Source organism: Leptospira harrisiae (genome assembly GCF_002811945.1).
In the GTDB taxonomy this organism is placed as follows: Bacteria; Spirochaetota; Leptospiria; order Leptospirales; family Leptospiraceae; genus Leptospira_A; species Leptospira_A harrisiae.
The window spans coordinates 230,686-276,551 of record NZ_NPDX01000005.1 but is presented as its reverse complement, the minus strand read 5'-3'; the positions used below and the strand labels follow the sequence as shown (position 1 = coordinate 276,551).

The 45,866-nt window shown below is 38.4% G+C and carries 48 protein-coding genes (1 of these 48 running past the window's edge); 30 read left to right on the top strand and 18 right to left on the bottom strand.

Annotation, left to right across the window (positions count from 1 at the left end; translation table 11 throughout):
• Positions 1-987: 987 nt before the first annotated feature.
• The 3 genes from CH364_RS16140 to CH364_RS16130 are packed head-to-tail and all read left to right on the top strand — an operon-like array spanning position 988 to position 2,262.
• Positions 988-1,332: an ArsR/SmtB family transcription factor gene (locus tag CH364_RS16140; RefSeq protein ID WP_100743498.1), complete on the top strand. Its 345-nt coding sequence runs from the start codon at positions 988-990 to the stop codon at positions 1,330-1,332.
• Positions 1,319-1,792 carry an SRPBCC family protein gene (locus tag CH364_RS16135; protein ID WP_100743499.1) on the top strand — a complete coding sequence of 158 codons (474 nt, stop codon included), beginning with the start codon at positions 1,319-1,321 and terminating at the stop codon, positions 1,790-1,792. The genes CH364_RS16140 and CH364_RS16135 overlap by 14 nt, the downstream gene beginning before the upstream one ends.
• 53 nt (positions 1,793-1,845) lie before the next feature.
• On the top strand, positions 1,846-2,262 hold the full coding sequence (locus CH364_RS16130) for a GFA family protein (RefSeq protein WP_100743500.1): 417 nt from the start codon (positions 1,846-1,848) through the stop codon (positions 2,260-2,262).
• Positions 2,263-2,571: 309 nt separating this feature from the next.
• On the opposite strand, the gene CH364_RS16125 is transcribed toward CH364_RS16130, so the two are convergent.
• Both CH364_RS16125 and CH364_RS16120 read right to left on the bottom strand, forming a co-directional pair.
• Positions 2,572-2,961, bottom strand: coding sequence for a DUF1801 domain-containing protein (locus tag CH364_RS16125; RefSeq protein ID WP_100743501.1), 390 nt, complete (start codon positions 2,959-2,961; stop codon positions 2,572-2,574).
• Positions 2,962-3,059: 98 nt separating this feature from the next.
• On the bottom strand, positions 3,060-3,665 hold the full coding sequence (locus CH364_RS16120; protein WP_100743502.1) for a YceI family protein: 606 nt from the start codon (positions 3,663-3,665) through the stop codon (positions 3,060-3,062).
• 77 nt (positions 3,666-3,742) lie between these two features.
• Here CH364_RS16120 and CH364_RS16115 point away from each other — a divergent pair, with 77 nt between their 5' ends.
• The 6 genes from CH364_RS16115 to CH364_RS16090 all read left to right on the top strand — a co-directional run bounded on the left by CH364_RS16115 (position 3,743) and on the right by CH364_RS16090 (position 12,072).
• On the top strand, positions 3,743-5,971 hold the full coding sequence (locus CH364_RS16115; RefSeq protein WP_100744692.1) for an ABC transporter transmembrane domain-containing protein: 2,229 nt from the start codon (positions 3,743-3,745) through the stop codon (positions 5,969-5,971).
• 9 nt (positions 5,972-5,980) lie between these two features.
• Positions 5,981-7,330, top strand: a complete 1,350-nt coding sequence (locus CH364_RS16110; RefSeq protein ID WP_100743503.1) for an HlyD family secretion protein — start codon at positions 5,981-5,983, stop codon at positions 7,328-7,330.
• The gene (locus tag CH364_RS16105) at positions 7,327-8,823 is read left to right on the top strand and encodes a TolC family protein (protein WP_100743504.1); all 1,497 of its coding nucleotides are present in this window, start codon (positions 7,327-7,329) and stop codon (positions 8,821-8,823) included. Before CH364_RS16110 ends, CH364_RS16105 begins: the two co-directional genes overlap by 4 nt.
• Before the next feature lie 77 nt (positions 8,824-8,900).
• Positions 8,901-10,610 (top strand): cation:proton antiporter, encoded by a 1,710-nt coding sequence (locus tag CH364_RS16100; RefSeq protein ID WP_100743505.1) that lies wholly within the window; start codon positions 8,901-8,903, stop codon positions 10,608-10,610.
• Positions 10,611-11,353: 743 nt separating this feature from the next.
• Positions 11,354-11,695, top strand: coding sequence for a TfoX/Sxy family protein (locus tag CH364_RS16095; RefSeq protein WP_100743507.1), 342 nt, complete (start codon positions 11,354-11,356; stop codon positions 11,693-11,695).
• Entirely contained in the window at positions 11,692-12,072 is a 381-nt protein-coding gene (locus CH364_RS16090) for a VOC family protein (RefSeq protein ID WP_100743508.1), read from the top strand. Before CH364_RS16095 ends, CH364_RS16090 begins: the two co-directional genes overlap by 4 nt.
• Before the next feature lie 52 nt (positions 12,073-12,124).
• Here CH364_RS16090 and kdsB read toward each other — a convergent pair whose 3' ends face one another.
• From kdsB to CH364_RS16055, 7 genes are read right to left on the bottom strand one after another with little or no spacing between them, the layout of a single operon-like run.
• Complete coding sequence (gene kdsB / locus CH364_RS16085; RefSeq protein ID WP_100743509.1) at positions 12,125-12,865, bottom strand: 3-deoxy-manno-octulosonate cytidylyltransferase; 741 nt, start codon at positions 12,863-12,865, stop codon at positions 12,125-12,127.
• A gap of 4 nt (positions 12,866-12,869) precedes the next feature.
• The gene (locus CH364_RS16080; protein WP_002972703.1) at positions 12,870-13,397 is read right to left on the bottom strand and encodes a flagellar basal body-associated FliL family protein; all 528 of its coding nucleotides are present in this window, start codon (positions 13,395-13,397) and stop codon (positions 12,870-12,872) included.
• A 1-nt stretch (position 13,398) separates the two neighbouring features.
• Positions 13,399-14,232 carry a flagellar motor protein MotB gene (gene motB / locus CH364_RS16075; protein ID WP_040917235.1) on the bottom strand — a complete coding sequence of 278 codons (834 nt, stop codon included), beginning with the start codon at positions 14,230-14,232 and terminating at the stop codon, positions 13,399-13,401.
• An 11-nt stretch (positions 14,233-14,243) separates the two neighbouring features.
• Positions 14,244-15,026 (bottom strand): motility protein A, encoded by a 783-nt coding sequence (locus CH364_RS16070; protein ID WP_100743510.1) that lies wholly within the window; start codon positions 15,024-15,026, stop codon positions 14,244-14,246.
• Positions 15,027-15,029: 3 nt separating this feature from the next.
• Positions 15,030-15,248: a flagellar FlbD family protein gene (locus CH364_RS16065; protein ID WP_100743511.1), complete on the bottom strand. Its 219-nt coding sequence runs from the start codon at positions 15,246-15,248 to the stop codon at positions 15,030-15,032.
• Between the two features lie 21 nt (positions 15,249-15,269).
• Entirely contained in the window at positions 15,270-16,349 is a 1,080-nt protein-coding gene (locus CH364_RS16060) for a glycosyltransferase (protein WP_100743512.1), read from the bottom strand.
• Complete coding sequence (locus CH364_RS16055) at positions 16,349-17,143, bottom strand: MlaD family protein (RefSeq protein ID WP_100743513.1); 795 nt, start codon at positions 17,141-17,143, stop codon at positions 16,349-16,351. The genes CH364_RS16060 and CH364_RS16055 overlap by 1 nt, the downstream gene beginning before the upstream one ends.
• Before the next feature lie 52 nt (positions 17,144-17,195).
• On the opposite strand from CH364_RS16055, the gene CH364_RS16050 reads away from it, so the two are divergent.
• The 4 genes from CH364_RS16050 to CH364_RS16035 are packed head-to-tail and all read left to right on the top strand — an operon-like array spanning position 17,196 to position 19,531.
• Positions 17,196-18,194 carry a zinc-binding dehydrogenase gene (locus CH364_RS16050; protein ID WP_100743514.1) on the top strand — a complete coding sequence of 333 codons (999 nt, stop codon included), beginning with the start codon at positions 17,196-17,198 and terminating at the stop codon, positions 18,192-18,194.
• Positions 18,184-18,714 carry an LEA type 2 family protein gene (locus CH364_RS16045; protein WP_100743515.1) on the top strand — a complete coding sequence of 177 codons (531 nt, stop codon included), beginning with the start codon at positions 18,184-18,186 and terminating at the stop codon, positions 18,712-18,714. Before CH364_RS16050 ends, CH364_RS16045 begins: the two co-directional genes overlap by 11 nt.
• Complete coding sequence (locus CH364_RS16040) at positions 18,711-19,019, top strand: LIC13255 family lipoprotein (protein WP_100743516.1); 309 nt, start codon at positions 18,711-18,713, stop codon at positions 19,017-19,019. The genes CH364_RS16045 and CH364_RS16040 overlap by 4 nt, the downstream gene beginning before the upstream one ends.
• 2 nt (positions 19,020-19,021) lie before the next feature.
• The gene (locus tag CH364_RS16035; RefSeq protein ID WP_100743517.1) at positions 19,022-19,531 is read left to right on the top strand and encodes a hypothetical protein; all 510 of its coding nucleotides are present in this window, start codon (positions 19,022-19,024) and stop codon (positions 19,529-19,531) included.
• 9 nt (positions 19,532-19,540) lie between these two features.
• Here CH364_RS16035 and CH364_RS16030 read toward each other — a convergent pair whose 3' ends face one another.
• A complete protein-coding gene (locus tag CH364_RS16030) occupies positions 19,541-20,476 on the bottom strand; it encodes an acyl-CoA desaturase (protein ID WP_100743518.1) in 936 nt (311 codons plus the stop codon).
• Between the two features lie 104 nt (positions 20,477-20,580).
• Here CH364_RS16030 and CH364_RS16025 point away from each other — a divergent pair, with 104 nt between their 5' ends.
• Genes CH364_RS16025 through CH364_RS16005 form a run of 5 tightly spaced genes read left to right on the top strand, consistent with a single transcriptional unit; the run spans position 20,581 to position 26,998 of the window.
• Positions 20,581-21,795, top strand: a complete 1,215-nt coding sequence (locus tag CH364_RS16025; RefSeq protein ID WP_100743519.1) for an aspartate kinase — start codon at positions 20,581-20,583, stop codon at positions 21,793-21,795.
• A 12-nt stretch (positions 21,796-21,807) separates the two neighbouring features.
• Positions 21,808-22,860, top strand: coding sequence for a putative peptidyl-prolyl cis-trans isomerase (locus CH364_RS16020; RefSeq protein ID WP_100743520.1), 1,053 nt, complete (start codon positions 21,808-21,810; stop codon positions 22,858-22,860).
• On the top strand, positions 22,860-24,410 hold the full coding sequence (locus tag CH364_RS16015) for a spiro-SPASM protein (protein ID WP_100743521.1): 1,551 nt from the start codon (positions 22,860-22,862) through the stop codon (positions 24,408-24,410). The genes CH364_RS16020 and CH364_RS16015 overlap by 1 nt, the downstream gene beginning before the upstream one ends.
• Positions 24,385-25,995, top strand: coding sequence for a cytidylyltransferase domain-containing protein (locus CH364_RS16010; RefSeq protein WP_100743522.1), 1,611 nt, complete (start codon positions 24,385-24,387; stop codon positions 25,993-25,995). Before CH364_RS16015 ends, CH364_RS16010 begins: the two co-directional genes overlap by 26 nt.
• Positions 25,985-26,998 (top strand): tetratricopeptide repeat protein, encoded by a 1,014-nt coding sequence (locus CH364_RS16005; protein WP_100743523.1) that lies wholly within the window; start codon positions 25,985-25,987, stop codon positions 26,996-26,998. The genes CH364_RS16010 and CH364_RS16005 overlap by 11 nt, the downstream gene beginning before the upstream one ends.
• Here the strand turns inward: CH364_RS16005 and CH364_RS16000 are convergent, their stop codons facing one another.
• Genes CH364_RS16000 through CH364_RS15990 form a run of 3 tightly spaced genes read right to left on the bottom strand, consistent with a single transcriptional unit; the run spans position 26,999 to position 29,369 of the window.
• The gene (locus tag CH364_RS16000; RefSeq protein WP_002977218.1) at positions 26,999-27,670 is read right to left on the bottom strand and encodes a response regulator transcription factor; all 672 of its coding nucleotides are present in this window, start codon (positions 27,668-27,670) and stop codon (positions 26,999-27,001) included.
• An 11-nt stretch (positions 27,671-27,681) separates the two neighbouring features.
• Positions 27,682-29,079, bottom strand: a complete 1,398-nt coding sequence (locus tag CH364_RS15995; protein ID WP_100743524.1) for an NAD(P)(+) transhydrogenase (Re/Si-specific) subunit beta — start codon at positions 29,077-29,079, stop codon at positions 27,682-27,684.
• On the bottom strand, positions 29,079-29,369 hold the full coding sequence (locus tag CH364_RS15990) for an NAD(P) transhydrogenase subunit alpha part 2 (protein WP_100743525.1): 291 nt from the start codon (positions 29,367-29,369) through the stop codon (positions 29,079-29,081). The genes CH364_RS15995 and CH364_RS15990 overlap by 1 nt, the downstream gene beginning before the upstream one ends.
• A gap of 608 nt (positions 29,370-29,977) precedes the next feature.
• On the opposite strand from CH364_RS15990, the gene CH364_RS15980 reads away from it, so the two are divergent.
• Positions 29,978-30,685 (top strand): DUF1554 domain-containing protein, encoded by a 708-nt coding sequence (locus CH364_RS15980; RefSeq protein WP_243401318.1) that lies wholly within the window; start codon positions 29,978-29,980, stop codon positions 30,683-30,685.
• A 76-nt stretch (positions 30,686-30,761) separates the two neighbouring features.
• Here CH364_RS15980 and CH364_RS18850 read toward each other — a convergent pair whose 3' ends face one another.
• Positions 30,762-31,112, bottom strand: coding sequence for a hypothetical protein (locus CH364_RS18850; RefSeq protein ID WP_243401319.1), 351 nt, complete (start codon positions 31,110-31,112; stop codon positions 30,762-30,764).
• Positions 31,113-31,160: 48 nt separating this feature from the next.
• Between CH364_RS18850 and CH364_RS18845 the strand changes: the two genes are divergently transcribed.
• From CH364_RS18845 to CH364_RS15945, 6 genes are all read left to right on the top strand, one after another.
• Positions 31,161-31,571 carry a DUF1554 domain-containing protein gene (locus tag CH364_RS18845; protein WP_243401320.1) on the top strand — a complete coding sequence of 137 codons (411 nt, stop codon included), beginning with the start codon at positions 31,161-31,163 and terminating at the stop codon, positions 31,569-31,571.
• A 403-nt stretch (positions 31,572-31,974) separates the two neighbouring features.
• Positions 31,975-32,685 carry a DUF1554 domain-containing protein gene (locus tag CH364_RS18840; protein WP_243401321.1) on the top strand — a complete coding sequence of 237 codons (711 nt, stop codon included), beginning with the start codon at positions 31,975-31,977 and terminating at the stop codon, positions 32,683-32,685.
• Between the two features lie 254 nt (positions 32,686-32,939).
• Entirely contained in the window at positions 32,940-33,650 is a 711-nt protein-coding gene (locus tag CH364_RS15960) for a DUF1554 domain-containing protein (RefSeq protein WP_100744693.1), read from the top strand.
• 91 nt (positions 33,651-33,741) lie between these two features.
• On the top strand, positions 33,742-35,439 hold the full coding sequence (locus tag CH364_RS15955; protein WP_100743530.1) for a hypothetical protein: 1,698 nt from the start codon (positions 33,742-33,744) through the stop codon (positions 35,437-35,439).
• Between the two features lie 58 nt (positions 35,440-35,497).
• Positions 35,498-35,947, top strand: coding sequence for an Rrf2 family transcriptional regulator (locus CH364_RS15950; RefSeq protein WP_100743531.1), 450 nt, complete (start codon positions 35,498-35,500; stop codon positions 35,945-35,947).
• A gap of 66 nt (positions 35,948-36,013) precedes the next feature.
• Positions 36,014-36,661 (top strand): NAD(P)-dependent oxidoreductase, encoded by a 648-nt coding sequence (locus CH364_RS15945; RefSeq protein WP_100743532.1) that lies wholly within the window; start codon positions 36,014-36,016, stop codon positions 36,659-36,661.
• Positions 36,662-37,133: 472 nt separating this feature from the next.
• Here the strand turns inward: CH364_RS15945 and CH364_RS15935 are convergent, their stop codons facing one another.
• The 4 genes from CH364_RS15935 to purF form a co-directional block, all read right to left on the bottom strand.
• On the bottom strand, positions 37,134-38,480 hold the full coding sequence (locus CH364_RS15935; protein WP_243401322.1) for an SBBP repeat-containing protein: 1,347 nt from the start codon (positions 38,478-38,480) through the stop codon (positions 37,134-37,136).
• A gap of 187 nt (positions 38,481-38,667) precedes the next feature.
• On the bottom strand, positions 38,668-39,423 hold the full coding sequence (queC, locus tag CH364_RS15930; protein WP_100743535.1) for a 7-cyano-7-deazaguanine synthase QueC: 756 nt from the start codon (positions 39,421-39,423) through the stop codon (positions 38,668-38,670).
• Complete coding sequence (queD, locus tag CH364_RS15925; RefSeq protein WP_100743536.1) at positions 39,424-39,798, bottom strand: 6-carboxytetrahydropterin synthase QueD; 375 nt, start codon at positions 39,796-39,798, stop codon at positions 39,424-39,426.
• Positions 39,798-41,225 (bottom strand): amidophosphoribosyltransferase, encoded by a 1,428-nt coding sequence (gene purF, locus CH364_RS15920; protein WP_100743537.1) that lies wholly within the window; start codon positions 41,223-41,225, stop codon positions 39,798-39,800. The genes queD and purF overlap by 1 nt, the downstream gene beginning before the upstream one ends.
• 41 nt (positions 41,226-41,266) lie before the next feature.
• Here purF and CH364_RS15915 point away from each other — a divergent pair, with 41 nt between their 5' ends.
• The 5 genes from CH364_RS15915 to CH364_RS15895 all read left to right on the top strand — a co-directional run.
• Positions 41,267-42,487 (top strand): ribonuclease D, encoded by a 1,221-nt coding sequence (locus CH364_RS15915; RefSeq protein WP_100743538.1) that lies wholly within the window; start codon positions 41,267-41,269, stop codon positions 42,485-42,487.
• On the top strand, positions 42,487-43,107 hold the full coding sequence (locus tag CH364_RS15910; protein WP_100743539.1) for an NUDIX hydrolase: 621 nt from the start codon (positions 42,487-42,489) through the stop codon (positions 43,105-43,107). The genes CH364_RS15915 and CH364_RS15910 overlap by 1 nt, the downstream gene beginning before the upstream one ends.
• 32 nt (positions 43,108-43,139) lie before the next feature.
• The gene (locus CH364_RS15905; RefSeq protein WP_100743540.1) at positions 43,140-44,225 is read left to right on the top strand and encodes a vWA domain-containing protein; all 1,086 of its coding nucleotides are present in this window, start codon (positions 43,140-43,142) and stop codon (positions 44,223-44,225) included.
• A gap of 5 nt (positions 44,226-44,230) precedes the next feature.
• Positions 44,231-44,761 carry a tetratricopeptide repeat protein gene (locus CH364_RS15900; RefSeq protein WP_165779504.1) on the top strand — a complete coding sequence of 177 codons (531 nt, stop codon included), beginning with the start codon at positions 44,231-44,233 and terminating at the stop codon, positions 44,759-44,761.
• Between the two features lie 78 nt (positions 44,762-44,839).
• A protein-coding gene (locus tag CH364_RS15895) for a Crp/Fnr family transcriptional regulator (RefSeq protein ID WP_100743542.1) crosses the window boundary here: on the top strand, positions 44,840-45,866 show its 5' portion. The gene runs 185 nt beyond the window's last position; the window shows 1,027 of its 1,212 coding nt (coding positions 1-1,027); the start codon lies at positions 44,840-44,842; the stop codon falls past the right edge of the window.

Below are 45,866 nucleotides of genomic sequence, written 5' to 3'. Positions count from 1 at the left end.
CCAAATCCATTGCTGATTGTGCATGTCTGGGTTGAGGGTTTACTTGATACCGTGATTACGTAGTTTGTGCCATCTGGGTAGGATTGTATTTTTTCTAATACTAAACTGTATCGAATGAATCGAAAATTTCGTTAACATTGTTTACTCCGATATCAATTATCTTTATATGAAAATCTGAGTAAGGTTCTTCGTAAAATAATGATGCAAATAATTTATGATAACTTAATATTTAGATTTGCAAGAAAAAACAAAGTTGGCAATAAGCAATTCATATAACCAACTATCAATTGTCTTTAACTGTTATTCGTATAGATCTCGAGAAAAAAAGATTTTGACACCGAAGAAGATTCAATCGTTCGGGAAAACCAATTTAATTAAAAATAAGGAAAAATCTAACAATGGACTTCTTCGAAAATTACTTAGAAAAATTGATTAACTTTGCTAAATCAAATGAGCGGTTTATATCCATTTGTTGTGCGGGATCTTCCATTACTGGAGAACTAGATAAATATTCGGATTAGACATTGTTTTAATTACAGAAGACATGAAACAATTCGCAGATCAAATAGGTGATCTGTTAGTTGGTTTTACAGGAGAACATGTAGGCAAAAATCGTTTTCTTATATGTTTGTACAATTCTCCTTTATTACATGTAGACCTTAAATTCATCCAAATTCAAGATTTCCATGATCGCGTCGAAAATCCAAAAATCTTATTCTATAATCATTCCCAAAAACTAAATCTAATACTAAAAACCAGTCATAGGGAAAGAATTATTCGCAATGCGTTTACCAACACGCCTGCGTGAGCTATCCGAATGATAAATAGCCGCTCATCCCCTCCTTGCGAGTGATTCGAATTGCCATTAGCTGCGCGCTCCCAACCCCGCTTCCGATCACCCCATTTCATTGATAACAGCAAATACCTTCGTTCATTTTCTAATTTTATTATTGACATGCAGGTAAATACCTGCATAAAGTTCCTTGTATGCCAGAGGAAGGAAAAGAGACTGATCTAGTATTTAAGGCGATGGCAGACCCAAGCCGAAGAAAAGTCCTCGATCTACTCTATACTAACAATGGCCAAACTCTCTCCCAACTCTGTGAACAACTCGATATGCAAAGGCAATCAGCATCACAACATATAGAAATCCTTATCAATGCAAATTTGATAACGGTTGTATGGAAAGGTCGAGAGAAACTTCATTTCATCAACCCCGTACCGATTCACGAGGTATATGAACGTTGGGTTAGAAAATTTGAAGAGAATCGTTTAAGTTTCCTACACGACTTAAAAACAAAACTTGAAGGAGATCAAAATGAAACCACTTAACTTCGTTTATGTGACTTATATACTCAGCACACCTGAAAAGGTATGGAATGCAATCATCGACCCAAAAGTGACATGTCAATATTGGTCCGATCCTTTGTCAAAAAACCCTGCACATATAAATGTTTCCGAATGGAAAATTGGCTCTGAATGGAAACATGTAAAGATGGATGATGAAAAAACTGTAGACATTCTTGGTAAAGTTTTGGAAGTAAACCCACCTAACAAGTTAGTCATTTCTTGGTCAAGACCAAAGGAAATGAATGATGAATCAAAACACTCACGTGTCACTTTTGATATTGAACCTTACGCTAATGGTCTTATTCGTTTGGTTGTGACCCATGAAGATCTAGACCCTCAAATGTTTACAGGAATTTCTACAGGTTGGCCAAGTGTTCTTTCCAATCTCAAAACATTTTTGGAATCAGGTCGCCCACTAGCAGGACATATTTCAACGCTTTAGACTAGAAACATAACAAACATTTGTTGAAATATTTAAAACTTTAGGAGAATACCATGGATCTAATCTATACAGGTGGCTGCGCTTGCGGCACCATTCGTTACAAAATAAACGAAAAACCAATGTTTATGAATGATTGTCAATGCCGCGACTGCCAACGTATGAGTGGAACAGGACATGGTTCCTATCTTACATTTCCAACTCGGCAATCCGTGAGCCTAGAAGGAAACCCCACTAACTTTGAAATGGTGGGTGATAGTGGCAATACCAAAACCAGTAGTTTCTGTCCTAATTGTGGTTCACCAGTGTACATGACCTTTGCTGCCATGCCAAATCTATTTACTATCCATGCAACGAGTCTAGATGACCCAAACCTCTACCAACCGCAAGCGGTCACCTATACAAAACGTGGTTATGTTTGGGACCATCTCGATCCGTCCCTTCCAAAATTTGAAACCATGCCACAATCTTAACATTAGATTTTGAGGTGGTGCGCCTCGAATTTGTTAGTTGATCAATGGTTCATTGGATAACGACCGCGCTATCCGCGCCAATCTTTCGCTCCAGCGAAAGGATTTCCGCTTCTATCGCTGGCGCAGAGGTTGGTTTGGGAAAAAGATCATTTGTTAGGAAATGTTAGGTAAAGATAGAAAGAAAACAGGGTAGAAGCAAAATGGATCCTAATAGCAGCCGCAACTTGGCATTTATACGGACTACAGATAAACGCACAAAAAACTTGCGACTATACGAATTGAGTATATCCGCACACTGAATCTAATAATTTATTTCAAGCGCTCCAAAACACCTTTTCGTTTCACAATGTTTTTGTAGTCCCATTGAATTTTTTCAGCATCACCCAGCCAACGTTTCAGATCTTTTTTTTTGATTTGATTCACATCGGTAAAACGAACTTCTGCTGCCTTAAAACTACCTTCGGGTGTAAGTCCATCCTCATCAAAGCTTTGGCCACTCCAGAACAGAAGCCGAACATTCGTCTTCATCTTACTATAACCAACAATGGGATTTCCATCCAAAAACCAAACAGGATGAGCATGCCATATCTTTTTTTCCGCCTTGGGAAGATGCAGATTAATTTCTTGATATAAAAGATTACAAATCTCTTGGTCTGAACCTGGTTGTGATTTATTATAAGTTTCGATTTCTTTACTCATATAGATAGTCTCTCATTTTTATTGATAATTGTAAGGAAGGAAAATTGTAGCTACCAAATCATAATTGAAAGTTTGCAAAAACAATTTGGCAGTGATTCTTATTTACAAATTTTCTTTACTGTTGAGATTACCTTTACATCAACTGTCGGCCAGAGTTTACTAAGACCATCTGAACCTTTGTGTAAGTCATTACATTCAGCATTTAATTTACTTAGGCCAGATTGTAGACCAAGACCCACAACATCAACGGTTCCAACAACTTCCAGAACATTCTCTTTCCAAACAAAATTTACTGGCACAATTATTTTGGCACTTCCGAACTTCAAATTTAATTTCGCAGTACCGGATTCTCCATCTGTGATATCAGAGAACGATCCTGAGATTTTTTTGTTTCCTTTCACAGAGCCAAAAAAGAATTTTTTGATTTTTCCATCTCTATCAGGTACACCGGAATTTACGGAAGAAGAATCTATTTGAAACTGAATTGATTTTACAGCACCAAACTTTGATTTATCTTTTTGTTTACCAACAACTTTGATGGAATCAAACTTACCTTTAACTCCTGTTTTCTCAGTAAATTTGAACGCTGTCCACTCCAAGGAGGTTTGTGCGGGATCATACTCATACATACAATTCTCTTGAGCAACCAATTGTGAGATGGTGCTGAGTGCGATTAGTACCAAAATAGAATTAAAAATTTTCATGGAAACCTCTACTGGAAAATAGAAAATCTAGAACAACGTTTTGTCAAGTGGAGTCTAACACTCGAATCACAATTCGCATGTTAAAATTTTTACAAACGTTGGTATTTCACTTCAAGAACCAACTCTTCAAAAAAAAAGAAGAAAGTCAATCTCTGAGGCTCACTTCTATGGAAGATTTGGCTAAATTGGTTCTGGATTTTTTATCTGAATCATTACACATTCATTCTGTTCCAAGCCAAATCATCGAAGGATTTCGCTCTCTACGTAGCAAGTACAGACATCTTACCAATCAGAATTTTTATGATTTTCTTTTTGCTGCCTCACACCAATACAACGTTCGCCTAAACATTGTTCAAAAAACTTTACAAGACATAAGATCGTATATCACCGAAGGTTCCCCCTTCGTATTCCAAGTAACAAACGAAACCAACCAGTTACCCGAATTCTATGCAATTTTGAGTTACCAAACATCTTCCTATCGAATCAAAGCTCTCAATCAAATGGATGCGGAAGAAGAATGGCATTCAGAAAAAGAATTACTAAAACTAATCGGTATTAAATCAAACAAAGAGTTTGTTGATTGGGTGATTGTCGAGCCAACTTTCCCTTTTTCAACGAACAAAGAAATAATAAAGAACGATTCTGCTGTCAAAACAGCACTGAAACAAATCACTCATTTAATCCGAATGGAATCCAAAGATGTTTGGATTGTTTTTATATATGGAATCGGAATTGGAATTCTTTCATTAGTTGTTCCAGTTGCAACATCCTCACTTGTAAATATTGTAGCGTTTGGAGTTTTAATCCAACCCGTTATCATATTAACATTGTTAGTTGTATTTTTTCTAGGTTTTGCAGGAGCCATGCAAACCATCCAAATCTATGTTGTTGAGATTTTACAACGAAGAGTGTTTGTAAGGATTGCAACAGAATTTGCAGTTAAATTTCCAAAAATTCGACAAGATGTTTTGGACAAACATCACAATCCAGAACTTGTGAATCGTTTTTTTGATACAATGACCATTCAAAAATCCATTCATTCCCTGTTAGTTGATGGACTTTCCGTCGTTCTTACTACCGTCATTGGTTTTGTTCTGATTTCCTTTTATCATCCCATCTTTATTGTATTTTCTTTTCTGATTTTGTTTATTGGAGGGTATTGGGTTACCTATCGATTGGGAAAACCAGCTGCAGAAAATTATATTAAAATTTCAAAAGAAAAATACAAAGTGGCTGCATGGTTGGAAGAAATATCCAGGCATTCGGCTCTTTTTCATTCTACATTTGGTTCCAACTTTGCATTAGACAAAGCAGATTCTTTCATCCGAGATTATTTATATGCTAGAAAAAAATACTTTTTTAACTATATCCGCCAAATCATTGGTCTTGTCGGAATCCAAGCTTTTGCAAGTGCCATTGTACTGGGATTAGGTGGTTATTTAGTCATCCACAGACAACTTACAATTGGACAACTAGTTGCGGCAGAACTTGTCATTGCAAAAGTCCTCAGCGATATTTCTAAATTTGGCAAACAATTGGATAGTTTTTATAGTTTGATTGCTGCTGTTGACAAAATCAACTCTGTATTCCATTTACCAACGATCCCTGTCAAAACTGTAGAATTTGAAATTCCTGAAGGACCAATCCAAGTACAACTTTCTGGAATCCACTATTCTCTTAGCAATGGTCACAAAATCTTTAATCAATTTAATTTAAAAGTTTCGGCAGGTAAATCTATAGGTATCTCTTCAAATACTCCATATGATGCTCATATTCTATTAGATTTATTATGCGGTATGAGAACTCCTATCTCAGGAATTGTGGAATACAATCACCAAAACATTCATGAAGTTTCTAAAGAACAAATTCATTCCGTTACATTTCTCATTAGAGGAAATGAAATTTTTGAAGGAACTATATTGGAAAACATTCGTGTGGGTAGAGAAGAAATATCATTAATTGAAATTAGAGAATTGTTGGTGGAATTGGGAATTTGGGAAACCATTCAATCTCTACCAAACGGAATTCACACTCCGCTTTTAACCTTTGGACATCCATTCGACACAATCCAAACTACTATTATTTCTATTGCAAGAGCATTGATTGGAAAGCCAAAACTATTGTTAATTGATGGAAACTTAGATCTTTTACCTCCATCTCTTCTTAATTCAACCCTTAAACTTCTTTTACAAAAAAATAGAGAATGGACACTTTTCGTCGTATCCAAATCTCCCACTGTGCTTTCTCAAATGGATCAAGTACTACGTTTAGAAAACGACTCCCATTCCATAAAGGTAAATTCTTAAAGTTGGCTTATGAAAACTGATCTGTCACAAAAATGGAAACTCCATAAAAATCTACCTTCCTATCGATTGGTACAAACAGCATTGCCTGCACAAAGTCTTGCTTACGTTCTTACGATTATTTTCTTTTTGTGTGTTCTCATCCTTTTATATGTTCCTTGGCAACAAACCACAATGGGATTTGGACGAGTTGTTGCTTACGCCCCCCTAGACCGGCAACAAGTCATTGAATCTCCCATCAGTGGCCGTGTTGTGAAATGGCATGTGCATGAAGGAACACGTGTCAAAAAAGGTGATCCAATCATTGATATTTCTGACAATGATCCTAATTTTATTAGTAGGATTCGTGAAGAAAAAAATGCACTTTTACAAAGATTGGAAGCAGCAAGATCTAGAGAAGATAACATTCGTTCGCGGATCATTAGTTTACGATCTTCCCGTGGTAGCGCCGTTGATGCCGCAGATTCCAGAAGGATGATGGCAAAAGACCGAGTTCGAGCCAGCGAACAAGCAGTAGATGCTGCAAAGGCTGCTTTAAAAACTACCAACCTCAACCTAGATCGACAAAAACAATTATGGGAAAAAGGACTCACTTCCAAACGAACTTTGGAACTTGCAGAATTAGACCATACCAATGCAGAAACAGGACTTGATCGGGCCAAAGCCTCATACGATGCAGCCATCAAAGAGGAAAGGGCATTGTATAGTGACACCGGAAAAGTAGCACAAGATGCAGAAGCGTCGATCAATGATGCAAAGGCTTCCTTAGCATCGGCGCAATCGGAAGTGGCTCGTGTTTTGGAAGACCTTCCCAAACTAGAAGCCCGGTTATCCAGGCAGGAGACCCAAGAAATATTTGCACCAAGGGATGGAACCATTATGCGAATTTTGGTGAATCCCGACACACAACAAGTGAAGGAAGGCGATGGAGTTGCAATCCTTGTTCCTGATGCAGAAGACAAAGCAGTAGAACTTTTTATCTCAGGCAACGACATACCACTCGTTGGTGAAGGAAGAAAGGTTCGATTACAATTCCAAGGATACCCTGTTTTACAAATCAGTGGTTGGCCTGAAACTGCTGTAGGAACTTTTGGTGGGATAGTCAAACTTGTGGATATCACAGACAATGGTTCCGGAAATTTCCGAGTCCTTGTGATCCCAGATCAAGATGATCGTAAATGGCCCACAAGTCGTTATCTCAGACAAGGTGTGAGAGCAAAAGGATGGATTTTTCTCAACCGTGTGAGTGTGGGATACGAACTCTGGAGAAGGTTTAACGACTTTCCACCTAACTTACCAATGGATGATCCAGAAATGAAATCATTGTTAGATGAAACTGGTAGTGGAGATAAGGTCAAATGAAATCTAAATTCAAACAATCTCTACTTGCACTCCTCTGTCCCTTTGGAATGTTTTTTTCCTTTGTCATCGAGGCTGATCCAACACGTGATCCCTTTGAATCCTTACATGGTCCGAACATTTATTCTCAGGATTATATCAACCAACAACCAGGAGTTCTCACTTTAGCAGAACTTTTAAAATCAGTGGAAAAATCGTATCCATTAGTTTTAGCAGCAGAAAAACTTTTATCGGAAGCCGAATACAATTACCTCGCAGCCGAAGGTGCCTTTGACTTACAATTTAAATCCATGGGAACCACAAAACCAATGGGTTATTATACAAACAATGCCGCCGACGCTATGTTTGAAAAACCAACACCACTCGGCGGTACATCCTTTTTTGCGGGTTACCGAATTGGACGTGGAAACTTCCCTGTGTATGATGGAAAAAGAGAAACAAATGATCATGGAGAAATTCGTGCAGGTGCCATCTTTCCCCTCATGCGCAATCGTGAGATTGATAAAAACAGAGCCGACATCAAAAAAGCGGACCTTGATAGAAGACTTGCCGAACTCTCCATTCAAAAATTAAAAATCGAAGTCATCAAAGAAGCGAGCAAACGGTACTGGAAATGGGTCGCCAGCGGACAAGAGTATTTAGTCAACAAAGACTTGTTAGCAATCGCAAAGAACAGACAAAACCAAATTACCGAAAGAATCAAGTTAGGTGACATTCCAAAAATGGAAGGAACGGAAAACGACCGTGCCATTTTACAAAGAGAATCTCAATTTGTTTCTGCAGAAAGAGAGATGCAAAAAGCGGCCATCGATTTGTCTTTATTCCTACGTGCACCGGATGGGAATTTAATCCTACCAACAACAAACCGATTGCCCATTGGATTTCCCAAACCTATTGATTATAAAAAAGTGGAATTGGAAAAAAGTATCAAACTCGCATGGAAGTATCGACCGGAACTGCAGGACTTTGAATTCAAACGAGACAAAGTCCGAGTGGACCAAGATATGGGATACAATTCATTAAAACCACAAGTAGATTTAGTAGTAGCTGGATCCCAAGACTTTGGACCAGGTTCTGTTACAAGAGCTAAACCAGAACTAGAAGCCTCTCTCATCCTCAACCTCCCCATCCAAACCAAAAGACCGAGAGGGATGATTGGAGCAGCTGAAGCAAAGATTGCCCAACTCGACCAAGAACTACAATTTTCAAAAGATAAAATCAAAACCGAAGTACAAGATGCAATTTCCGAGGTGATTGCTTCAGCAAAACGTGTCACTGTTACTCAAAATGAAGTAGAATTAGCGCGAAAGTTAGAAGAGATGGAAAGAGAACGATTTGCCCTTGGTGACTCTACACTTCTATTTGTGAATATTCGAGAACAGACAAGTGCCGAAGCAGCTGTCCGAGAAATTAAGGCTTTGTACGATCATCATGTAGCCATAGCCCATTTTCAAGCAGCAACAGCATCGGTTTTGCAAATTTCGCCCAATCCGTAGTTTGTTTTATTGTTCAGAAAAAAAAACGACTTTCACTACTCCATGAATCTCTAAACTTTTCCCTAAAGAAGGTATCTATGCACGGGGAAGAGTCACTATTACAAGACATTGGTCTTAGTATTATTTTTGCAACAGTCTTAAGTCACATTGCCAGAGTCCTCAAACAACCGTTAATTTTAGGTTATATCATTGGTGGAGCCATGCTCGGCAAGGAAATGGGGTTTGAACTTGTCACGAACGAAGCCAGTATTGAACTCATTTCTGAAATCGGACTCATCTTACTACTTTTCATCATCGGATTAGAAATCAATTTGGCCGAACTTGCGAAAATGGGTAAGGCCATGTTTACTTTGGGGATCCTTCAGTTTACACTTTCAGTTGCCTTCGTTTACTCTGTGTTTCCTTTTTTTGGACTTTCGATTGGTTCTGAAAAATTCGACCTTCTTTATATTGCTGTGGCCCTATCACTCAGCTCTACTTTAATCGTTGTTAAATTACTTCAAGACAAAGTGGAAATCAATACTCTCTCAGGAAAACTAACTGTAGGGGTTTTGGTATTCCAAGACATCTGGGCCATTTTGTTTATGGGGGTTCAACCTAACTTAAACAATCCAGAAGTTTTAAAAATCCTAACTTCTGTTGGTATCATCGTTTTACTCATTGCCTTTAGTTTTAGTGTCAGCCGTTATGTTTTAGCAAAATTATACAAAGCCTGTGCGAGTAGCCCAGAGCTCATTCTATTAACTTCCATCATGTGGTGTTTTCTCGTTTGCGGGATTGCAGGCGAAGCGGGACTTTCCAAAGAAATGGGTGCCCTCGTGGCAGGTATGAGTATCGCTGCTTTCCCATATGGTGCGGATGTCATCTCCAAACTGATTGGAATTCGCGACTTCTTTGTAACTCTATTTTTTGTGGCCCTAGGCCTAAAAGTTCCTCTTCCTAGTTTGGAAGTGATCGGACTATCGGCAGCTATCATTGCTCTTATGTTATTTGTAAGAATGATTACCATTGCTCCCGTCATTATCAAACTGAACAAAGGAGTTCGAAATGGATTTCTAACTGCTCTCAACCTAGCTCAGATTTCAGAATTCTCTCTCGTTATTTTAGCGTTAGGTGCTGGATTCGAACACATCACTCCAAAATTACAAGCGGTGATTTTAACTTCGACCATCATTGCATCCATTTTATCCACATATATCATCATGTTCAATCATGACATTGCGGCCACATTGGAACGTTTGTTAGCAAAGATAGGAATCTCCGACCAAACAGAAGAGTCAACGAAAGACGACAAAGCCGGTCATGGTGGGCATGGCGGCCATGGAGATGGAATGGTGCGAGATATCATCGTTCTTGGATATTTCCGCATTGCCCGTGCCTTTGTGGAATACTTAGAAGACTTATCTCCATCCCTTATCAAACGGATCATCATTGCTGACTACAATCCTGCCTTTAAGGACGAACTCACAAACAAAGGATTCCAATGGGCTTATGCCGATCTTGCTCACCCTGATTCGTTATCCCATATTGGCCTTCATGACGCTTCGATGGTAATTTGTACCATTTCTGATTCCTTTTTAAAAGGAACCAATAACAATCGTTTGCTTTCTACACTTAGCAAATTAGCACCGAATGCAAAAATCATTCTAACCAGTGATGAACCAGGCGAGGCTAAAAAGTTGGTGGCTGATGGAGCACAAAAAGTAATCATCCCAGGTGTGATTACCGGAGAATTTTTGTACGATTATATCTCTCGAGGGATGAGAAATAACGAAAGGGAAGTGTAGTCATTTCTTAGGATACAAATGGATTAGAATCGAGTTGTCTCTGTTTAAAAAAATAGAGACTCGATTCTATACTGTTATGCGTAAGAAATGCAAATTCCTCTAATTATAAAATTGAAATATTAAATGTTAATGTTTTCCTTAAATTGAATTATTAATTTTTCCTCACTATAGTAAAGAGCACCATAAATTACATACCTCTTAAAAAATGTTAAAAAGATTTATAAAAATATAAAAACATTTAGATATTTACCTATAATTCTATGCCTTATATTTCTTATAAATTGCCAAAGCGAAAGAGAGGAAATATTTGGAAAATCAAAAGAGACAAAGGAAAAAGAAGATGCCTGCAATCCTGCTCTAACAATTACAATATGCGATATTTTTTTATATCAATCGTGTCTTAAAGATCCACCTGGATATGTATCATGCACTGTAAGTAGAGATAATTGTATAATTCAGCGCGATTTAAAATGTTCAGGATAAACTTATTTTTAATGACTGTATCAAGATATATAAAATAATTAAAGAAAATAGATTTAGTTTCCCATTTAATCATAGTAATCATTTCCTGCGTATAACAGAAGAGGAAACGCTGCGCTTCGGCACATTCCCCTTCTGTCACTCGTTTGCATCCGCAAACTACGTGCCAGTCCGTAAAGTCTCTTCGAGACTCAGGGGCGAGGAACATCGGTTAGTCTAGTTTATTATATGCCATACGCCCCTAAAGAAAGGAGAATGATAAAATGTCATCAAATCAGGATTTTGTTGATTACGTTGTTGAACAAATAGAAAATGCAGGAACTATTACCTGCAAAAAAATGTTTGGTGAATATGCTATTTATTCTTATGATAAAATAGTCGCTTTGATATGCGATAATCAACTGTTTGTCAAACCAACTGAAGGAGGAAAAGCATTTATTGGTGATGTTAAAGAGGCACCTCCATATCCTGGCGCAAAAAAAAGTTTTTTAATAGAAGATAAAATCGATGACCGTGAATGGATTAGCCATTTAATAAGAATAACTGCAGACGAATTACCAGAACCTAAACCAAAAAAGAAAAAAACAAAAGGAGAAACAAGATGAAATTGAATTATGTAATTATCTATGTCGATGATGCTGTAAAAGCAACAGAGTTTTACCAAAAAGCATTTGGATTAAAAACAAGGTTTATCCACGAATCAAATATGTATGCTGAAATGGAAACTGGAGAAACAGTGTTAGCTTTTGCAAACAATGAAATGCTAAAAATGAATATTAATATCGATGCACAAAAAGGTTTAAAAAATTGTTTTGAAATAGCATTTTCAACTGCAAATATAATAAAGGCTTTTGAAACAGCTATTCAGAACGGAGCAAAAGAACTTAAAAGGCCCGAGGAAAAATCTTGGGGTCAATCAGTAGCTTACGTTCAAGACATGTTTGGAACAATTATTGAAATTTGTACTCCAATGGCAAAGTAAATGAAGAATAACGGCATTTAACCGCAAACGTAATACTCTTCTAATATATCCTCTAAATCAAACCCTTCTCTTTAAAATCTTTTACCACCACTTCTAAATCTGCTGGGGAATCTACACCCAAGTTGGCCTTATCCGAAAGATAAACACCAATGGTAGATCCATTCTGCAAAGCACGAAGTTGTTCTAAAGATTCTACCGTTTCCCAATCGGAAGTCGGCAGATGATTATAATTCATTAAAAATTCTCTTTCATAGGCATAAATTCCTAAATGCCGATGGTAAGTTGCCTCTCCCTTAAAGGAAGCGGGGATGGGAGAACGGGAAAAATAATTAGCACGTCCGATTCTGTCAAACACCACCTTTACTTTGTTAGGGTCTTTTGGGTCTTCTGTGGAGGCAAAGGGAACTGCTGCTGTAGTCATTTCCCAATTTCTATGTTTGGTTTTTAAATCCAAAACTCCATCCATGAGTTTGGGTTCCATCCCCGGTTCGTCGCCTTGGATGTTGAGAATGATTCCGTAGTTAGGATACTTTTCTGCGACTTCAATGATACGATCGGTTCCTGTGGGATGGTCGGGACTAGTTAAAACTGATTCCCCACCAAATTTGATGACTGCATCGTGAATTCGTTTGTCATCGGTAGCGACCACCAAACGGTGGATAGACTTGGAGAGTGAAGCGTGATGGTAGGTCCACTGGATCATCGGTTTTTCGCCAATGAGGGCCAGTGGTTTTCCGGGAAATCTTGTGCTCGCAAAACGAGCGGGGATCACACCGAGGATTTGGTCGGACATAGTCCTAGTTTACCAAGAACTCGGTAAAGTAAACTTCTTTGATTTTTCCATTGGTCAAAATATGATTTAAGTGGGCTTTGATTTCCTCACGTAAATCCAACTGGTTGGTAATGGATTTTAAATCGTCTTTTGTTTTACGAGCAATCACAAGGTTAATGATGTTTTGCATTTGCGCCACACGTGCAGCAAGTTCCGCAGAAAGTGCAGGTTGACCTGATTCAAATCCAAGAGACATCTTTAACTTTACAAAGTGTGATTCACCAACATCAGATGTGTTTACTCTAAATTCTTCTTGAAATGTGTAAACTTCCAAAGGAGGGGGAGCTTTCACAAGAGAGATATTCTTCTGTTGTTTAAACACACTTGTTGCCGTTTTTTGAGCAACAAACATTGATATAACGGTTACAATAATAATTCCGAAAATCGCAGCAGCAATGTATAATAACCATTTTACAATGGGGGACATCCCTGCAGAGGCGGAACTACCTTCGGCTAACCCACCTTCTTCTTCATCTACTTCACGGTCACCCATGTTAAAATTCTCCTTCTACATTTGTTTCAGTGTTCGGCAAACGAGTGTCAGGTAGTCCATATTTACTTTCCCCTGGCGCCCGTTTCGTAGACTTCTCAGTTAGAATGATGATATCTACCCTTCGGTTAAAAGCTTTTGCTTCCGGTGTACCTTCATTTTCCAAAACAAGAGGTCTATAGGATCCAAAACTAACAGCTTGGAACCAACTTGGTTCAATTTCTTCTGAATTGATCATAAAAACGGTAGCATTGACTGCTCTTGCTCCCGCCAAATCCCAGTTATTAATATATTCGCGTTCTTCACGACCAGGACGATTCACAGGATTGACTGCATCGTCATCACTATGTCCTTCCACTCGAACAAAACGTTCGAGTCCTTTGATAAGGCCCGCGGCTTTTCGTAATGTTTCTCGAATAGCTGGTGTTAGTATTGCAGAACCAGGATAAAAATAATCTGCACCTACAAGAGAAATCACAAGCCCTCTTTCGTTTTCTGAAATCCTGACTTTTCCTGCTTCTACTTCTGGTTTAAAAACTTCTTGGGCATCTTTTTTTGATTTAGAAAGATTACGACCAACCACTTGGGAAGGAAGGGATTCTATTTGCATGCCCATCTCTTCCAAAGATCCTTTTGAAAGTGTTTGTCCCCCAGTGAAAAATCCGGTTGTGGATTTGAATGCAGACAAAATGATCTGCATCTCCTTTGCATCTGTTTTTCCCGTTGTATATAAAAGGATAAAGAAACAAAGGAGAAGTGTCACCATGTCCCCGTAAGTTGCCATGAACTCGGGAACTTTTTGGATGCACTCAGGACATTTTTCTTTTTTAGACGCCATGGTTTTTAGTATTAATCTCCGTCGTCTTTCAATGCAGATCGTTCTGCAGGAGTTAAGAAACTCGCCAACTTCTCTTTAACAATTCGTGGGTTGTCCCCAGATTGGATGGAAAGAGTTCCTTCCACCATAACTTGTTTGATCACAAGTTCATCTTCCGATCTTCGTGTTAGTTTTCTAACAATCGGGGCAGCAAATAAGTTCTGTGCAAGTGATCCGTATAATGTTGTAATAAGGGCTGTCGCCATACCTTGTCCAATGGCACTCGCATCCCCACCACCTAAGTTCTTTAACATCCCCACAAGACCCACAAGGGTCCCAAGCATTCCGAACCCTGGCGCAAAACCTGCATAAGCATCCCACCAACCTCGACCATAGGCATGTCTTGAGGCAGTATTCCCAATTTCGGTTTCCATAATATTTCGAACGAGCTCGGGATCGGTTCCATCCACAACTAGTTGGATCCCCTTCTTTAAAAATTCTTCCGGCAGTTCGTTGATATCATCTTCTAGAGCGAGAAGACCTTCACGGCGGGCTTTTTCAGAAAAACTAACAAGTGTCGTAATGAGTCCAGGTAAGTCTGAGGGAGGATTTTGGAAGGCTTTTTTGGTAACACCTCCCACTCCAATGGTAGAGGTCCATGGGAAAGAAATGATCGTGGCTGCTGCTGCCCCACCGAATGTAATCATTACCGAGGGAATATCGATTAGGTCAGTTAAAGAAAGACCACCCGAAACCACCCCAAGTAACATCAAGGCCGCTCCTAGGGCCAAACCAATGACTGTAGCTATATCCATTTCTTATGTTTCCTCAGGCCTTCTTTCACCAACTCGAGGGAGGTTGTGGATTCTCGTTTGGTAAGCAATTACCTTTTCCACAACTTCCGCAACTGGTTCTTGTACAATGAATTTCTTTTCATTCACAAGAGTGATGATCGTATCTGGATTTGCTTCAATGGTCTCAATCAAATCTGCATTGAGAACAAATTCCGCACCTTTGAGTCGATGTAAAATGACCAAGAGATCCCCCTTCAGAGATTTCTATTTATGTCTATCGACTACCTTTCGAATTTCGCTTACGAATTTTTCTTCCGTAAATCGATTGATGGAATTTTGGAAATCTCCCCGTTTGAAATGGATCTTTTCTGCCCTCTGGATCGCCTCATTTAAGGATTTTACAGTCTGTTCCTTAAAAAACACCCCGGTTTTGTCCTCTTTCACTGACTCCAAAGCCCCTCCCATCCCGTAAGCAATGACAGGGGTGGCATAGGCCTGTGCCTCAACCGGAGTGATTCCGAAGTCTTCCATTCCTGGAAAAATAAACCCTCGTGCCTTTTTGTAAAGTTCCACCACTTCTGTGCGAGGCAGACCTTTTTTCCAAAGGATGTTTTTCGGAAGATTTTTGACTAGTTTCCCTTCTTCCTGACCCCCACCTACAAGGATGAGTGGCTTTCCATTTTCACGAAAGGCTTCAATGGCAAGATCGATTTTTTTATAAGGAGCAAAGGCCGAAACCATCAGATAATAATCATCTTTCGAAACATCATTCACCCGGAAGTCTTGAGGTAAACAAGGCGGGTATACTATTTTATAATCACGTCTATAATACTTTTGGATTCGTCTTCCCACAAAATGCGAGTTACATGTGAAATAATCCACTCTATTGGCAGAAGCCGCATCCCATGTGCGAAGGTAGTTAGCAATGGATTGTAAAAGGAAAAATTTAAACCCTTTTCTACCTGGGAAATAATCATAATACATATCCCAAACATAACGCATGGGACTATGGATATAACTTAAATGAAAAGTATCGGGATGAGGGATCACTCCTTTGGCCACACAATGGGAAGAACTAATCACTACATCATAACCTTTTAAATCCAATGATTCAATGGCCGTTGGAAATACTGGTAGGTAATAGCGGTAGTATTTTTCTTTGAAAGGAAGATTGTTTGTAAAAGCTGTTGTAATCTTTCTGTTTTCAATCCTTTCGTTAAGTTTTCCTTTAGAATAAAAAAGAGTAAATAAATCCGCTTCTGGAAATGCCTTTAATAAACTATCGAGTACGAGTTCGCCACCGCGCATACCGGTGAGCCAATCATGTATAATTGCAACTTTCATTAATCTTGTGGTCCAATCCTTCTTCCCGTAATTGGCGTTGTACGTCCGTAATACGATGCTGTAATTAAAAATGGTATCGGCATGGTGTTCTCTAAATTACGAGAACTTTCCATATAACGCCTTCCTTCTTTTCCAATGGTTTCTGCGTCCTTTACAGTCGCAAGAAGTTCATCATACATTTCTGTACTCCCTATTAATTTGGGAATTGTGCCTTCTGTATGATTTAATTTATCGGAGATGGAACGAAAATCCAAGGTGATTTGTCTGAGGTCGGCTCGATTTTCTTCCATTGTCACAGATGTGGCTTTGAAAAAATCATCAAAATACCGCGCGGAAGGCAAATAGTCAGGTCTTTTTTCACCTTCACGAAATGTAGGTTTGAAAAAGGGGCGTTTGCCATCCGAACTTCCTGGATTGATATTAATGATCCTTCCTGAAAACAAAGTTATCGTTTGAAAATCTACTTCATAATTATCCCAAAGTGTTAACGGATCTTCCAAAGCAATATGAAGTTCGATCGCATGATCCATGTTATGGTCGAGGAATCGACGATCGGGAACATCAATCAGTGGCCTTGAATCAATATGAGCCACATAACCTTTTTGAATTCCCAAAATCCGAACCTCAGTTCCTTCTTTGATTCCATCAATGCGAGAGTAAAATAACGATAACCGGTAGGGATATTTTTTGGCAGGTCGATCCGGTTCAATGACTGTTGTGAAAAATGCGAAGACCAAAATTGAAAAAAAAACGATCCCTGTCAGGGATTCCTTCGATAACTTTTTTGATTTCACGGCAGACTTAAAATTCTTACTTCCAAAGAAAGAGTTGGCAAGCAGATTTTAAATGACTGAATGGGAGAAGATGAAAGCAGTCACCATCCTCAAATACGACGAATCCGAACCACTATTGGAGCTTCGTGAAAAAGAAGTTCCCACACCGAAAGAGAACGAAGTTAGGATCAAAATCCATCTTTCTCCCATCAATCCTTCTGACCTTATGTTCATCCGTGGACTGTATGGGTTTAAAAAAAAGGCACCGGTATCTGCGGGATTTGAAGCCAGTGGAACCATCGATGCAGTAGGAACTGCCATCAAAACTTTAAAAGTGGGTATGAACGTATCCTGCGTGGCACCTCAAAACGACGGATCATGGTCAGAATATATGATCACCACAGAGGACAACTGTTTGCCGTTAGTGGATGGTGTGAGCCTTGACGAAGGATCTAGTTTTTTTGTGAACCCAATGACTGCTTGGGCCATGGTATCCAAATGTTCCAAAGAAGGGCATCCTGCAATGATCCAAACCGCAGCTGCCAGTGCTCTTGGTAAAATGGTAGTTCGACTTTGTAAGGAACGTGGAATTCCTTTAATCAATGTTGTACGAAAGAAAGAACAAGAGGACAGTCTATTAGAAATTGGAGCAGAAAATATTCTAAACTCCACTTCTCCCAACTATCAAAAGGATTTATTCAAAATCTCTAAAAAATTAAATGCTACATACGCTATCGATGCAGTGGCCGGTGAAACCGCACAGTCTCTAGTTGAATGTATGCCTTATGGATCGAAAGTGGTTTGTTATGGTGCTCTCTCAGAAAAACCATTTTCTGTGAATTCCGGAATCATTTTATTCCAAAACAAAAAAGTGGAAGGGTTTTGGTTGTCTTCCTGGATTTATGAAATTGGTTTAGAAGAATTTCAAAAACAAGCCAAAGAAGCACAAAAATTTCTTAAAACTGTTTTCCAAACAAAAATCAACAGACGATTTAAGTTTGAAGAATACAAAGAAGGATTAGAATTTTATAAACAACATATGACCGAAGGGAAGGTAGTATTTGGTCCGTAGATTATTTTTTTTATTCGCTTTCGTATCTTTTGTATCCTTCACTCATTGTTTGAGTGATACAAAAAAGAATTTAGAAAGTCTTAAGGCTTGTAAGTTTGATTTGGTGGATGTTCGTGTAGACCTAAAACCAAATCCAAACTTTCCTTTAATTCCATTAGTGGATTTGTATCCGAAAGTTTCGGTAGTGAATCCAAACGATACCAAAGTCTCCATCTATCAATTTGATTTGGAAATTGAACTTGTGACTCCAAAAGGAAAGGAATACATCGGAAAACTCCAAAACCAAACACCGCTCGAAGTGGAACCTAATTCTGAAGCCTTTGTCGTTTTGAAACTGGTCCCCGATCAAAAAGGATCCATCCTTCCCAAACTTCTTTTGTTAGCAAAACAACTTTCGGATGCGGCTATGCGTGGAGAGGATGTTGAGTTCGAAATTTATGGAACTGTTCAAGTGGATAGTGCTTTTGGAAAACTTCCGATTCCTGTCAGAGAAGTTTCTCGGATCAAACTTAAAAAATGAAATTATTTTTCCATGGGATTTACGCCCTTTTTTTTACCATTGGACTTAGCTTTCAGTGCATTCAAAATCGAGATGACTTATTTTATTCGGCACAAGAAGGAAACCAAAAGATTTTTGAAACCTATACATTAAAAAATTCAGCCTGCGGGACGAACAAACTTCCGGGAGCGCTTGTGCTTGGCAGAGTTAAAATTGACGAATTAAAACTTTGTTTTAAGGCAATTGAACTTACCGATTGTCGTACATGGAATACGGAAGGATATCTTCCCGACTCTTGTAAGGCAGTTAGTACGAGTTTTCGATAGTTATGTGGCGGTATTTGTTTGATTTATCAACTGCAGAAGTTTTTTTATTCGCATCACTTGCATTGGCTGGCCTTTTTCTACTGGTATTTGGAAAACTAAGAAAAAAAAACACACCTCCTAATACAAAGTCAAAATCAAATTCTAGTAATGAGGATTCTACTCAACCTAACTCAGGCAAATCCAAAAAAGATTCAAAACAATCAAAAGATAACAACCTAAAGGTGATGGAAGTATTTGATTACAATGGAACAAAAATCCTTCACCAAGACGGTGCTTATACAGTGAATGACCAAGGAGTGGTTACAAATTACATGAATTGGAATCTCCTCCCTTCCAAATACCAAAAAATGGTAAAGGAACTAGACAACAGATCTCTAGGAGAAAAAGGAGAGGATTATTTTTTAGAAATGATCAATGGGTTTTATTATGTTTCTCTGCCGGGTGGAAAGAAAAAAAAATATGATTCCATCCAAAGTATCCCAGCAGATATACGAAAACGATTAGGGGTATAATATCCTTATCTAGATAGACAATACTTCTACTTTGTTTTTTATTTTAGAAGTTTGTCTGGACTCTTTTAAGAGTTGTTTCCTTTCTTTTTGTTCCTTGTCACGAAGTAATCCTTCCTCTATGACTTTTTTAGGTGGTTTTTTTAAATCCCAAACAATTCCAAACCAACTGAGTACTTTTAAAATATAATAGGAAACATCCACTTCATACCAATAGAACCCTTGGTTGACCGACGAACAGTAATAGTGGTGGTTGTTATGCCAACCTTCACCCATTGTAAGAAGTGCAAGCCAAAGATTGTTTTTACTTGTGTCTCTTGAATCATACCGCACTGACCCATATACATGTGAAAGTGAATTGATGGTCCAAGTGGCATGTCCCAATACAAAAGTTGAAACTGCATACCCATAGACAAGCCATGCCCATCCACCCACTAGATATAGTACGATGGCATACGACAGTGGCGCAATCCAATGGTAACGATCAATAAAACGTAACTCGGGGTATTTGTAAAAATCCGGAATCAGTTTGGCTTCATAATCATTGTAATCGTTACGCAAAAACCAAAACATATGGGAATACCAAAACCCTTTTCGACTAGGGGAATGGATGTCCTTTTCTGTATCCGAATACTTGTGGTGGTTTCTATGATGGGCTGCCCACCAAAGAGGACCTTTCTGCATGGCCATTGCCCCAATCCAAGCCAATACAAATTGAAATACTCGGGAGGTTTTGAATGAGGCGTGGGAAAAATAACGATGGTAAGCGGCTGTGATTCCAAACATCCGAAGGAAGTAGGATCCAATGGCCAGCCAAACGAGTGACCAAGCAAACGGAACGGTAAAAACAGTTAGCACAGTGGCTTGGACCAAAAAAAACAAAATTAGAAAAAGTAAGGGAGCTTGTTCTTTGACAACGGGCTCAACGGTAGAGGAGGAAGAATTCATTCAAGTAAACCTATATCTATTGGAGTCCCCTACGAACGTTTGGTTGCAAAAAAATTCATTCTACTTGATTCCCGATTTGCCTGTAGCACCCTGTCCATATACCCATGTCATCGAAAATCGTTGTCCAAAAATACGGTGGAACCTCCGTTGGTGACACCACTAAAATCCAAAACGTGGCCAAACGTATCAAACGTTACCACGACGAAGGCCAAAAAGTTGCCGTTGTAGTTTCTGCAATGGGACATACTACTGACGAACTAGTCGATCTGGCTGACCAAATTTCTAAAAATCCTCCGAAAAGAGAAATGGATATGTTACTCTCGACGGGCGAACAAGTGTCGATTGCCCTTCTTGCCATTGCTCTAAATGAGATCGGAGTACCAGCACAATCCTTTACTGGTTCTCAATTAAAAATCCTAACCGATGGAAACTTCTCCAATGGAAAGATCGAAATGATCGATCGTTCGCGAATTGATGAGGCATTTAACAAAGGAAAGGTGGTAATCGTTGCAGGTTTCCAAGGAATTGATAAAGATGAGAACATAGTCACCCTTGGTCGTGGTGGAAGTGATACTTCTGCTGTGGCTCTTGCTGCTGCCCTCGGTGCTGATGAATGTGAAATTTATACAGACGTTGATGGTGTTTACACCGCCGACCCAAGAAAAATTCCAACAGCAAAAATGCATAAACAAATCACTTACGAAGAAATGTTAGAACTCGCAAGCCTTGGTGCAGGAGTCCTACATTCTCGAAGTGTTGAATTAGGTATGAACTATAACGTGGTCATCCACGTACGATCCAGTTTCCACGACAAACCGGGAACTTTAGTGATGAGTGAGGACAAAATTATGGAAAAAATGAAAGTGAGTGGAGTGACTGCAAAAGGTGACCAAGCTCGTGTGACCATCGCCGATGTAAAAGACAAACCAGGAATTGCTGCGGAGTTATTCACTCAATTGGCAAACAAAGATGTAATCGTGGACGTCATCGTTCAATCTTCTCCAAGAGACGGAATCAATACCATTTCCTTCACCATTGCCAAAAAAGATATCGTTGCCGCAAAACCAATCATTGATGCTTATGCAAAAGATCATGGAAATGGAAAAGCAGAAATTGATGAAAACATTTCGATTGTATCTGCTGTTGGTGTGGGAATGAAATCTCATGTAGGTGTGGCCGCTAAGATGTTCCAATCGCTTGCTGAAAAAAACATCAATATAGAAATGATCTCCACATCAGAGATTAAAATTTCCTGTGTCATCAAACAAAACCAAGCGGAAGACGCAGTAAAGGCTTTACATACCACGTTCATCGGATAAATTTACGACCGTATGCAAAAAGGATCACGATTGTCTCGATTTCTCGTTTTGTTTTTTGCATCGGTTTTAACCTTTAGCCTACTTTTTACGCCTTTTATAAGTGTAAGTTCTTACGAATCTTTAAACGCAGTTATGGCCATTGTTGGCCCGAGGTCCATTTCCAGTTTGGATTATGAAGAAGGAGTGGAACGATATAAAAACCTATCTCGTTTTTTCCCCAACTATCGCAAAAAAGGTTCTCTTCATTCCCAAGTGGTCGATTTTCTAATTGATCGAGCGGTGGTTGATAATGCCGCTGATGAAGAATCCATCCAGGTCAATGAAAAACGAATTGAAGCAGAAATTCAAAAAAGAATGGAAGCGCAAGGGATTAGTGACCTAGAACAATTTAAAAAATCAGTTCAAAATCAGTTCAATTTACCATACGATGTTTGGTTAGAAGATTTACCTTACCAAATCAAAAAAGGGCAACTATTACAAATCAAGGTGAGCCCTCCCTTACCTTCTGAACAAGAAGTTCAATCTTGGTATAACAAAAACAAGGCGAAGGTAGGATCAGAGTTTCGATTTAGAGAAATCGTTTTTTCCCCTTCCAATTCATCGATTGATGAAGAAACAAGAGTGTTTAACGAACTCACAGAAATCCGAAACAAATCTTTAAAAGATCCTTCATTTTTTAAGTTAGTTGCCTCAGGTCCAAGAAACGAATCTCGATATCGTTTGAATGGAGGACTGGTCAACTGGGTTCCAACTTTTGAATTGTATAAATCCCAACCCACTACTGCTTCTGTATTAACACAAGTAGGCGGAGCTGGAAAGATTTCAGAAGTGTTTAGAGATGATCGTAAACGTTATTGTTTAGTTTATATTGAAGGAATGCGACCTACTCCATTGGATGCAGTCAGAAAAGGAATCCAAGGATTTTTGTTTCGAGAGAAAGAACAAACTTCTTTTGAAGAATGGGTTTCTAACACTCGAAAAAACTCATCCATCTCTATCTTTGATCCTATTTACATCAAAGAATACAACATCAGCAATCCGGAAGAAAAATACAATATAGACTGATGATGAACCGAAAGGACTATAACCCAAGTTTTGCGGTTGTCTATTTAGACTCCCAATCCATTCAATTTTTAAATGCTCAATTTCAAGTTGAATTGTGGGAAGAATTTATAAATCGACTTTCTAAAGTATTTCCAAAGATACAAATTCATACCAACACAAACACTGCACTATCAGAAAAAATAAATTCCAGTTCTTTGAAAAACAAAATCATAACACATGAAGATGTTTCCAAAGAATATGAATTTTTACTCAAACTTGGAAAACTTTTACCAGAGTCAAAATTCAAAGATCCGGATTGGGATGAAGTTTGTTTTCTATATTTTACTGGGATTTCTCCACTTTTAGATTCAAACCTAACAGAAACAGCTTGGAATCGTCATAAAAACTTTTTTAGCCAGTATTCGTATTCGGAAAACTTACCTCCAGGTCTTACACCTACTATCATCACACGTGAATTTCTTACTTCTTTACCCGATACCTTGTCCACCGACGTCCATTCCTTTTTTCTAAAAAACATCAATCAATATGATGTGGATATTTTTTATAAGGCACCGGACCTTCGCCAACTTAGATTGGACTTTCGATTGGCATCAATTCGTTCTTTAACTCTCATTTTAGGTTTATTACCGATGGGTGAGAGTCTAAGTTATGAGAACCTTCTTTCTAAACTAAAAGAAAAACCTGCGTTATTTCGCAGCGCCCCTTCTTACCTGGAATGGGAAATATACAAAGGTTGTGAACTAAAGTGTACATTCTGTCCGCGCGAATTCGCAGATCTGAACAATGACGGAAGTTTTGTATCTTTAGAAGACGTAAAATCAACGATAACTAAGCTTAATGTTGAACTCACATCACCCATTACCATCAGCCTTTCAGGAAATGGAGAACCACTGCTTCATCCTGAATTCAAAAATATAATTTTAGAAATTTTAAAACTAAAATCTTTATCAGAACTGATCATCGAAACAGCACTTTATACAAATACAGACATTTTGTTGCCTCTCGTAGAAAGTTTAAATCCTTCAGATAAAGAAAAAATTTGTATCATAGTCAATGTAACCACTTTAAAACCAGATGTTTATAAATCCTTATATGGAAAACAGGAACTGGAAAAAGTGCTCCTTAACATTGATTTACTTTCGCAAGCCCTTCCAAACAAATCGTTACATGTGCAGATGATTAAAATGAAAGAAGTGGAAGAAGAAATTGATCCGTATTTTACTTTTTTTGAAAAAAAAGGGATCAATATAATCTTACAAAAATACAATACCTTTGCAAACAAACTACCGGAACGCCGTGTGAGTGATCTCACTCCAATCCACAGAGATTTTTGTTGGCATTTGGTGCGAGATTTGTCAGTGTCAGTGAATGGAACTGTTTCCATTTGCAAACAAAACCAAAACGAAGTTATCGGGAATTTGTACCAAGAAACCTTGGCTGAAATTTGGCAAAAGGGATTGGATTTTTTTAAACATAGTTTTAACGGTGAACACGATAAAATACCTGCCCCTTGTTTGAATTGTGATGAATGGTATACTTTCAACGCGTGATTGTTTTGCCTTTATTCAGGCAAGACTAGGTTCTACAAGATTTCCGAAAAAAATTTTAAAGTCTATTCCTGAAGGTTCAAATACCTCGGTCCTTTGTCATATCCATAACCGGCTCTCCGCGATCTTTCCCAAAGAACAGATTGTTTTTTTGGTCCCCGAAAATGATACCGAACTCATTGAATTTTTAAATGGAAAACATTACCGATATTTCGTTGGATCGGAATCCAATGTTCGAGAAAGATTTCGGAAAGCATGTTCACATTTCCAAGCAAAACATATATTTCGCCTAACGGGTGATAACCCATTTATCGATTTAGAATCCATTCGATATTTGTATGAAGCGATTACTTATATTTCCGATCCTTATTATAGTCTTTCCATGGTTGGTTTGCCATTGGGGATGGGAGTAGAATGTTTTTCTGCAAATTCTCTTTTTTATGAAACGGAAGGCCCAACGCCTGAACGACATACAGAACATGTGTCACTTCATATCAAAGAACATCCGGAAATTCACAAACAATTTAGACTGTCGCCACCACACTTAAATCCACTAACAAATATTAACTCAAATTCACTACGTATCACTGTTGATGAATCCAAAGATTATGAACTAGTTTGTTCCTTGTGGGAAAGGTTAGGAACGAAAGATCCAATATTTGGGGCCAAAGAAGTGATTCAGTTGGCGAAAGACCATCCGGAAGTATTTTTGGTTAACGCTTCTGTTGAACAAGTTACTTTTTCCCTACCTAAATCAAATCAAAAATCCAAACAAGTGCGGATTGTCTATGCAGACCCTTCTCTCTTTGGAAGTGGACATTGGGAACGATGTAAATCTTTATCTGTGTTTTTAGAGATGAATGGATACCATCCTGAACTTTCTGACAAACCAGATATTCAATCCAAACATCTCCCACATATACTAGATATTAGAGAAAATGAATTTCCCATAAACAATTTGTTTTATATTGATAATCTCCATCATTTGCCAAACGAATTCAATGCTAGTTTTTTTCTACCAAATCCTGAGGCACCAACTAGTGAGGGAGATCCTATATCTTATTTTAGTTCTCCACTTTCTGAATTGGATTGGAACCAAATCACAATCCCTGGACGAATTCTTGTTTATGCAGGCAATTTAGGAAAAGAAGAATCAGAACAAATTGATTCCTATCTATTACAATTCCTAAATTCGAAAGTTTCTATTAGAAAAACTAACATAAGTTCAGTGGCTCGTATTGGAGGAACACCTCCTGCTGAAAAAAAAGTGGAATTCCTTACACGAGTTTCTTATATAGAATTTTTGAAACAGATTCAAACTTGTGAAGTCGTTTTAACTTACTTTGGGCAAACGATGATGGAATCTTTAGGTTACGGAAAAAAAGTTTGTTTGGTCGGAATCACGGATATTCACGAATCTTTGGGTCATTTTGCAGAAAATAAATTAGGAATTCCTTATTTAGGTTCTCTTTCGACATTAAATGAAATCAAACAATTTCCGAATGTTTTTCCTCATTCAAAAAGAAAATTAGTTCGCGATGCTCACTTAAAAATTTTGAAATGGTTAGAATCAATTTATGAAAGCTAAAATACAAATTCTTCTTTTCGGTTGTTGCTTTTTATTCTTATCAAATTCTATTTTTTCTCAAACCGAAGATAAAGAAACCATCGAAATCAATGCAAAGATCGAATTGGAAAAAGTCAGTCGCAATATCATCAATGCACTTCGTTATGGAAAATTTCTTTTAGCAGATACAGAATGGAAAAAAATCCAATCCGATATTTATAAATCTTATCCTGAGTATGACTATTTAAACGGAAGTTTGTTATACTCTCGAATGGAATGGCAAGAAGCCAAAGAAAGTTTAAACAAAGCATTAAAAAAAGAACCAAACCATGAAGCCGCAAGTTTTTTACTCGGTATGATCTATGCCCAGGAAGACAGTTGGCCCGAAGCAAAGGATACCTGGACCGAAACCAATCAAATTTCGCCTTACAATCCATTTTATCATTACAATTTAGGTCTCGCCTACTTCATTTTGAAAGACTACAATAATGCCATTCTATCCTTAAACAAATCTTTAGAATACAAAGCAAACTACAATGAAGCGAAACTGATTTTAGCAAAAACTTATTTAGAGCTAAATGAAACAGAAAAAGCAAAAGCGGAACTCTTAACCATTTTGGAACAAGACCCTAAACATCTCCAAGCCTCCCATCTAATGGGCCGCGTGGTTTATTTACTCGAAAAAGATCCAAAAAAATCTCTTACCTATTTAAAAAACCAAAGAGTTCTTGGATGGAGAGAAAAAAAAATATACGCACGATGTTACTTTGAAATACGAAAGTGGAGAGATGCAGAAAACTTACTTCGACCAATCGCCTACTCACCGTTTGCCGATGAATACGACCAAAGTTTTTATTTAAACTTACTTTTGAACTTAGGATATGATGAAAGAGCAAACGACTTCTTTCATTTCATCCAAAAACAATCGCAAAACGAATCTAAAATTGCTGAAGCATACAGAATGTTACTCTCTTCCCGTGAGGGAAAAGATTTATTGTATCACTATTTTAAACTTAGGTATTGATTAAGAAACGACGATATCCGTTTTGGCTTGGGTGTATTTCCATTCCACAGCCACACGAATTAACTTTTCGTTTTCAGTGATGCTGAGTTTGGATTTAATACGAGATCGTAAAGTTTCAATTGTGGAAGGAGCAAGACCCATATTGGCTGCAATTTCTTTGACTGGCATTCCTTCTCCAATCATAAGAAACACTTCCAATTCACGATTGGATAACCTGTCGATGGGATCTTTTTCGTCTTTTTGAGAAGCTCTGTACAAGTGTCCGAGCAGTCTAGTGGCTTGGGAAGAACTTACAAAATAATCTCCCTTAAGCACCGTGTGAATTGCTTCTACGATTTGTGTGGTTGTGTCTTCTTTGAAAACATATCCCATAGCACCGAGTTTAAAGGCACGATCCACAAAAGTATCATCCGTCAACATACTGATGATGATGACGGCAATATTTGGAAAAGTTGTTCTAAGACGTTTGAGCAACTGCAAACCATTTTGGTTTTGTTTGAGTTGGATATCAATTAAGACCAAACTTGGTTGCAGTTTTTCTATATCATTAAATGATTTTTCAATGTTATCCGCACTCCCGATGCACTCTAAATCTTCTGATTTAGCAATTAGGTTTTGTAGTGCATCTACTACAAGAGGGTGGTCATCAACGATATAGACTTGTTTCTTCATATTTTCCGGCTCTAAGATTCTTTTAAAGCTGCGATCATCTCTTGAGTTGCTTTTTTACCATCACCAAACAACATCAAACAGTTGTCAGCAATGAAGAGTGGGTTAGGCACTCCAGCAAATCCAGGACTTAAGGAACGTTTGATAACAACAACTGTCTTTGCATTTCCAACATCCAAAATAGGCATACCAGCAATCGGTGATTTTGGATCTGTTTTTGCAAGAGGGTTTGTTACGTCATTCGCCCCATTGACTATCACAACATCAACATTTTCGAAAGTACTATTGATCTCGTCCATCTCTTTCAATCGATCATAAGGAATATCTGCTTCTGCAAGTAATACGTTCATATGACCAGGCATACGACCTGCTACTGGATGAATTGCAAAGGTGACATCGATACCACGTGCAGTTAAAAGTTGATATAAATCACGAACAGTATGTTGCGCTTGCGCTACAGCCATACCATAACCAGGGACAATCACTACACTACGTGCGACATCTAACAACATTGCGACTTCTTCTGCACTGGTTGACTTCACTTTACCTGAGTAAAAATCGCCATCATCTTTCATTTCTGTAGCGACAGCCCCGAATCCACCAAAAAGAACATTCGTCAAACTACGATTCATCGCTTTGCACATGATTTGTGTTAGAATAATTCCAGAAGCACCAACAAGTGATCCAGCTATGATGAGAACATTATTGTTAAGAACAAATCCTGTTGCGGAAGCGGCAATCCCTGAATAAGAGTTAAGAAGAGAGATCACAACTGGCATATCAGCTCCACCAATCGGGATCACGAGGAATACACCGAGAAGTAAACTCACACCACTTAAAATCCAATAAATGGATTCATCTGTGGGCTCTAAACATCCATACACACCAAGACCGACTGCTGTAAGACCAACTAAGATTTTAACAAGTTGGTCACCGGGATAACGAACTGCTTTTTCTGTAATAAAACCTTGTAACTTACCGAAGGCGATAAAACTTCCAGAGAAAGTGATCCCACCTACAATAGCGGAAAATACAATCGATACGATCTCTTGGTAGTTCACAGCAATTGCATACTTAGGAATGGAAAGTTGAAGCGCAGCGCCAGCAACAAATACAGATGCGATACCACCAAATCCATTGAGAACGGCAACAAGTTGTGGCATTGCAGTCATCTGGATTTTGATCGCTAAAATAATTCCGATGAGTGATCCAATTAGAACACCCGCAAGGATCCAATCATAAGTTAAGATGGCTTGGTCGAAGAGAGTTGCGACGACCGCAATGAACATCCCCAAGGCACCGAGTAAATTTCCTCGAGATGCTGTTTTGGGATGAGCCAATTGTTTGATTCCAACAATAAAAAGAATGGATGCAACAAGGTAAGATAGGTTAAGAATACTGACTAATTCCATTATTTAGGTGCGTCCTTTTTCTTAAACATTCCGAGCATTCTATGAGTCACAAGAAACCCACCTACCACGTTGATCGTAGCAAAAATAACAGAGAGTAAGCCCAAAATTTTTGTGACATTGCTCTCTTCGATCCCGGCTGCATAAAGTGCACCAATCAAGGTAATGCCGGAAATGGCGTTGGAACCCGACATAAGAGGGGTGTGGAGGATGGGAGGGATTTTTGTGATGATTTCAAATCCCACGAAGATCGCGAGGACGAAAATCGTGACGGCTGTAACAAATATTTCCATAAACTAGTAGTAGTTATGGAAAAAATGGCCATTTTGGAAACAAAATTTTCAGGAATTTTACCCAAACTGGGGCCTGATCCTCAATTTTGAAGCAAATTTCCTAAGGTGTGGATATGAATCTTAAATCGAAAATAGAAAAAAAACCACGGTTTCCAGCCTGAAGAATTCAATGTTTCCCCCTTCCAAACGATACAATTTGACAACTCGTCTCGGGGTACTGTTTTCAAATTGTATGGATCATTGGAACCTACAAGAAAGATCGTTCCAAAAGGATACAATGTCTAAAAAATAAAAACCAAACTTTTGTTATACGAAAGAAACCAAAACAAAATAATAATTTAATTAATGTTAGTTTATTTACTTAATAAACTTCAATCCAATAAAACTCTTTCTTATAACATAGATTTGTCGAATTTAACATATATTTGTAGCGATCCTCATGATGAAATCAAATCATTTGGAAACAAAAATCATTTGTGTGCTTTTTTCTCCAAGAAGCCAAAAGAAAAAATTTCGCAGGATTTCCCTAAAAAAATTTGACTCGTTTTTAAAATAGCAGACTCTAGTTGGGCAACTTTGGGTCAAAACCCTAAACATGGAGAACTTATTTGCGAATATTGAAAAACTTACCAAATTCCTTTCGAATCACTATGGGAATGATTGGGATCATAACTTGCTTCACACTTATGTCTTGCGAAACTAATAACAGTGACAATACGGCCACTGCAGGTGCACTTGCCCTCGTAACTAATAACAGTTCTACTTCAAGTAGTTCCACAACACCTTCCTGCACAACAACAGGAACCTGTAAAATATTTATCGCAAATCCAACGGCTCCTATCAATGCAGGTATTTCTGGCTTTGATACATACTGTAACAATTCGACTAATAAACCATCAGGAAGTTATACCTACAAAGCATTGGTTTCAGATGGAATCAAAAGAAGGGCCTGCTCTACTGCAAATTGCTCAGGTGGAACGTCTGAACATATCGATTGGGTTCTCAAACCGAACCAACAATACAAAAGAAACGATGGAACCACAGTGATTGGAACCACTAATGCAAATGGTATTTTTGTAACTTCACTGACAAATTCAGTTGAACCAAATTTGGTTACTGGTAGTGATGTGGTCCTCACTGGTATAAATGACAACTGGACACCAGGTGATGATTGTACTGATTGGACTGGAACTGGAAATACAATGATAGGAGCACATTTGGAAGTAGTTTACCGATGGTATGCAGAATCATCCAGAGATTGTAGCACTATGGTTAATAATACCTACCAAGGGAAGGCAATCTGTGTGGAACAGTAACAATCAGGAAAAATGGTATTATGAAAATATGTTCAATGAATCATAGTTCTGTTTTATAAATGATAAAAATAAACTATTATAACATACTAATGAATTCAATTTCCAAGAACATTGATCTTGGTGGAACCACTTTGGGTATTACCCTTATTACGGAGAATTTTATGAAAATTTTTAAAAACTTAGCAAATTCCTTACTCATATCAAATCTAATCATTATTAGCTTTACTTGTTTCTTACTCGTTTCTTGTGAACCAGGAAATACTAACAACGACACAACGACTGCCGGTGCTCTTGCACTCGTTGCAAATAACAGTTCTACTTCTAGTAGTTCAACATCATCCTCATGTGTAACAACTGGAACTTGTAAAATATTTATCGCCACTCCAACAGCTCCTAACAATGCAGGTATTTCTGGTTTGATACGCACTGTAACAATTCGCCAAATAAACCATCAGGTAGCTATGTCTATAAAGCCTTGATATCAGATGGAATAAAAAGAAGGGCCTGTTCTACTGCAAATTGCTCAGGTGGAACTTCAGAACATATCGATTGGGTTCTCAAACCAAACCAACAATACAAAAGAAAAGATGGAACCACAGTGATTGGAACCACTAATGCAAATGGTCTTTTTCCTATTCCACTTACCAATTCAATGGAACCAAATTTACTAAATGCTAATAATTATGTGATTACAGGAATCAATGCCGACTGGATCAATAGTGTTGATTGTGATAATTGGACTACAATAGGAACTGCAACTTTAGCACCAAATGGGCTGTTTGGAAAACATCAAAATACGGATGCTCTAGCTTTTGCGTTTGCTACCTCATCATGCTATGACCTAGTAAATAACTATAATGCGAAAGCCATTTGTGTTGAACAATAGAAACAGCTTGGTTCTCGATATACCTAAAGTTAAAATAAAGCATTTATTTTGACTCAAATCCATTGGAGCCACTTAAAGTATAGTGGTTCCAATGGTAATATGACAAATTGATTTTTTTATCTTACCAATATTTAAATAATCGTTCATACAAATCTTGATGGCTTTTATACTTTTTAAAATGTTTCCGATAACATTGATATGTTGAAATTGTCATCAATTTGTATCAGTATTCTCTAATCCAAAAATTCATTCAGAAACAACCGTTCACTTCGTACTTTTTTATTCATTCGCCAAAAAAGAAAAATAATCTTAGCATTTCCCTAAAATAAATTGACTCGCTTTCCAAAAAAGTCGACTCTAACCGAACAACTTTGGGTATTACCCTTATATTGGAGAATTTTTTTTGCAAAAACTGAAATACTTATCAAATTCCTTTTTTACAGTTAATTTAATCATTATTAGCCTAACCTGTTTAACACTCATCTCTTGTGAAGAAAATAGCACCGACAATACGGCTGCAGCCAGTGTGCTTGCACTTGCGTCAAATAACAGCAGTTCTACTGCTTCTACAACAAATACTTCTGTTGGTCCTTGCTCCACAACTGGACCATGCAAAATATTTGTCACAGCTAATACTTTTCCAGCATTGAATACGAATTTAGGAATGAGTGGATTAGATAATTTTTGCAACAACTCCGCAGAGAAACCTTCTGGTGGTGGCACGTACAAAGCACTTGTCACGGACGGTGCCAATCGAATCGCGTGTACAACTGCTAATTGTTCTGGTGGACCTTCCGAACATACTGGATGGGTGTTAAAGGCAAATAAAGAATATAGGCGATCCAATGGAACCACGGTGATTGGCACAACCAATGCCAATGGCATCTTTACCTTTCCTTTGACAAATTCAATTAGCAATGCAATTCCTTTTACAAATATGACAGCAACAGGACTGTATGCAAATTGGACTAGTAATAGTAATCATTGTTCACAATGGACGGGGACTGGTAGTTTCGCAATGGCAACATATGACAGTACATCGTCTGATGCAATCTATGCTGCTGGAATCGCTGGATGTACGAACAATGCGGCTATCATTTGTGTAGAACAATAACAATCGGGAACAATGGTTTTGTGAAGATTCAATCGCAGAACCATTGTTTTGTTTTAAAAATCCAATTAAGAACCTTTTTACAAAACTAGTTGGTCAGAATTTAAAATGAAATAACAACTAATGTTACAGTGAAGTTACAAACTGTACCCTAGATGCCATTCGGCAAGGAACCAACCGATTTCCCTAAAATAAATTGACTCAATTCCCAAGAACGTTGATCTTGGTTGAGTTACTGTATGGGTATTACACTTTTTATGGAGTTTTTTCTGCAAACTTTTAGAATCTTTCAAAAATTTTCACTTACAATCAATTTAATCATAGTTAGTTTCATATGTTTCACTCTTAGTTCTTGTGAACCAGAAAATAATAACAATATAGAAGCAGTCAGTGCTCTTGCACTCGTGGCTAACAATCGTTCCACTGGATCAACTTCCGACAATTCTTGCTCAAGCACAGCATATTGCAAAATATTTGTCTCTACAGCTTCTTATCCCGCCTTAAATACAAATTTAGGAATCAGTGGATTAGATAGTTATTGCAATAATGCCACAGACAAACCTTCTGGCGGTGGCACTTACAAAGCACTTGTCACAGATGAAACCACCCGAATTGCGTGTACAACTGCTAATTGCTCTGGCGGACCTTCCGAACATGCAGATTGGGTGTTAAAGGCAAATAAACAATATAGACAATCCGATGGAACTACCGTTATAGGAACTACGAATGCCAATGGACTCTTTACCTTTCCTTTGACAAATCCTCCACGAACTAATTGGACTGGCACAATGAATACGGCAACAGGGTTGCGTCCAAATTGGACAAGTAGTAATAATCACTGTACGGGTTGGAGGGCAGGCGGTACCTTTATGGCGGCACAACATAATGATACGAGTAGTCTTGCGATCAGTAATGCTGGAACCATGTCTTGCACGGACGATGCAAGAATCATCTGTGTCGAACAATAGAATCCATTTGATTCCCGAATCACCAACAATTGGTTAGCTTTTTGTTTTGACAAAGCCTAGGGAACCACTAACCTCTTCGGTGGTTCCCGAAATGAAATTCTATTTTATTTTTCTCTTCTTCCTTTTCCATTGCCAGGTCAGTTGGTATCATACTCGAGTTTCTTCAAACCAATCTGGTGAAATCCCAATTGCGGAAGGGGGAAACGTATTGGGAGAGACGGGAATATCCTGTTTTTTTTCTATTTTAAAATTCCAAGAATCTGGTTCTTCCAATGAACTCACACAATCCAATCTTCCACTCATCGACACCCAGTTCATTGAAAATATACGAACCAATTTAAAACTCAAAAATACGAATACAAGACATATCAAACAAATTGAAGGTATTCCTAAGTCCTGGCCTTATACTAAAGAGCTAGAATCCTTTCGGACAAACAAGTCATTTGAAAGGTTCCACCAAATAGAAAAAATGGCAATCGACCCAAAAGATAAAAAGACATTATTTAAATATGCTGAAATCATCGATGCAGATACTTTTTTATACACAGGTGATCATCCTAATCTTTTTGATGATATAGAGAATTGTGACACTTACTATAACTTATACTATGTAAGAAGAGAAAAAGATAGCTATAACCTTATTTTATTTTTAATCTCGCTTGGAATCATTCCTACTGTGAATTATGAAAATCATTATTTCATTGTATTCAAGAGAAAGTCCATCGAAACAGTACCAACTCTAACGACGTATAAATTTGGATATAGAAGAGTTCTCACATGGCTTTTATTACCAACATTCAATTTTTTTAACGAAGTTGAAAATTATAACAAAGACTATAGGTTCATAGATCATTCAAAAGATCAATTTTTGGCAGCGTTAGAAAACAAAAATAGCCAACCATTGCCAATCAAACGATTGAATCCAGTGTATGGTGATGTTCTTGGTGGAACTTACACTTCCGATTCCAATCTTTTTAAAACTCAAATTCCAGTGGATACAAGGTTTGCAGTCATTCGAGACGGAAAACGGAACGTAAGTTTTTTTGATCCTATCCATGGGCTATTTAAAATTCAAGCCATCAATGTGAATCAAAAATTAAATTCTGATATCATTACTGATGGAATTGAAAAAACATTAAAAACTTTTATCACAACCAATCTCATCGATAAAATCAAAAAAAATTATCCTAAATCTGGAATCATTCATGAAACCTATTCGCCTGATTATCGGGACGGAACATATACTTTTACTTTAGAAATTGCGAAACCGGATGTAGAGAAAGATCAGTTAAAAAAAGAATACTTTGTATTTTCTTGTTTTAAATCACAAAGTCAAATTTATATCCTAACCAGAAGTTTACCAAACGACACGAACGTGGAAACCTCACAAAAGTTAGCTGAATCAAATATCATAGATTTTTATTCGCAGGTAAATTTCCAATCGAAATACATAGAACCAAAACCTCTTGATTTGGATGTGACCTCTGCCAATCAAATGAAAAAAAATGTTAACGAAGAAGATGACGATGATGATGCTGAAGAGAAAGGCGAAGAAGAGTTAGCTGGTGGCGGAGGTGGTGGTACCTACGGAGAAATTGATTTAGGTGGATTGTTTTCGATTCTAAAAGAAAGGACATACATACCAAAAGGGAAAATGGACATCAAACCAGGCCGCTTTAAGTTCAATAATGCTCGCGTCAATGCTCCAAAATTCAATACAGGATCGAAGTTTCATATCAAACCCGGCCGTACCAAAAATTTTTCTAGTCCCAGTAAATGGCATCGCTAGTAAAAATACCTCTTGCCATAAAATCAACCTGTAACAATTGTGGTTACAAGTAGTATTTATGTCCATCCCTAGCCGATATTCTGTTGCCATTCATATTCTAACCATTTTGGAAATGGATGGAGAAGCTTCGTCAGAGGAAATTGCAGGATCTGTGGGCACCAATCCCGCAATCATTCGTTTGTTACTCGGGAAACTAAAAAAAGCAGGCATCATCAATGTACGTAGGGGAGTCAAAGGTTCCTCTTTGTCAAAACCTGCCAGGGAGATCAACCTACTCGATATTTATAAAGCAACAGAAAAAGAAGATGCCTTGTTTCTTTTACACGAACATCCCAATCCAAATTGCCCTATTGGCAAAAACATCCAATCGGCGCTTACAGGAATTTTAGACGAAGCGCAAAAAGCCATGGAAAACAAACTTTCAAAATACAATTTATCGGATGTTAGTTCAGAAATACGCCAACGGACAACATCGAAAAAAAATGGTTTTTATAAGAAACAAGTATAAGGAATTTATATTTTTTATAGTAGATGTAATAATGTAAGTTACAACAAAACAACAAGGGAGAAAAAGATGAAAATTACATTGATTGGAGCAACAGGGTTTATTGGAAGCAAAACTCTAGAAGAATCTTTAAACAAAGGATACCAAGTGACAGCTGTTTTACGAGATCCGTCAAAACTAAAAGTCGAACATCCAAACTTAAAAAAAATCCAAGGGGATATTTTTGATACAGATGGTTTGGCTAAGATCATTTCTGGATCTGATGCCGTTTTGGATTCTTATAATCCAGGATGGACAGACCCCAATATCAGAGAAAACATGATCAATGGATCTTTATCCATTCTAGGTGCCACAAAAAAAGCAGGCGTCAAACGGATCATTGTTATGGGTGGAGCAGGATCTTTGGAAGTTCAACCTGGAGTGCAGCTGATTGACACACCAGAATTTCCAAAAGAATATTTTGCCGGTGCCGATGGTGCAAGGCAGATTCTAAATCACTTACGATCAGAAAACGAATTGGAATGGACCTTCCTTTCTCCTTCTGCTGTTATCGAACCAGAAGGATCAAAAACAGGTAAATATCGTTTTTCAAAAGAGTCTCTTCTAGTTGATACCAATGGACATAGCCATATCTCACTGGCAGACTTAGTAAAAGCCTTTGTAGATGAACTCGAAGAAAGAAAATATGTAAAACAAAGATTTACAGTTGGTTATTGATTAGAATCAACATAATATACATTCGTATCACTTTGCATTCAAAGGTTACGAATGTATATAACTCCTAAACTTTTAAACTAGAAATACAAAAAATTGTAAACACAGACTGCTTGCCTCTTTCGGGCAGTGCCCTACCCCCATCTGAAATTCAATCTTAAACACCAGCATTTTCCAGTCCTATCGTGCTCTTCTGGACTTAGGACAAAAAGGTCTAGAAACCAAGTGGATGAAACAACAATCATTGGTACGACTACGGCGAAAGGAATATTTAGTTTTCCTTTAGAAAATTCATTTAATGCCACAACAATAGACTGTAGCCAACCATTGAAAGTCATCTGCGTCGAACAATAACAATTGGATTCCAAAAAGCTAACTAGTTATAAATCAGTTTGTATCGAAACCTTTCGAGTCCAAGTATATGGCAACGCTAAGTGGATTAATTTTTTATATCGCTAATGTTAAAGACGTGTTTTTAACGGTACTTTATTAAAAATGCGTCGTAAGTCCCTTGTTTGGTTTGGTTGTCAAAATTGCCATCTGTAGAGCCAGAAATGTAAAGAGTTCCGTATTTATCAGAAGAGATTCCCCTTCCATAAACTGTAGAACCAGCACTTCCAGAAGGACGAATCCAAAGTAAATTTCCTTGGTTATCATATTTAGAAAGGTAGGCATCTTGAATTCCCAATATATTAATGCCAAATAAATTTCCCGTAGTACTTCCTACTGTATAAATATGCGAAGTATTATCAGCGTAGATGCCATAGGTATATGTATTACTAGAACCACCTCCTCCTAACAAACGGGTCCAAAGTTTATCGCCATACATATTGTATCGAGTTAAAAACTGTACAATCGCCCCTGATTTGACTTGGCCGTCAAGATTGCCATTGACATCACCAGTTACATATGCAGAACCTTTTTTATCAATGGAAAGAGCTCTGATGCTACTTGAACTTCCAGAGATTCCAAGAAGTCGAACCCATTGAACAATTCCATTTGTATTTAACGCAAGCAAATATGAATCGGTGAGTCCACCTGGTAAGGAATTTCCAAAAAATGTTCCGGAACCACCGACTTGGCCCGCAAGTATAATATTTCTAGAATAAGGATCATATTGAATTTGTTGGCCATACGAACTAGGTCCTCCGTTATCAATCAGTCTTGTCCAAAGATAATCGCCTTTTCGATTGTATTTAAAGATAAATGTATTTCTTCCGCCTAATGCCGTGTCTGCATTGATAACCTGTTCTTCTGTGTTTCCCGTAATGTATACATTTCCTTCTGGATCAGATGTAACTCCTGATCCTAAGGTTTCACTTGCAGTTGGGAAGATACGTGTCCAGAGCACTGATCCTGCCTGGTTGAGTTTAATCAAAATACTTCCCGCACCATTTGTTGGTATTTCATTAAACGGTCCACCAGAGGAACCCACAATGTACAAATCGCCAAAGACATCCATATGGATTACTTCTACATAACTCGTTGCTGCACTTGGACTTCCCATTTGACGAGCCCATAATAAATCTCCACCATTAGTGAATTTTAAAACGAAGATATCGTTCGACGATCCGGGAGATATTTTTGTTTGTCCTGACAAAGATCCTGTGGTCGTACCCACAATGTAAACATTTCCGGAACGATCCGTGATAGTAGAAGGTGAACTAGTTTGAACTCCACCGGTTGCTCCCAAAAACCGCGTCCATTCTCGAACTCCTTGGTTGTCTTGTGGGATTTCTACACAATCAATTTCTCCTAAAAGGCAACGAAGTAATTGTGTTTCTAAAAAGGCATCTGTGCGAATATCTGAAGGATTATTCAATGGCAAAGGTTTACATTGACATAAATATAAAATGAATATAATTAAAAAATATCGCATTGGTATCACACAGTCTGTCTTTGCATTTTATTTAAATTGAATGACAGAGAATTACCACCTAACTCAAGATTGCTTGCCACAGAATGTCAGGTCCAATGTTTACTTTCATAACTTAGGACCTAATCAAAATTTATCGAATCGATAATGCTGGATCTAAAATTCCAGCTTCCAAAAATCCTTTGGCTCTTAAAATGCAAGAATCACATTTGCCACAAGGTTTCCCACGTAAGGGATCATAACAAGAATGCGTTAGGTGGAGTGGAGCGTCTACTTCGATTCCGAGTTCAATAATTTCTTTTTTGTTTAAGTGAAGCAGTGGAGTTTTGATTTGGATGGAATCACCTGTGCCACTCACTCCTTTTTTGGTTCCTAAATTTGCCATCTTCTGAAAAGATTCGATGAACTCAGGCCGGCAATCCGGATATCCAGAATAGTCGAGTGCATTGACTCCAATATAAATGGAATCATATCCATGACCCTCCGCGAGGGACAAAGCAAAAGAAAGAAATAAAATATTTCTTCCTGGGACGTATGTATTAGGGATTTCCTTTTCCACACCGCTAAATAACGATTTTGCATTCTTTCTCACCTTGATATTTTTTTCAGTGAGGGAACTTCCCAGAAAAAAACCTGGATCCAACTTTTGAATCACATGTTTGATTCCGAGAAGTTTTGCAATTTTTTTACTTTTTACTAATTCTATTTTGTGTTTTTGAGAATAATCAAAAGATAAAGCAAGGATTGGTAATTTTTTATTCTTTGGATGACCATATTCTCTTGCTGCTTCATACAAACAAGTGGTAGAATCAAGCCCACCTGACAAAAGTACTACGGCACCTTTTTTTTCAGATCTGGAATGAGGAGAGGAATCCTTAACGGAAACCATTTACTTTTTTGGACCTCTGTACACACAAGAACTAGTGCAAGTTTCGTACAAAGTGATTTTATCGAGTAAAGGAAGTTTTGGTTTTAATTGGTTCCAAAGCCAAACAGCAATGTTTTCACTTGTTGGATTTTCAAGGCCTGGAACATCATTCAATACATAATGATCCAAATGTTCGTCTAAGATTGGTTTTACGATGGATTTTAATTCACCGAAGTCCATGATCCAACCAGTGTGAGGATCAATTTCACCTTTAAGATACACTGCAAAACGAAAACTGTGGCCATGCATTCTTTTGCATTTGTGGCCTTCAGGAACATTCGGTAAAAAATGTGCGGCTTCAAAACCAAAGGTTTTGGAAAGTTCAAGCTCTTCCATTACTCTTCCGTCGCGTATTCCGTAAATAAAGACTTTTGATTTCCTGCATGATCTTGAAATTCCACTGGGTAATTGGAAGTGAAACAAGCATCACAAAATCCGCCGCCTTTGTGTCCTTCTACTGCTTTATGCATTGTATCCAAAGTTAAATAAGCAAGAGAATCCACACGAAGATACTTTTGAATCTCATCAATACTATGAGTCGATGCAATGAGTTCTTTATGGGTTGGAATATCGATACCATAATAACAAGGAGAAACCGTAGGTGGAGCAGAAACTCTAAAATGAATTTCTTTGGCGCCGGCATTCCGAATCATTTTAATGATTTTACGGCTTGTGGTTCCTCGCATCACCGAGTCGTCAATGATGACAACGCGTTTTCCATTTACCACTTCTTTCACCACATTGTATTTGATTTTGGCACCAAAGTCCCGAATTTTTTGGTCCGGTTCAATGAAGGTACGACCAATGTAATGAGAACGCACAAGACCACTTTGGTATGGGATCCCAGACTCTTCACTATAACCGAGGGCCGCAATGTTTGCAGAATCTGGAACAGGAATGATCACGTCGGCTTCCACTGGCATAACACGCGCAAGCTGGCGACCGAGAGATTTTCTTACTTTATAAACAGATTCTTCGAAGATATACGAATCAGGTCTTGCAAAGTAGATGTATTCAAATATACAAAGACTTGGTTTTGCTTTTGGGAATGGGTAGAGGGAACGCATTCCCGTATGATCGATAACAATCATCTCACCTGGTTCCACATCCCTTACATATTCTGTTTCGGTGATATCAAAAGCACAGGTTTCAGAAGCAAAGACAATGGCACCATCACTTCGTTTCCCCATCACAAGGGGGCGAAAACCGTTGGGATCTCGCACTGCAATTAAGTATCTTGGAGTTAAAACTAACAGAGAGTAGGCACCGCGAACTTGTGCAAGTGATTCACAGAGTGCTTCTAGAAGGTCTGTTTTATGGCTTTTCGCCATCAAGTGGACAATGACTTCGGAATCGATGGTGGTTTGAAAGATCGATCCGTCTCTTTCGAGCTTATTTCGAATGTCCCAGGAGTTGACTAGGTTACCATTGTGGGCAAGTGCCACAGGACCTAAGTGGGATTCCACGCGGATGGGCTGAGCATTCCTTAGAAAACTGGCTCCCGTTGTGGAATACCGGTTGTGACCAATGGCCGAATCCCCTATGAGCTCTTTGATCTTCGGTTGAGTGAAGATATTTGCCACGAGACCCATGTTGGCATACCGGTATAAGTGAGAACCATCTGTTGTGACGATCCCACTGGACTCCTGGCCTCGGTGTTGCATTGAGTACAAACCTAGGTAGGTAAAATTAGCAGCTTCCTTGCTATTGTAGATGCCGAAAATGGCACATTCTTCTTTTGGTTTGTCAGATTGGAGAATCATTGTTAGAATGACAATTGCAGTATTTCCAAAATCCCAATTAGATGCAAATCAATTCCAACTATATTCTCGTTGATACAGCAAAAGCTTTGGATTTAGCTCTGATCAATCTCAGACAGTCCAAAATCATGTCGATCGACACCGAGTCCTCCGGTTATTACACGTACTACCCCAAAGTTTGTCTCATCCAGATCAATTCTAATGGCAAAAATTACCTGATTGACCCTCTAAAAATCACAAATTTGTCAGCTTTGGGTCCTTTGTTTGCAGATCCGAACATTCTCAAAATCTTCCATTCGGCACAAGATGACATCAAAGCCTTAAAAAGAGACTTTGGGTTCAAATTTGTGAACACGGCAGATACAATGATCAGTTCTCGATTATTGTCATTAGAACAAAGTTCTTTGTCACATGTAGTAGAACATTACCATAAAGTAACACTTTCCAAAGTAGAACAAAAGTCTAATTGGGAAATTCGTCCTCTTCAAAAACAACAACTTAAATATGCAGCACTCGACACTGCTTATTTAGAATCCATTTGGTTAAAAATGGAAGAAGAACTCAAACGAAGATCTCTTTATGATGAAGCTATCTCCGAATTTGAATTCATTGCATCCGAAGAGTATGTAGCCAAAGAAGGAGAAGGATTTTCTCTTGGAAAATTTCCTGACATTCTTAATTTCACTCCGCTTGAAAGAAGAAAAATTTTAGAACTTCTTCGTTACCGTGATGAAAAAGCAAAACGAATTAACAAAGCTAGTTTCCGAGTTTTTAATAACGATCGTTTATCACAAGCAGTGAAAGGACATCCGAACGAAGAAAAATGTGTGGAATGGTTTGGAAAAAAAGACGGAACAGAAATTTTCAAACTATTAACTGCTGAATACAATGATCCTATCGATACATCAGAACTTTCGAAACGTCATGGCGAAGACTTAAACGAAGATGAAAACCATAAATTCGAAAATGCTAAAAAATGGCGACTCCGCATTATGCGCGCTAGACGAATGGAACACTCCCTTCTTCCTTCGAACAAACAACTCATTGTTATTTTGCGAGCAGCACCAAAAACCTTAGAAGAATTAAAAGCCCTCCATGTGTTTTCGGATTGGAAAGTACAAAACTATGGCCCAAGTTTACTTGCTGCCATCCAAGGACTTCCTTTTGATTCGATGATCAACCGTTTGGTGGCCATTCGTTCCAAAGAAGCATTTGTTGCCAAACGTAGGAAAAAACAAAACCAAAACTCGAAAGACGAGGGTTGATGTTACCCTACGAGTCCTTTGTAAAAAAACTTTCAAGGGACTTTGATGAAATTCCTGACACATCAGAAGTGAAGTCAGGAGTGATTTTTCCTTTATATGGATCCAAAGATATTGCAGAAGGAATCATTCTTACTGAACGTTCCAAAAATCTAAAATCCCACCCCGGCCAAATTTCTTTTCCGGGTGGAGTCAAAGAAAAAGAAGATTCCAATCTTTTAGTCACGGCCCTTCGGGAATGGGAAGAAGAGATGGGTGTCCAAAGTTCTACTTTGAATGTTCTTGGAAAACTAGAAGGGCTCCATACAAGAACCGGTTTTCATATCACTCCATTTTTGGCCACCTATGAAGGTGATTTATCCTTTCAGCATAACACAGAGGAAGTGGAACGAGTCATTCTCCTTTCCTTTTCCGATCTTTGGACAAAACCTTTTTATGCCATTCAAGTGCCTGGCCGGGAACATTTTGCTTATTATTTTGATTTAGGAGATGGTCTCCTTTGGGGTGCTACCTGCGAAATGATTTTGCGATTCCTACGGGCACATTCTTCTTTTGACAGAACTCCCCTTCTCGTGAAACCAAACCTAGTCGTTCCGCCTTTTTTAGATCCCAAATCCCTCTAAGGTCAATTCCTGTTTTCGCCGATGGTGTACAGGTGCGGAAAAAAAATAAAAACCAGCAACTGAAAAGGAATTTTGCCATCCTCATTTTATTTTTTCTTTCCTTTTTTCCCCTTTCCCCGCAAGTACAACCTAACAAACGATATGTTTTTATTTTAGATGCCAGTGGTTCCATGTCTGAAAAATGGGATGGAAAAACAAGGATGGCCGTTGCCAAAGAAAAATTATTACAAGTTCTTGGGGGATTGCCAAAAGATGTGAGTGTGGGACTTGTTGCTTACGGAAACCGAATCGCAGGATGTTCATCCGCCAGGTTGTATCACCCCATCCAACGAGGAGCTGCATCTCTTGTGAGCCAAAAAATTTCGTCCATTGTGCCTGCAGGATCAACACCCATCGCCCAAACCTTAAACTTGGTTGGTGAGTTTCTTTTGAATGATCTTCAAGAAACGGAGATTATTTTTATCTCCGATGGGGTGGAAAGTTGCGATGGAGATCCAAAAGCCGTTCTGTACCAACTGAAACAATCCGGAAAAAAATTTCGATTACAGGTGCTAGGGATCGACATTGACCCCAAAGGAGAGGAAGATCTCAAACGGCTTTCCATCCTTGGAGACGGACATTATTATTCTTTGAAAGGTCCTGAAGATTATGATTCTTCTTTCAAACAAATCTTTTTTTCCTCAGAACAGGAACCCAAGCTTGTCTCGGAAACCACCAATCACAATACAAATCTAGCCGCACCATCCCAAAACCAAATCAAAATCCTGAATATCCTTCCTTATGAAGATGGATCAGAATCTGGTTACATTCTGAATTACGAATACACTGCCAAAACCAATACTTCCTATATGGTGCAGTTGTATCTTTATCCAGCAGAAGAAAAACAACGAAGTTTCCCTGTTCCACCGCTTCGAGAGCGAAGGATGGGAGACCTCACCAAACATCAAATTGAATTAAAAATTGGGCCAGAAGGAAAAGGTCGTTTTGTTTTCCCTTTGCCCGCTGGAAAACGTATGAAAGCATCCGCAGAACTTTGGGATTTGACAGGGGTTCCGAAAATTCTTGCCATTTCAGAGGAAAAACCCGTTCACGAGAATCTCAGTTCTGGCCGAAACTGATAGTAATGAGACAGAATTCGACAGCCTGGACCAACTCCTTACGAGTGACTTTTACCCTAGGAATCCTTGTTTCTATGGGGTTTTTTCCTCTTTTAGCCGATCGTTCCGTGAGTCAAATTTTTGCGGACGAACGAAACCAACAAGGGGAACTCCTCTACAAGAAGGCAAAAGAGTTTCTAGAGGATCGGAACCACTACCAATCGGTGGAATCCTGCAAAAGCTTTTTATTACTCTATCCAGGCCATTCCAAAACACGCGAAGTGCGAAAAACCTTAAGTTCCAACTACCGAATGACAGGCGATGTATTGGCACTTGCTGAAAACGAACTGAAAATTTATAAAGAATTTCCCAATACGGAAGAAGGACTCGAATCCTACTTAATTTCTGGCAAAGCCTATGTCCGTATGGGCAGGGAAGACAAAGCGTATCAGATTTTTCAGGACATTATCAAAAATACGTATTCCAGTAAAATTGCACAAGAAGCGGAATTAGAACTGACTCAGATGGAAATTTTAGGAGAGAGTAAAAATAAGTAATTTTTACGAAAATATTGCCCTAGGGATCTCCGATAATAAACTAGGCACGTTGAGCAAAAAGGGTTCAGAGATTTAAGAATGTCGTTTTTTCAAATGGTTACTTTCCCAGCGAACTCCTACATCATTGTAGAGGGGAAAAAGGATGCGAACAATTTCTATATCATCCGTGAGGGGAAGGTACGTGTCACTCGTGAGACGGCTGTTGTCGGAGAAGATCCAAACCAAGTTTTAGGACCTGGTGACTTTTTCGGAGTGGTGGCAGCTATGAGCCAACACCCACAGATTGAATCTGCCACTTCACTCACCAACGTATCTTTAATCTCTGTTAGTTACGACCAATTTGGAACCCTGATCCAAAAGTCTACGGCAGTTGCGATGAATATCATTCGTTTCTTCTCAATGAAGTTACGACAATTTGATACTACAATTACAAGACTTTCTTTTCGTAACGCCGTTGAAGAAGATCCAAACGAACTTTTTAAAATTGGCGAATATTACTTCCAACAGCAAAATACATCACACGCTACCTTCGCTTACCAAAGTTATTTAAAGCACCTTCCTAACGGACAGTTTGTACCGCAGGCAAAATTACGTTTGCAGACAAGCAACCAACCTTTCCAAGCACCGCCCATTGATTACAATAAATTCAATCGAAACTATAAAGATAGTGAGATGATTTTTTGTGAACACGAACCAGGTAAGGAACTATTTATTTTACAAAGTGGAAAGGTTAAAATTTCCAAAATTGTAAACCAGAACGAGGTGATGCTCGCAGTTCTCCAAGCAGGGGACATTTTTGGTGAGATGGCAATCCTTGATAACAAACCTCGTTCCGCGTCTGCTGTCGCAGCGGGCGATGTGGAACTCCTTGCCATCAACAAAGCCAACTTTGAAGGAATGGTAAAAGCCCAACCACAATTGGCAACAAGGCTTATCACACTTTTATCCGAACGAATTTGGATTGCCTACAAACAGTTAGCTAACCTTCTTTTGAAAGACCCACAAGGCCGCATCGTAGATACACTAATGACTTTGGCCGAAAAAAATCGAATCAAAGTGGCACCCAAACAAGGTTACAATTTTGAAATTGGGACCAAGGACCTTC

What these genes read in the sequence shown, in the direction of transcription:
- CH364_RS16005 (WP_100743523.1), top strand. Translation starts at nt 25,985, where the DNA reads ATGAAAGCTAAAATACAAATTCTTCTTTTCGGTTGTTGCTTTTTATTC.
- CH364_RS16035 (WP_100743517.1), top strand. Translation starts at nt 19,022, where the DNA reads ATGTGGCGGTATTTGTTTGATTTATCAACTGCAGAAGTTTTTTTATTC.
- motB (WP_040917235.1), bottom strand. Translation starts at nt 14,232, where the DNA reads ATGGCGTCTAAAAAAGAAAAATGTCCTGAGTGCATCCAAAAAGTTCCC.
- CH364_RS16120 (WP_100743502.1), bottom strand. Translation starts at nt 3,665, where the DNA reads ATGAAAATTTTTAATTCTATTTTGGTACTAATCGCACTCAGCACCATC.
- CH364_RS16135 (WP_100743499.1), top strand. Translation starts at nt 1,319, where the DNA reads ATGAAACCACTTAACTTCGTTTATGTGACTTATATACTCAGCACACCT.
- CH364_RS16060 (WP_100743512.1), bottom strand. Translation starts at nt 16,349, where the DNA reads ATGAAAGTTGCAATTATACATGATTGGCTCACCGGTATGCGCGGTGGC.
- CH364_RS15995 (WP_100743524.1), bottom strand. Translation starts at nt 29,079, where the DNA reads ATGGAATTAGTCAGTATTCTTAACCTATCTTACCTTGTTGCATCCATT.
- CH364_RS15900 (WP_165779504.1), top strand. Translation starts at nt 44,231, where the DNA reads ATGAGACAGAATTCGACAGCCTGGACCAACTCCTTACGAGTGACTTTT.
- CH364_RS16140 (WP_100743498.1), top strand. Translation starts at nt 988, where the DNA reads ATGCCAGAGGAAGGAAAAGAGACTGATCTAGTATTTAAGGCGATGGCA.
- CH364_RS16130 (WP_100743500.1), top strand. Translation starts at nt 1,846, where the DNA reads ATGGATCTAATCTATACAGGTGGCTGCGCTTGCGGCACCATTCGTTAC.
- CH364_RS16110 (WP_100743503.1), top strand. Translation starts at nt 5,981, where the DNA reads ATGAAAACTGATCTGTCACAAAAATGGAAACTCCATAAAAATCTACCT.
- CH364_RS16040 (WP_100743516.1), top strand. Translation starts at nt 18,711, where the DNA reads ATGAAATTATTTTTCCATGGGATTTACGCCCTTTTTTTTACCATTGGA.
- queD (WP_100743536.1), bottom strand. Translation starts at nt 39,798, where the DNA reads ATGGAAGAGCTTGAACTTTCCAAAACCTTTGGTTTTGAAGCCGCACAT.
- CH364_RS15990 (WP_100743525.1), bottom strand. Translation starts at nt 29,369, where the DNA reads ATGGAAATATTTGTTACAGCCGTCACGATTTTCGTCCTCGCGATCTTC.
- CH364_RS16010 (WP_100743522.1), top strand. Translation starts at nt 24,385, where the DNA reads ATGAATGGTATACTTTCAACGCGTGATTGTTTTGCCTTTATTCAGGCA.
- CH364_RS16030 (WP_100743518.1), bottom strand. Translation starts at nt 20,476, where the DNA reads ATGAATTCTTCCTCCTCTACCGTTGAGCCCGTTGTCAAAGAACAAGCT.
- CH364_RS16090 (WP_100743508.1), top strand. Translation starts at nt 11,692, where the DNA reads ATGAAATTGAATTATGTAATTATCTATGTCGATGATGCTGTAAAAGCA.
- purF (WP_100743537.1), bottom strand. Translation starts at nt 41,225, where the DNA reads ATGATTCTCCAATCTGACAAACCAAAAGAAGAATGTGCCATTTTCGGC.
- CH364_RS16020 (WP_100743520.1), top strand. Translation starts at nt 21,808, where the DNA reads ATGCAAAAAGGATCACGATTGTCTCGATTTCTCGTTTTGTTTTTTGCA.
- queC (WP_100743535.1), bottom strand. Translation starts at nt 39,423, where the DNA reads ATGGTTTCCGTTAAGGATTCCTCTCCTCATTCCAGATCTGAAAAAAAA.
- CH364_RS15915 (WP_100743538.1), top strand. Translation starts at nt 41,267, where the DNA reads ATGCAAATCAATTCCAACTATATTCTCGTTGATACAGCAAAAGCTTTG.
- CH364_RS16050 (WP_100743514.1), top strand. Translation starts at nt 17,196, where the DNA reads ATGACTGAATGGGAGAAGATGAAAGCAGTCACCATCCTCAAATACGAC.
- CH364_RS15960 (WP_100744693.1), top strand. Translation starts at nt 32,940, where the DNA reads ATGGAGTTTTTTCTGCAAACTTTTAGAATCTTTCAAAAATTTTCACTT.
- CH364_RS16070 (WP_100743510.1), bottom strand. Translation starts at nt 15,026, where the DNA reads ATGGATATAGCTACAGTCATTGGTTTGGCCCTAGGAGCGGCCTTGATG.
- CH364_RS16095 (WP_100743507.1), top strand. Translation starts at nt 11,354, where the DNA reads ATGTCATCAAATCAGGATTTTGTTGATTACGTTGTTGAACAAATAGAA.
- CH364_RS15950 (WP_100743531.1), top strand. Translation starts at nt 35,498, where the DNA reads ATGTCCATCCCTAGCCGATATTCTGTTGCCATTCATATTCTAACCATT.
- CH364_RS15955 (WP_100743530.1), top strand. Translation starts at nt 33,742, where the DNA reads ATGAAATTCTATTTTATTTTTCTCTTCTTCCTTTTCCATTGCCAGGTC.
- CH364_RS15910 (WP_100743539.1), top strand. Translation starts at nt 42,487, where the DNA reads ATGTTACCCTACGAGTCCTTTGTAAAAAAACTTTCAAGGGACTTTGAT.
- CH364_RS16100 (WP_100743505.1), top strand. Translation starts at nt 8,901, where the DNA reads ATGCACGGGGAAGAGTCACTATTACAAGACATTGGTCTTAGTATTATT.
- CH364_RS16015 (WP_100743521.1), top strand. Translation starts at nt 22,860, where the DNA reads ATGATGAACCGAAAGGACTATAACCCAAGTTTTGCGGTTGTCTATTTA.
- CH364_RS16105 (WP_100743504.1), top strand. Translation starts at nt 7,327, where the DNA reads ATGAAATCTAAATTCAAACAATCTCTACTTGCACTCCTCTGTCCCTTT.
- CH364_RS16125 (WP_100743501.1), bottom strand. Translation starts at nt 2,961, where the DNA reads ATGAGTAAAGAAATCGAAACTTATAATAAATCACAACCAGGTTCAGAC.
- CH364_RS16025 (WP_100743519.1), top strand. Translation starts at nt 20,581, where the DNA reads ATGTCATCGAAAATCGTTGTCCAAAAATACGGTGGAACCTCCGTTGGT.
- kdsB (WP_100743509.1), bottom strand. Translation starts at nt 12,865, where the DNA reads ATGTCCGACCAAATCCTCGGTGTGATCCCCGCTCGTTTTGCGAGCACA.
- CH364_RS16080 (WP_002972703.1), bottom strand. Translation starts at nt 13,397, where the DNA reads ATGGGTGACCGTGAAGTAGATGAAGAAGAAGGTGGGTTAGCCGAAGGT.
- CH364_RS16115 (WP_100744692.1), top strand. Translation starts at nt 3,743, where the DNA reads ATGTTAAAATTTTTACAAACGTTGGTATTTCACTTCAAGAACCAACTC.
- CH364_RS15945 (WP_100743532.1), top strand. Translation starts at nt 36,014, where the DNA reads ATGAAAATTACATTGATTGGAGCAACAGGGTTTATTGGAAGCAAAACT.
- CH364_RS16000 (WP_002977218.1), bottom strand. Translation starts at nt 27,670, where the DNA reads ATGAAGAAACAAGTCTATATCGTTGATGACCACCCTCTTGTAGTAGAT.